The 55,822-nt window shown below is 62.6% G+C and carries 61 protein-coding genes, 2 tRNA genes and 1 riboswitch (2 of these 64 cut by a window edge); of the genes, 22 read left to right on the plus strand and 41 right to left on the minus strand.

What is annotated here, in order from left to right; genetic code table 11:
* The 29 genes from SPHS8_RS09270 to rpsL form a co-directional block, all read right to left on the minus strand.
* Positions 1-648 carry the 5' portion of an acyltransferase family protein gene (locus tag SPHS8_RS09270; RefSeq protein ID WP_236575056.1) on the minus strand. Its footprint begins 393 nt before the window's first position, so the window shows 648 of its 1,041 coding nt (coding positions 1-648); it begins with the start codon at positions 646-648; the stop codon falls past the left edge of the window.
* Between the two features lie 161 nt (positions 649-809).
* Entirely contained in the window at positions 810-1,289 is a 480-nt protein-coding gene (locus SPHS8_RS09275) for an ATPase (RefSeq protein ID WP_236575057.1), read from the minus strand.
* 44 nt (positions 1,290-1,333) lie between these two features.
* A complete protein-coding gene (locus SPHS8_RS09280) occupies positions 1,334-1,984 on the minus strand; it encodes an adenylate kinase (RefSeq protein WP_201515252.1) in 651 nt (216 codons plus the stop codon).
* Between the two features lie 42 nt (positions 1,985-2,026).
* Entirely contained in the window at positions 2,027-3,391 is a 1,365-nt protein-coding gene (gene secY, locus SPHS8_RS09285) for a preprotein translocase subunit SecY (RefSeq protein WP_201515253.1), read from the minus strand.
* A gap of 217 nt (positions 3,392-3,608) precedes the next feature.
* Positions 3,609-4,133, minus strand: coding sequence for a 50S ribosomal protein L15 (gene rplO / locus SPHS8_RS09290; protein WP_201515254.1), 525 nt, complete (start codon positions 4,131-4,133; stop codon positions 3,609-3,611).
* A 211-nt stretch (positions 4,134-4,344) separates the two neighbouring features.
* A complete protein-coding gene (gene rpmD, locus SPHS8_RS09295; protein ID WP_013847753.1) occupies positions 4,345-4,521 on the minus strand; it encodes a 50S ribosomal protein L30 in 177 nt (58 codons plus the stop codon).
* 6 nt (positions 4,522-4,527) lie between these two features.
* Positions 4,528-5,247 carry a 30S ribosomal protein S5 gene (gene rpsE, locus SPHS8_RS09300; RefSeq protein WP_201515255.1) on the minus strand — a complete coding sequence of 240 codons (720 nt, stop codon included), beginning with the start codon at positions 5,245-5,247 and terminating at the stop codon, positions 4,528-4,530.
* Positions 5,248-5,249: 2 nt separating this feature from the next.
* A complete protein-coding gene (gene rplR / locus SPHS8_RS09305; RefSeq protein WP_097090709.1) occupies positions 5,250-5,603 on the minus strand; it encodes a 50S ribosomal protein L18 in 354 nt (117 codons plus the stop codon).
* Between the two features lies 1 nt (position 5,604).
* The gene (rplF, locus tag SPHS8_RS09310) at positions 5,605-6,138 is read right to left on the minus strand and encodes a 50S ribosomal protein L6 (protein ID WP_201515256.1); all 534 of its coding nucleotides are present in this window, start codon (positions 6,136-6,138) and stop codon (positions 5,605-5,607) included.
* Positions 6,138-6,533, minus strand: coding sequence for a 30S ribosomal protein S8 (gene rpsH / locus SPHS8_RS09315; RefSeq protein ID WP_021239751.1), 396 nt, complete (start codon positions 6,531-6,533; stop codon positions 6,138-6,140). The genes rplF and rpsH overlap by 1 nt, the downstream gene beginning before the upstream one ends.
* A 12-nt stretch (positions 6,534-6,545) precedes the next feature.
* The gene (gene rpsN, locus SPHS8_RS09320) at positions 6,546-6,851 is read right to left on the minus strand and encodes a 30S ribosomal protein S14 (protein ID WP_009820643.1); all 306 of its coding nucleotides are present in this window, start codon (positions 6,849-6,851) and stop codon (positions 6,546-6,548) included.
* A gap of 49 nt (positions 6,852-6,900) precedes the next feature.
* Positions 6,901-7,473, minus strand: a complete 573-nt coding sequence (gene rplE, locus SPHS8_RS09325; protein WP_097090707.1) for a 50S ribosomal protein L5 — start codon at positions 7,471-7,473, stop codon at positions 6,901-6,903.
* Positions 7,473-7,784: a 50S ribosomal protein L24 gene (rplX, locus tag SPHS8_RS09330; RefSeq protein ID WP_097090706.1), complete on the minus strand. Its 312-nt coding sequence runs from the start codon at positions 7,782-7,784 to the stop codon at positions 7,473-7,475. Before rplX ends, rplE begins: the two co-directional genes overlap by 1 nt.
* A complete protein-coding gene (gene rplN / locus SPHS8_RS09335) occupies positions 7,784-8,152 on the minus strand; it encodes a 50S ribosomal protein L14 (protein ID WP_007686569.1) in 369 nt (122 codons plus the stop codon). Before rplN ends, rplX begins: the two co-directional genes overlap by 1 nt.
* A 164-nt stretch (positions 8,153-8,316) precedes the next feature.
* On the minus strand, positions 8,317-8,580 hold the full coding sequence (gene rpsQ, locus SPHS8_RS09340; protein ID WP_201515257.1) for a 30S ribosomal protein S17: 264 nt from the start codon (positions 8,578-8,580) through the stop codon (positions 8,317-8,319).
* 15 nt (positions 8,581-8,595) lie between these two features.
* Positions 8,596-8,799 (minus strand): 50S ribosomal protein L29, encoded by a 204-nt coding sequence (rpmC, locus tag SPHS8_RS09345; RefSeq protein WP_013847759.1) that lies wholly within the window; start codon positions 8,797-8,799, stop codon positions 8,596-8,598.
* A gap of 3 nt (positions 8,800-8,802) precedes the next feature.
* The gene (gene rplP / locus SPHS8_RS09350; protein ID WP_007686573.1) at positions 8,803-9,234 is read right to left on the minus strand and encodes a 50S ribosomal protein L16; all 432 of its coding nucleotides are present in this window, start codon (positions 9,232-9,234) and stop codon (positions 8,803-8,805) included.
* A gap of 21 nt (positions 9,235-9,255) precedes the next feature.
* Entirely contained in the window at positions 9,256-9,951 is a 696-nt protein-coding gene (gene rpsC / locus SPHS8_RS09355; protein ID WP_022682110.1) for a 30S ribosomal protein S3, read from the minus strand.
* A gap of 5 nt (positions 9,952-9,956) precedes the next feature.
* A complete protein-coding gene (gene rplV / locus SPHS8_RS09360; RefSeq protein WP_025547267.1) occupies positions 9,957-10,343 on the minus strand; it encodes a 50S ribosomal protein L22 in 387 nt (128 codons plus the stop codon).
* Positions 10,343-10,621 (minus strand): 30S ribosomal protein S19, encoded by a 279-nt coding sequence (gene rpsS / locus SPHS8_RS09365; RefSeq protein ID WP_007686576.1) that lies wholly within the window; start codon positions 10,619-10,621, stop codon positions 10,343-10,345. The genes rplV and rpsS overlap by 1 nt, the downstream gene beginning before the upstream one ends.
* A 5-nt stretch (positions 10,622-10,626) precedes the next feature.
* Positions 10,627-11,463 carry a 50S ribosomal protein L2 gene (rplB, locus tag SPHS8_RS09370; RefSeq protein WP_021239761.1) on the minus strand — a complete coding sequence of 279 codons (837 nt, stop codon included), beginning with the start codon at positions 11,461-11,463 and terminating at the stop codon, positions 10,627-10,629.
* A 2-nt stretch (positions 11,464-11,465) separates the two neighbouring features.
* On the minus strand, positions 11,466-11,783 hold the full coding sequence (locus SPHS8_RS09375; protein ID WP_201515258.1) for a 50S ribosomal protein L23: 318 nt from the start codon (positions 11,781-11,783) through the stop codon (positions 11,466-11,468).
* The gene (gene rplD, locus SPHS8_RS09380) at positions 11,776-12,399 is read right to left on the minus strand and encodes a 50S ribosomal protein L4 (protein WP_201515259.1); all 624 of its coding nucleotides are present in this window, start codon (positions 12,397-12,399) and stop codon (positions 11,776-11,778) included. Before rplD ends, SPHS8_RS09375 begins: the two co-directional genes overlap by 8 nt.
* Before the next feature lie 2 nt (positions 12,400-12,401).
* Positions 12,402-13,157 carry a 50S ribosomal protein L3 gene (gene rplC / locus SPHS8_RS09385; RefSeq protein WP_097090703.1) on the minus strand — a complete coding sequence of 252 codons (756 nt, stop codon included), beginning with the start codon at positions 13,155-13,157 and terminating at the stop codon, positions 12,402-12,404.
* A 274-nt stretch (positions 13,158-13,431) separates the two neighbouring features.
* Positions 13,432-13,740 (minus strand): 30S ribosomal protein S10, encoded by a 309-nt coding sequence (rpsJ, locus tag SPHS8_RS09390; protein WP_007686587.1) that lies wholly within the window; start codon positions 13,738-13,740, stop codon positions 13,432-13,434.
* 209 nt (positions 13,741-13,949) lie between these two features.
* Positions 13,950-15,140 (minus strand): elongation factor Tu, encoded by a 1,191-nt coding sequence (gene tuf / locus SPHS8_RS09395; RefSeq protein ID WP_097090702.1) that lies wholly within the window; start codon positions 15,138-15,140, stop codon positions 13,950-13,952.
* Between the two features lie 135 nt (positions 15,141-15,275).
* A complete protein-coding gene (gene fusA, locus SPHS8_RS09400) occupies positions 15,276-17,369 on the minus strand; it encodes an elongation factor G (RefSeq protein WP_097090701.1) in 2,094 nt (697 codons plus the stop codon).
* A 153-nt stretch (positions 17,370-17,522) separates the two neighbouring features.
* The gene (gene rpsG / locus SPHS8_RS09405; RefSeq protein WP_013847768.1) at positions 17,523-17,993 is read right to left on the minus strand and encodes a 30S ribosomal protein S7; all 471 of its coding nucleotides are present in this window, start codon (positions 17,991-17,993) and stop codon (positions 17,523-17,525) included.
* A 13-nt stretch (positions 17,994-18,006) separates the two neighbouring features.
* Complete coding sequence (gene rpsL / locus SPHS8_RS09410; RefSeq protein ID WP_007686591.1) at positions 18,007-18,378, minus strand: 30S ribosomal protein S12; 372 nt, start codon at positions 18,376-18,378, stop codon at positions 18,007-18,009.
* A gap of 365 nt (positions 18,379-18,743) precedes the next feature.
* Between rpsL and SPHS8_RS09415 the strand changes: the two genes are divergently transcribed.
* Both SPHS8_RS09415 and SPHS8_RS09420 read left to right on the plus strand, forming a co-directional pair.
* Positions 18,744-21,026 (plus strand): putative bifunctional diguanylate cyclase/phosphodiesterase, encoded by a 2,283-nt coding sequence (locus tag SPHS8_RS09415; RefSeq protein WP_201515260.1) that lies wholly within the window; start codon positions 18,744-18,746, stop codon positions 21,024-21,026.
* Between the two features lie 186 nt (positions 21,027-21,212).
* On the plus strand, positions 21,213-22,358 hold the full coding sequence (locus tag SPHS8_RS09420; RefSeq protein WP_201515261.1) for a M23 family metallopeptidase: 1,146 nt from the start codon (positions 21,213-21,215) through the stop codon (positions 22,356-22,358).
* Positions 22,359-22,381: 23 nt separating this feature from the next.
* Here SPHS8_RS09420 and SPHS8_RS09425 read toward each other — a convergent pair whose 3' ends face one another.
* From SPHS8_RS09425 to yajC, 7 genes are all read right to left on the minus strand, one after another.
* The gene (locus SPHS8_RS09425; RefSeq protein ID WP_201515262.1) at positions 22,382-23,890 is read right to left on the minus strand and encodes a YifB family Mg chelatase-like AAA ATPase; all 1,509 of its coding nucleotides are present in this window, start codon (positions 23,888-23,890) and stop codon (positions 22,382-22,384) included.
* 141 nt (positions 23,891-24,031) lie between these two features.
* Positions 24,032-24,706 (minus strand): RlmE family RNA methyltransferase, encoded by a 675-nt coding sequence (locus tag SPHS8_RS09430; RefSeq protein ID WP_201515263.1) that lies wholly within the window; start codon positions 24,704-24,706, stop codon positions 24,032-24,034.
* Entirely contained in the window at positions 24,703-25,821 is a 1,119-nt protein-coding gene (locus SPHS8_RS09435; protein ID WP_201515264.1) for a Ppx/GppA phosphatase family protein, read from the minus strand. The genes SPHS8_RS09430 and SPHS8_RS09435 overlap by 4 nt, the downstream gene beginning before the upstream one ends.
* Before the next feature lie 132 nt (positions 25,822-25,953).
* Complete coding sequence (locus SPHS8_RS09440) at positions 25,954-26,352, minus strand: Mth938-like domain-containing protein (protein WP_328805327.1); 399 nt, start codon at positions 26,350-26,352, stop codon at positions 25,954-25,956.
* Positions 26,349-27,335: a protein translocase subunit SecF gene (gene secF, locus SPHS8_RS09445; protein WP_201515265.1), complete on the minus strand. Its 987-nt coding sequence runs from the start codon at positions 27,333-27,335 to the stop codon at positions 26,349-26,351. Before secF ends, SPHS8_RS09440 begins: the two co-directional genes overlap by 4 nt.
* An 18-nt stretch (positions 27,336-27,353) precedes the next feature.
* Positions 27,354-28,952 carry a protein translocase subunit SecD gene (gene secD / locus SPHS8_RS09450; RefSeq protein WP_201515266.1) on the minus strand — a complete coding sequence of 533 codons (1,599 nt, stop codon included), beginning with the start codon at positions 28,950-28,952 and terminating at the stop codon, positions 27,354-27,356.
* Positions 28,953-28,959: 7 nt separating this feature from the next.
* Complete coding sequence (gene yajC / locus SPHS8_RS09455) at positions 28,960-29,295, minus strand: preprotein translocase subunit YajC (protein WP_201515267.1); 336 nt, start codon at positions 29,293-29,295, stop codon at positions 28,960-28,962.
* A 185-nt stretch (positions 29,296-29,480) separates the two neighbouring features.
* Here yajC and SPHS8_RS09460 point away from each other — a divergent pair.
* The 3 genes from SPHS8_RS09460 to SPHS8_RS09470 all read left to right on the plus strand — a co-directional run bounded on the left by SPHS8_RS09460 (position 29,481) and on the right by SPHS8_RS09470 (position 30,524).
* Positions 29,481-29,557: transfer RNA gene (locus SPHS8_RS09460), tRNA-Pro, on the plus strand.
* Between the two features lie 165 nt (positions 29,558-29,722).
* Positions 29,723-30,262: a glycoside hydrolase family 108 protein gene (locus SPHS8_RS09465; protein ID WP_201515268.1), complete on the plus strand. Its 540-nt coding sequence runs from the start codon at positions 29,723-29,725 to the stop codon at positions 30,260-30,262.
* A gap of 7 nt (positions 30,263-30,269) precedes the next feature.
* On the plus strand, positions 30,270-30,524 hold the full coding sequence (locus SPHS8_RS09470; protein ID WP_443018581.1) for a 3TM-type holin: 255 nt from the start codon (positions 30,270-30,272) through the stop codon (positions 30,522-30,524).
* Between the two features lie 602 nt (positions 30,525-31,126).
* On the opposite strand, the gene SPHS8_RS09475 is transcribed toward SPHS8_RS09470, so the two are convergent.
* A complete protein-coding gene (locus SPHS8_RS09475; RefSeq protein ID WP_201515270.1) occupies positions 31,127-31,657 on the minus strand; it encodes a hypothetical protein in 531 nt (176 codons plus the stop codon).
* A gap of 456 nt (positions 31,658-32,113) precedes the next feature.
* Between SPHS8_RS09475 and rpsM the strand changes: the two genes are divergently transcribed.
* The 16 genes from rpsM to gltB all read left to right on the plus strand — a co-directional run bounded on the left by rpsM (position 32,114) and on the right by gltB (position 51,395).
* Positions 32,114-32,482 (plus strand): 30S ribosomal protein S13, encoded by a 369-nt coding sequence (gene rpsM / locus SPHS8_RS09480; RefSeq protein ID WP_097090689.1) that lies wholly within the window; start codon positions 32,114-32,116, stop codon positions 32,480-32,482.
* Between the two features lie 74 nt (positions 32,483-32,556).
* Entirely contained in the window at positions 32,557-32,946 is a 390-nt protein-coding gene (gene rpsK / locus SPHS8_RS09485) for a 30S ribosomal protein S11 (protein WP_004208752.1), read from the plus strand.
* 120 nt (positions 32,947-33,066) lie between these two features.
* A complete protein-coding gene (locus SPHS8_RS09490) occupies positions 33,067-34,128 on the plus strand; it encodes a DNA-directed RNA polymerase subunit alpha (protein ID WP_097090688.1) in 1,062 nt (353 codons plus the stop codon).
* 198 nt (positions 34,129-34,326) lie between these two features.
* Entirely contained in the window at positions 34,327-34,752 is a 426-nt protein-coding gene (rplQ, locus tag SPHS8_RS09495) for a 50S ribosomal protein L17 (RefSeq protein WP_097090687.1), read from the plus strand.
* Positions 34,753-34,814: 62 nt separating this feature from the next.
* Positions 34,815-34,988 carry a hypothetical protein gene (locus SPHS8_RS20415; RefSeq protein ID WP_236575058.1) on the plus strand — a complete coding sequence of 58 codons (174 nt, stop codon included), beginning with the start codon at positions 34,815-34,817 and terminating at the stop codon, positions 34,986-34,988.
* 48 nt (positions 34,989-35,036) lie between these two features.
* Entirely contained in the window at positions 35,037-35,606 is a 570-nt protein-coding gene (locus SPHS8_RS09500; RefSeq protein WP_236575059.1) for a hypothetical protein, read from the plus strand.
* A gap of 217 nt (positions 35,607-35,823) precedes the next feature.
* Positions 35,824-37,077 (plus strand): TCR/Tet family MFS transporter, encoded by a 1,254-nt coding sequence (locus tag SPHS8_RS09505; protein WP_201515271.1) that lies wholly within the window; start codon positions 35,824-35,826, stop codon positions 37,075-37,077.
* A gap of 42 nt (positions 37,078-37,119) precedes the next feature.
* Complete coding sequence (gene guaA, locus SPHS8_RS09510; protein WP_097090684.1) at positions 37,120-38,679, plus strand: glutamine-hydrolyzing GMP synthase; 1,560 nt, start codon at positions 37,120-37,122, stop codon at positions 38,677-38,679.
* A 218-nt stretch (positions 38,680-38,897) separates the two neighbouring features.
* Entirely contained in the window at positions 38,898-40,070 is a 1,173-nt protein-coding gene (locus tag SPHS8_RS09515) for an aminotransferase (protein ID WP_201515272.1), read from the plus strand.
* 63 nt (positions 40,071-40,133) lie between these two features.
* Positions 40,134-41,567, plus strand: a complete 1,434-nt coding sequence (gene rmuC / locus SPHS8_RS09520) for a DNA recombination protein RmuC (RefSeq protein WP_201515273.1) — start codon at positions 40,134-40,136, stop codon at positions 41,565-41,567.
* Between the two features lie 114 nt (positions 41,568-41,681).
* A riboswitch (yybP-ykoY riboswitch) is annotated at positions 41,682-41,809 on the plus strand.
* A gap of 100 nt (positions 41,810-41,909) precedes the next feature.
* Positions 41,910-42,488: a TMEM165/GDT1 family protein gene (locus SPHS8_RS09525; RefSeq protein WP_201515502.1), complete on the plus strand. Its 579-nt coding sequence runs from the start codon at positions 41,910-41,912 to the stop codon at positions 42,486-42,488.
* Between the two features lie 87 nt (positions 42,489-42,575).
* Complete coding sequence (locus SPHS8_RS09530; RefSeq protein WP_201515274.1) at positions 42,576-43,523, plus strand: complex I NDUFA9 subunit family protein; 948 nt, start codon at positions 42,576-42,578, stop codon at positions 43,521-43,523.
* Positions 43,524-43,701: 178 nt separating this feature from the next.
* Positions 43,702-44,508 carry an undecaprenyl-diphosphate phosphatase gene (locus SPHS8_RS09535; protein ID WP_201515275.1) on the plus strand — a complete coding sequence of 269 codons (807 nt, stop codon included), beginning with the start codon at positions 43,702-43,704 and terminating at the stop codon, positions 44,506-44,508.
* 163 nt (positions 44,509-44,671) lie between these two features.
* Positions 44,672-46,123, plus strand: a complete 1,452-nt coding sequence (locus tag SPHS8_RS09540; protein WP_201515276.1) for an NAD(P)-dependent oxidoreductase — start codon at positions 44,672-44,674, stop codon at positions 46,121-46,123.
* A complete protein-coding gene (locus tag SPHS8_RS09545; protein ID WP_201515277.1) occupies positions 46,120-46,854 on the plus strand; it encodes a DUF2059 domain-containing protein in 735 nt (244 codons plus the stop codon). Before SPHS8_RS09540 ends, SPHS8_RS09545 begins: the two co-directional genes overlap by 4 nt.
* Complete coding sequence (gltB, locus tag SPHS8_RS09550) at positions 46,854-51,395, plus strand: glutamate synthase large subunit (protein ID WP_201515278.1); 4,542 nt, start codon at positions 46,854-46,856, stop codon at positions 51,393-51,395. The genes SPHS8_RS09545 and gltB overlap by 1 nt, the downstream gene beginning before the upstream one ends.
* Before the next feature lie 87 nt (positions 51,396-51,482).
* Here the strand turns inward: gltB and SPHS8_RS09555 are convergent, their stop codons facing one another.
* Entirely contained in the window at positions 51,483-51,962 is a 480-nt protein-coding gene (locus SPHS8_RS09555) for a hypothetical protein (protein ID WP_201515279.1), read from the minus strand.
* Between the two features lie 152 nt (positions 51,963-52,114).
* Here SPHS8_RS09555 and SPHS8_RS09560 point away from each other — a divergent pair.
* A tRNA-Leu gene (locus SPHS8_RS09560) sits at positions 52,115-52,201 on the plus strand.
* 194 nt (positions 52,202-52,395) lie between these two features.
* Here the strand turns inward: SPHS8_RS09560 and SPHS8_RS09565 are convergent.
* The 3 genes from SPHS8_RS09565 to SPHS8_RS09575 form a co-directional block, all read right to left on the minus strand.
* Entirely contained in the window at positions 52,396-52,944 is a 549-nt protein-coding gene (locus SPHS8_RS09565; RefSeq protein ID WP_201515280.1) for a hypothetical protein, read from the minus strand.
* Between the two features lie 1,049 nt (positions 52,945-53,993).
* A complete protein-coding gene (locus SPHS8_RS09570) occupies positions 53,994-55,631 on the minus strand; it encodes a recombinase family protein (protein ID WP_201515281.1) in 1,638 nt (545 codons plus the stop codon).
* Positions 55,628-55,822, minus strand: partial view of a DUF2924 domain-containing protein gene (locus SPHS8_RS09575; RefSeq protein ID WP_236575060.1) — the final stretch only. The gene runs 237 nt beyond the window's last position; the window shows 195 of its 432 coding nt (coding positions 238-432); its start codon lies beyond the right edge, outside the window; it ends in the stop codon at positions 55,628-55,630. Before SPHS8_RS09575 ends, SPHS8_RS09570 begins: the two co-directional genes overlap by 4 nt.

Consider the following 55,822-nt stretch of genomic DNA (forward strand, 5'->3'; position numbering starts at 1 on the left):
CTGCTCGCGCCAATGCCGCTGTCCGGACCAGACTCGATAGGACAGCATCCCTATGACGAAGAAGGGAAGGTAGCGCAGCACGAAGAGCATGATGATCCGCTCCGGCATGTCCGGCCAAAAACCATAAACCGCCCGGACCGCAAGCCACAGCGCGAGTACAGGTTCCAGCCTTTTCAACCCGGCCCACTTCCAAATGGATATCATACAGAAATAGAAGGCGATTTCGACCGTCAGCGTCCAATAGGCGCCGTCCACTTCGGGAAGGAAGGCGAAACCTTGCAGCATCGTGATGTTGGCGACGATCGCGCCGGGCCCAACCAGCAACTGGGTGGCTTTCGCCAGATATTCAATCGACAAGGTAAGCAGCATCGCGACGAGATAAGCGGGGTAGAGCCGCGCGACGCGGTTGACCATGAAATCAGCGACGCTTCGAATACGGTCGAGCGTGAAGAAGATCGCGAAGCCAGAAATGGTGAAGAACAGCAGGACCCGATAATTGCCGCCGGGGAAGCTGAATGGCACATGGGCCGCTTGGGGGAACAACTCGTGGAAACGGGTCGAATAGTGGAAAACGAGGACGCATAGCGCCCCGATGCCTCGCAGGGCATCCAGTTCCACCAAACGGGTGCGGGGAGGCAAACCAGTCACCCGGACATATTAGCAATCAAACAGCAATCAATCGGTTAAGATGGGAAGAACAATTTTACCGTGGGGGATAGGACCCAAGCGGTACGTGTTGCCGGGCTGACGTCAGCCCCCCTCCTCCGACACGCGCTTCAATCGCATGAGTTGCTCAGTCAAAACCTTGTCTACGCTGGCACCATCTGCTTCGAATCTTTCCGCATATAGCCTGCTGCTATATAGCTCATGGTAACCTCCACACCGCGATCGGATGGCATGATCGTGAGTTCAAGCGTGCCGATGACGGCATCGGCTTGCAAAGGCCCCAGAGCCCCGGACAATCTCACCCGCTTGTAGGGCTCGGCTAAGATCAGACGTGCATGCTCGACACTACCAGCGTTGCCGTTCGCTCCCGGAAGCCGTTCACAAAAGCATCCACCTGCTTGCGGATCCATGCTGAGGTTGGCGGCATCACCGCTATGGCTGTGCTCACTGCTCCACCACCGCGCAGGCTTGATGATCAGCGAGTAGACCGACCGGGCATCCCGATCGATCCGGACGTTGCTGGCGATCGAGAAGCCGGCATCATTGACCGATTTGACTTCGGCTTGCGCGGTCGTTCCGGCAGCGATAGCCGTAATGAAGACAGCCCGGATACAAGCTCGCATCCTCTTTCCCCCATCGATGACCGACGGGAGAAACTAGCGCAAGCTCAGGGCCGATCCAATATGGCCGCGATCGCCGCGGTCACATCGTCCATGTCGGCCATGCCGTCGACTCGAGACACGATGCCCCGCGCCTCATAGATCGGGAGAATAGGAGCGGTTTTGGCGCGATATTCCGCCATGCGGGTGCGGACAGTCTCTTCATTGTCGTCCGGGCGGCGCTTGAACTCATGCCCGTGGCATCTGTCGCATTCATTTTCGACTTTGGGCTGCTTGAAGCTGTCATGATAGCCTTCGCCACAGCTCGCGCAGGTAAACCGGCCTGTGATGCGTTCGACCAGAGCGTCCTCATCAACATCAAGTTCGATGACATGATCGAGCGTGCGACTGCGGTCAGCAAGGATGGCGTCAAGCGAATACGCCTGCGCTTCGGTACGCGGATAACCATCGAAGATCACGCCCGTGCCGGTAGCGAGCCCATCCAACGCTTCCCCGATGATGCCGGAGACGATTTCGTCGGAAACGAGTTCGCCCGCTTCCATTACGGCCTTGGCTTTCAGGCCAACCGGCGTCTGAGCCTTGACCGCTGCGCGCAGCATGTCGCCCGTCGACAACTGCACCATGCCGCGATCTTCGACCAAACGGCTCGCCTGCGTGCCCTTACCTGCTCCCGGAGGGCCCAGCAGAATGATATTCATGTGCGCATACTCCCCTGTTCTCGCGCTGGCGCTGATGCGCCTTTAACGGAGCCGTCCCTTCAGCTTGGCCTTCTTGATCAGATCCCCATATTGATGGGCCAGCAAGTGGCTCTGGATCTGGGTCACGGTATCGACGGTGACGTTCACCACAATTAGCAGGCTAGTTCCGCCCAGATAAAAGGGGATACCCGCCCGCGCGATGGCAAATTCCGGCACCAGGCAGATGATAGCCAGGTAAGCCGCACCGATGACCGTGATCCGGGTCAGCACATAGTCCAGATAATTTTCCGTGTTCTTGCCCGGCCGGATGCCGGGGATGAACCCGCCGTTGCGCTTGAGATTGTCGGCAGTCTCTTCCGGATTGAACACAACCGCCGTGTAGAAGAAGCAGAAGAACACGATGCCGAGGCCGTACAGCGCCATGTAGACCGGGCTGCCGTGCGACAGATATTGGTTCAGCGTCAGCACGAAATCGCCGAGTCTGCTCTCGCCAGCAACGGTATTGCCCGCGAACTGCGAGATGGTGAGCGGCATCAGCAACAGCGAGCTGGCAAAGATCGGCGGGATCACGCCTGCGGTATTGACCTTGAGCGGCAGATGGCTCCGGTCAGCCTGCATCAAACCCTGGCGCGTCTGGCGCTTGGGATATTGAATCAACACCCGGCGCTGCGCACGCTCCATGAAGCAGATCAGCAGGATCAGGCCTACGGCCAGAGCGATGACCATCACGATCAGCAGGCCGGAAATCGACCCTTCGCTGCCTGACTTGAACAAATTGCTCAGCGTTACCGGAAGCTGGGCGACGATGCCGGCCATGATGATGAGCGAAACGCCGTTGCCGATGCCGCGTGACGTGATCTGCTCACCCAGCCACATCAGGAACATCGTTCCGCCGATCAGCGAAACGACCGCAGCGATGCGGAACAGGAAACCAGGATCAACCACCGCCTGAACGCCAGACTGCGCCCCAAAGCTTTCGAGGCCTACAGCGATGAAATAGCCCTGCACGGCCGTAAGACCGACGGTGCCGTAACGGGTATATTGGTTGAGCTTCTTACGCCCGCTCTCGCCTTCCTTCTTGATCGCCGCGAGTTGGGGCGAGAGGCTGGCCGCGAGCTGCACCACGATCGAGGCCGTGATGTAGGGCATGACGCCGAGCGCAATCAGGCTCATGCGCGAAAGCGACCCGCCAGAGAAGGTGTTGAAGATGTCCAGGACACCGCCGTTGGTCTGCGCGTAAAGCTGCGAGAGCGCGGTCGGATCGACTCCTGGCAACGGAACGAAGCTCAGAAAGCGGAACACGATCAGCGCGCCCAGGGTGAACCATAAGCGCTTCTTGAGGTCGGTCGCCTGGCTGAACTTCGCCAGGCTGAGATTGGATGCGAGCTGGTCGGCTCTCGATGCCATCTTGGCTGCCCTTCAAAACATCTTGCCGGATTGAGATACCCGGAGCGGAATCGCTAACCCCTTAGCGGGGTGATCGCACGCTGTCGAACTCGGAAATTCACACCGTTCATTCTGAATTCCATCAGAGCCGACAATGAGGGTCTTTTGATCCCAAATACAAGGCCCCGCCTACCCATATCGGGCAGCGGGGCCATGCTTGCAAGCCTTGCGGCCTGGCTCAAGCCTTCTTGGCGGCCTTGGCGCTACCCTTTTTGGCAGCGGCCTTTTCGGCAGCCGGAACGACGGCGATCACTTCGACCTTGCCGCCAGCCTTCTCGACCGCTTCGACAGCGCCCTTCGACGCACCAGCGACGAGCAAGTTGACCTTGGCCGTGAGTTCGCCCTTGGCGAGCAGACGGACACCGTCCTTGCCGCCACGCGCCAGCGCAGCGCCCTTGAGCGCTGCATGGTCGATCGTAGCATTGGAGTCGAGCTTGCCCGCGTCGATCGCCTTCTGCAGAGCGCCCAGGTTCACGATCGCGTAATCCTTGGCGAAGATGTTGTTGAAGCCGCGCTTCGGCAGACGCATGTGGAGCGGCATCTGGCCACCCTCGAAGCCGTTGATGCTGACGCCCGAACGCGCCTTCGCACCCTTCTGGCCGCGACCGGCGGTCTTGCCCTTGCCCGAGCCGATACCACGGCCGACGCGCATCCGGCCCTTGCGGGCGCCGGCATTGTCATTGAGTTCGTTAAGCTTCGTCATTGTGCACTCGCTTTCGCTATGTTCGCGCTGAAAAGATGATGCCCTTCCCGCAGGCGGGAGAGGCAAGGATACTTAGGGACGCGCAGCGGCCCTTAGTTGCAATTGTGAGGGCTTGCCGAAGCGTTGCGCCTGGTCCCACCCTCTCCAACTCCGCCTAACCGCTTGCACGGCAAGGCTGCATATCCTCTCCCGCTTCCGGGAGAGGAACGGGTCAGTCGACCACTGCTACCATGTGGGGGAGCTTGGCAATGGCACCGCGGACTTCCGCGGTATCTTCCAGCTCCACCACGCGGTGCATCTTGCCAAGGCCGAGGCCGATCAGAATCTTCTTCTGGGCTTCGGGACGGCGGATCGGCGAACCGATCTGCTTGATCTTGATCTTCGCCATGCTCTCTTACTCCGCAATCGCTTCGGCGTCGGCCTGAGCGACTTCGGCCGAGGCACCACCGCGACGAAGCAGGTCGGCAACCTTCTTGCCGCGACGCTGCGCCACAGCCTTGGGGCTGACCTGTTCACCCAGCGCCGCGAAGGTCGCCCGGATCATGTTGTAGGGGTTCGACGTGCCGTTCGACTTCGTTACGACGTCAGCGACGCCGAGGCTTTCGAACACAGCGCGCATCGGGCCACCGGCGATGATGCCCGTACCGGCCGGAGCCGAACGAACCGTCACCTTGCCCGCCCCGAAATGGCCAAGGCCATCATGGTGCAGCGTGCGGCCTTCCTTCAGCGGAACGCGAACCATCGCCTTCTTGGCCGAAGCAGTCGCCTTGCTGATGGCTTCGGGCACTTCGCGCGCCTTGCCATGACCGAAGCCCGCACGGCCCTTGCCGTCGCCAACGACGACCAGAGCCGCGAAGCCGAAGCGTTTACCGCCCTTGACGGTCTTCGAGACGCGGTTGATGTGAACCAGCTTCTCGATCAGCTCTTCACCCTGCTCCTCGTCACGGTTGCCACCCCGACGGTCGTCCCGACGGCCACGGCCGCCGCGCTCGCCACGGTTGCGGTCGCCGCCACGGCCACGGCCACGGCCGGGACCGCGATTTTCGGACTGCTCGCCGCCTTCAACGGCAGCAGGTGCGCCCGGCTGGGCCTGGATATCGTTTTCGTCAGCCATGATCAGAACTCCAGCCCGGCTTCACGGGCCGCATCGGCCAGCGCCTTGACGCGGCCATGGAACAGGAAGCCACCACGGTCGAACACGACCTGGGTAACGCCAGCAGCAGTCGCCGCAGCAGCGACGCGCTTGCCGACATCGGCAGCGGCTTCGGAAGTGGCACCGGTCTTGCCGCGCACATCCTTGTCCAGGGTCGACGCGGCGGCCAGGGTCTTGCCCTGCGCATCGTCGATGACCTGGGCGTAGATATGACGGCCCGAACGGTGGACGCTGAGGCGCGGACGCGTGCCCGAAACAGCCTTGAGCGCGGTGCGGACGCGGCGGCGACGCCGCGCGAAGAGGGAAAGCTTTGCCATCTTACTTCTTCTTCCCTTCCTTGCGGAAGATGAACTCGCCGGCGTACTTGATACCCTTGCCCTTATAGGGTTCGGGCTTACGCCAGCGGCGGATCTCGGCGGCAACCTGACCCACCTTCTGCTTGTCGATGCCGCTGATCTCGACCGTGGTGTTATCCGGGGTCTTGATCTCGATGCCTTCGGGCACCGCGAAATCGACGTCGTGGCTATAGCCGAGCTGAAGCTTCAGGGTCTTGCCCTGAGCGTTAGCACGGTAGCCGACGCCGGTGATCAGCAGCTTCTTGGTGTACCCTTCGGTCACACCGGTGATCAGGTTTGCGATCAGCGTGCGCTGCATGCCCCAGAAAGCGCGAGCGCGCTTGCTGTCATTGGCGGGCTTTACCGCGATCGAACCGTCTTCGATGCTGTAGGTCACTTCGTCAGCCAGCGGCAGCGACAGGGTGCCCTTCGGGCCCTTCACCGACAGCTGACCGCCTTCGATGGCGGCGGTGACGCCCGACGGGACGGCAACCGGCTTCTTACCAGTACGGCTCATCAGAACACCTCCGCCAGCACTTCGCCGCCGACATTCTGCTCACGCGCTTCGGCGTCGGACAGAACGCCACGGGGCGTCGAGACAATGGTGATGCCCAGGCCATTGCGAACCACCGGCAGTTCCTTGGAACCCGAATAGACGCGACGGCCGGGCTTCGAGACGCGGGCGACGTGCTTGATCGCCGGCTGGCCTTCGAAATATTTCAGCTCGATGCGCAGGCCGGGGTGCTTGCCGAGGGCTTCCTCGGAATAACCACGGATATAGCCTTCGCGCTGGAGCACGTCGAGCACGCGGGCGCGGAGCTTCGAAGCGGGGGACACAACGCTGTCCTTCTTCGCCTGCTGCCCGTTGCGGATGCGGGTGAGCATATCACCCAGGGGATCGGTCAATGCCATCTCAAATGATCCTTACCAGCTCGACTTGGTGACGCCGGGAATCAGGCCCTTGTTGGCCAGATCACGCAGCTGCACGCGGCAGAGGCGGAATTTGCGGTAATAAGCGCGGGGACGCCCCGTCAGTTCGCAGCGGTTCCGGATACGGGTCGGGTTGCCGTTGCGGGGGATCTCCGCCATCTTCAGACGCGCGATCAGACGATCGCTGTCGTCGGCCGCGGTATCATTCGCGATCGCCTTGAGCTTCGCATAGCGGCCGGCATATTTCTTGACCAGCTTCTTGCGGCGCTCATTCTTGTTGATCGAACTCAGTTTCGCCATGACTTAAGTTCTCTTTCCTTGGGTGTCTGGAAAGAGAAGCGGGACCCGATCAGGCCGCCTGCTTCTCTTCAATCGGGAAGGGGAAGCCGAAGAGACGCAGCAGTTCGCGCGCTTCCTCGTCCGTCTTCGCCGTGGTGGTCACGATGATGTCCATGCCGCGCACCTTGTCGATGCGGTCATAGTTGATCTCGGGGAAGATGATCTGCTCCTTGATCCCGAAGGCATAGTTACCACGGCCGTCGAAGCTCTTCGGATTGAGACCACGGAAGTCGCGCACGCGGGGCAGAGCGATATTGATCAGGCGATCAAGAAACTCGTACATGCGCTCGCGGCGCAGCGTGACCTTGGCACCGATCGGCATGCCTTCACGCAGCTTGAACTGCGCGATCGACTTGCGGGCCTTGGTGATAACCGGCTTCTGGCCAGCAATCAGTTCCATTTCCTCGGCGGCCGACGTGACCTTCTTCTTGTCCTGGGTCGCTTCGCCAACGCCCATGTTGAGCGTGATCTTCTCGATCTTGGGCACTTCCATGACGTTCTTGTAACCGAACTTTTCGGTCATCGCCTTGGCGATCTCGGCGTCATACAGCGACTTGGAGCGCGGAGTGTACTTCTCGCTCATTACAGCACCTCACCGGACTTGACGGCGACGCGGACCTTCTTGCCGTCGCGGTCCTCGAAACGGACGCGGGTCGGCTTGCCATCCTTGTCGGCGACAGCGACGTTCGAAATGTGAAGCGGCGCGGGCTTGCGCTCGATGCCACCCTGCGGGTTCGCCTGGTCGGGCTTGCGATGACGCGCATGCACGTTGATGCCTTCCACCAGCACCTTATCGTCCTTCGGCATGACCTGGAGGACGGCGCCCGTGCGGCCCTTGTCCTTGCCAGCCAGGATGACGACCTTGTCGCCCTTCTTGATTCTAGCAGCGCTCATTACAGCACCTCAGGAGCAAGGCTGATGATCTTCATGTGCTTCTTGGCGCGCAGTTCGCGAACGACCGGGCCAAAGATACGGGTGCCGATCGGCTCCTCGTTCTTGTTGATGAGCACAGCGGCATTGCCGTCGAAGCGAATCACGCTGCCGTCAGCGCGACGCACGTCCTTGGCGGTGCGCACGATGACCGCGCGATGCACGTCACCCTTCTTCACCTTGCCACGAGGCGCAGCTTCCTTGATCGAGACGACGATGATGTCGCCCACGCTCGCGAAGCGACGCTTCGAGCCGCCCAGCACCTTGATGCACTGGACGCGCTTGGCGCCGCTGTTGTCAGCGACGTCAAGATTGGATTGCATCTGGATCATGGATCCGGTTCCTTCTTGTCTGGCCTACCGAGACTATCCCGGCGGTTCCGAATTCGAGTTTCGACCGGAAGATTCGAAACACGAAGCGCGGGCCTGTAACCTCTCCCGAAGGAAAAGGCCAGCCCCGCGTCCGAAATTTCGACCCCTACGGCCGGTGACTAACCTCAGGCCGCCGTTTTGGGCGACTTGTGGGTGTCCACGCGCTCGATGACCTTCCAGGTCTTGAGCTTGGAAATCGGAGCGGTCTCTTCGATGCGGACCGTTTCGCCTTCCTTGTAGACATTGCCCTCGTCATGGGCATGGTACTTCTTCGAACGGCGAATGATCTTGCCGTAGAGCGCATGCTTAACCTTGCGCTCCACGCGAACCACCACCGTCTTGTCGGTCTTGTCGGAAACCACCGTTCCCGTCAGCACGCGCTTGGGCATCGTGTGATTTCCTTCTTACTTCGCAGCCGAGCGCGAACGCTCGGACTGAAGGGTCTTGATCTGCGCAATCGACCGGCGGACTTCACGCACACGGCTGGGCTTTTCCAGCTGGTTGGTGGCCGCCTGGAAGCGCAGATTGAACTGCTCACGCTTCAGGTTGTTGAGCTCGGTCGACAGCTCGTCGTCCGTCTTGGTCTTGAGGTCGGCTACATTCGCCACGGATTAACCCTCCAGGTGGGAGGTGTCGCCGAGGCGAGCGACAACCTTCGTCTTGATCGGCAGCTTCATCGCGGCGCGCGAGAAAGCCTCTGCTGCGAGCGGGCCGGGCACGCCGTCCAGTTCGAACAGGATGCGGCCCGGCTTAACGCGAGCTGCCCAATATTCGACCGAACCCTTACCCTTACCCTGACGGACTTCGGCAGGCTTCTTCGACACCGGAACGTCGGGGAACACGCGGATCCACAGACGTCCCTGACGGCGAAGGTGACGCTGGATCGCGCGGCGGGCCGCTTCGATCTGGCGTGCGGTAACGCGCTCGGGTTCCAGAGCCTTCAGACCATAGGCGCCGAAGTTCAGAGCCGAACCGCCCTTGGCGTCGCCCTTGATCCGGCCCTTGAAGGTCTTGCGGAACTTCATTTTTTTCGGTTGCAGCATGACGCTATACCTACCTTATTCTCAGCGCGCCGGGCGCACGCCGGAGGTCTGAGCCTCCAGCATCAGCCGGTCGGTCGCGAACGGATCATGGCCGAGAATCTCGCCCTTGAAGATCCACACCTTGATGCCGCAAACGCCATAAGCGGTGTGCGCGGTTGCTTCGGCATAGTCGACGTTCGCGCGCAGCGTGTGCAGCGGAACGCGGCCTTCGCGATACCATTCGACACGCGCGATCTCTGCACCGCCCAGACGGCCGCCGCAGGTGATCTTGATGCCTTCAGCGCCCAAGCGAAGAGCCGACTGCACCGCACGCTTCATGGCGCGACGGAAAGCAACGCGGCGTTCCAGCTGGTCGGCGATACCCTGCGCAACGAGCTTGGAGTCGATTTCCGGCTTGCGGATTTCGACGATGTTCAGGCTGACGTCCGAAGAAGTCAGGCTGCCCAGCTTCTTGCGCAGCTTCTCGATGTCCGCGCCCTTCTTGCCGATGATGACACCGGGACGGGCAGCGTAGATCGACACGCGGCAAAGCTTCGCGGGACGCTCGATCACGACCTTGGAGATCGCGGCCTGCGGCAGGTTCTTCATGATATACTGGCGGATCTTCAGATCCTCCAGCAGCAAACGGCCATAGTCGGCACCTTCCGCGAACCAGCGGCTGTCCCAGGTACGGTTGATCTGCAGGCGCAGACCGATCGGATTGCTCTTGTGACCCATGTCTCTTACGCCTCCGCTTCTTCAGCTGCTTCACGCACGACGATGCGCACGCGGCTGAAGGGCTTCAGGATCCGGGTCGACTTACCACGGCCGCGAGCGTGGAAGCGCTTCATGGTGAAGCTCTTGCCCACCGATGCTTCCGCGACGACAAGGCTGTCGACGTCCAGATTGTGGTTGTTTTCCGCATTGGCGATGGCGGAAGCCAGCACCTTGCGCACGTCGACCGCCATCGCCTTCTTCGAGAAGGCGAGGATGTTCAGCGCGTCCTCGACCTTGCGGCCGCGGATGAGCGTAGCCACCAGGTTCAGCTTCTGGGCCGAACCACGGATCTGCGTGCCAACGGCCAGCGCCTCATTGTCGGCGACGCGACGGGGAGCCTTTTCCTTGCTCATTAGCGCTTGCCCTTCTTGTCGGCGGCGTGGCCGGGGAAGTAGCGGGTCGGAGCGAATTCGCCCAGCTTATGACCCACCATATCCTCGTTCACCGAGACCGGCACATGCTTGCGGCCGTTATAGACGTTGAACGTCAGGCCGACGAACTGCGGCAGGATGGTGGAGCGGCGCGACCAGGTCTTGATCGGACCCGAACGGCCACCGGCATCCTGAGCGACTTCCGCCTTCTTCAGAAGGCTGAGGTCCACGAACGGACCTTTCCAGACGGAACGAGCCATCTCGCTTACCTCTTCTTCTTCGCGTGGCGGCTACGGATGATGAACTTGTCCGTCGCCTTGTTGTGGCGGGTGCGCGCACCCTTGGTCGGCTTGCCCCAGGGGGTGACCGGATGACGGCCGCCCGAGGTCCGGCCTTCACCACCCCCATGCGGGTGATCGACCGGGTTCTTCGCCACACCGCGCGTCAGCGGACGCTTGCCGAGCCAGCGGTTACGGCCGGCCTTGGCGAGGTTGGTGTTGGCATTGTCCGGGTTCGACACGGCACCGACGGTGCCCATGCAATCCGAACGGATGTAGCGCTGTTCGCCCGAAGACAGACGGACCATCACCATTCCACGATCGCGACCGACCAGCTGGGCATAGGTGCCCGCCGAACGGCAGAGCTGCCCACCCTTGCCGGGCTTCATCTCGATATTGTGGATGATGGTGCCGACCGGCATCTGGCCGAGTTCCATCGCGTTGCCTGGCTTTACGTCGGTCTTCTTGCCCGCGACGACCTTGTCACCGGGAGCCAGACGCTGCGGCGCCAGGATATAGGCCTGGGTGCCGTCGGGATAGTTGACCAGCGCGATGAAGGCGGTGCGGTTGGGGTCATATTCCAGACGCTCCACCGTGCCTTCGACGTCCCACAAACGACGCTTGAAGTCGATGATGCGGTAACGCTGCTTGTGACCACCGGCGATGCCGCGCGAGGTCACATGGCCCTTGTTGTTGCGGCCACCGGTCTTGCGCTTGCCTTCGGTCAGCGCCTTGACGGGCTTGCCCTTGTGCAGGCCGCTGCGATCGACGAGGATCAGGCCGCGCTGGGCCGGGCTCGTCGGGTTGTAGCTCTTAAGCGCCATGGTCAGCGCACTCCTTCGGTGATGTCGATCGACTGGCCGTCAGCCAGACGAACGATCGCCTTCTTCACGTCAGACCGGGTGTAAGGCTTACCCTTCCACTTCTTGGTCTTGCCCTTGGCCACCAGCGTGTTCACGCTCTTCACGGTCACGCCCCAGAGCGCTTCGACGGCAGCCTTGATTTCCGGCTTGGTCGCGTCATTGGCGACCTTGAAGACCACGGCGTTGTTTTCGGAGAGAAGGGTCGACTTCTCGGTGATGACCGGGGCGACGACGACGTCGTAATGACGGCTGTCGACCTTCGCGGCTTCTTTCTTAGCCATTGAAACGCGCCTCCAGCTTTTCGACCGCGGCGCGCGTCAGCACCAGCGAATCCGCCCTCAGGATGTCGTAGACATTGGCGCCGACGGCCGGCAGCAGGTCCACGCCGACGATGTTCGCCGAAGCCTTCGCGAAGCTGACATTCACTGCGTCACCGTCGATGAACAGCGCCTTGTTGAGGTTCAGCTTGGCGAGATGCGCGACCAGAGCCTGGGTCTTGCCTTCCGCTACGTCGAGATTGTCGAGAACGATCAGCGATCCGTCCTTGGCCTTCGACGACAGGGCCATTTTCAGGCCGAGCGCACGAACCTTCTTGTTGAGGTCGTGACCGAACGTGCGGGCACGGGCACCGTGCGCCTTACCACCGCCGATGAACACCGGCGCCTTGCGGTCGCCATGACGAGCCGTACCGCCACCCTTCTGGCGGCCGAACTTCTTGCCCGTGCGGGCAACGTCCGAACGCTCACGGGTAGCACGCGCCGGAGCGCGGCGCTTCTCGAGCTGCCAGAGCACGACGCGGTGCAGGATGTCGGTGCGGGGCTCGACACCGAACACGGCATCGTTCAGCTCCACATCGCCAGCGGCCTGCGCGTCGAGGGTCTGTACATTGACCTTCATGATTAGCCCTCCTGGCCTTCGGTCGCTTCGGGAGCAGCCGCTTCTTCAGCGGGCGTCTCGGCCGGAGCGTTGTTGCTGTTGGCAGCCTGCTTGAGGCTCGCCGGATAAGGAGCGTCGGCAGGACGCTTCACCTTGACGGCATCGCTGACGGTCAACCAGGTGCCCTTTGCGCCCGGAACGCTGCCCTTGACGAACAGCAGGCCGCGCTCGACGTCCGTGCGAACGATTTCGAGATTCTGCTGCGTGCGCTCGCGATCACCCATATGACCCGCCATCTTCTTGTTCTTGAAGACGCGGCCCGGGTCCTGGCGATTACCGGTCGAACCATGGGCACGGTGGCTGATGGACACGCCGTGCGTGGCGCGCATACCGCCGAAGCCCCAGCGCTTCATGGCACCGGCGAAACCCTTACCCTGGGTGTGGCCAGCGACGTCGACCAGTTGGCCGGCGATGAAATGATCGGCTGCGATCTCGGCGCCGACATCGAGGAGCGCATCCTCGGCGACACGGAATTCGACCAAACGCGCCTTCGGCTCCACTTCCGCCTTGGCGAAATGGCCACGCTGCGGCTTGGCGACATTCTTGACCTTCGCAACACCCGCACCGAGCTGAACCGCGACATAACCGTCACGATCGACTTCCTTGCGGGCCACGACCTGATTGCCCTCAAGGGCCAGAACCGTAACGGGAATATGACGTCCGTCCTCCTGGAACAGACGGGTCATCCCGACTTTCTTAGCGATCACGCCTGTGCGCATCACTGATTACTCCCATAGAGGCCCGCCTTAGCAGCGGGCGTATCCAACGAAAAAACCGCTCAGGATCCCTCCCTCGCGGCCAACCCAATTAACAATCACCCCGTCCGGGTTGGATGCCGACCCCTGCTCGGGGAAGGCGACGGGGGACCAGGACCACGAGCCATTCCGGTTCACCGGAGGGGCCGTGCGGTATCCCTTGTGTCGTTTGAGCTCCTGGCAAGCCAGAACGCCCGATACCCTGCCAGCCTTTCGGGTTGGCAGGGACTTGCCAGCTTTAGGCCAGCTTGATTTCCACGTTCACGCCGGCAGCCAAGTCCAGCTTCATCAGCGCGTCGACCGTCTGCGGCGTCGGCTGCACAATGTCAAGCATGCGCTTGTATGTACGGACCTCGAACTGCTCGCGCGACTTCTTGTCGATGTGCGGGCCACGATTGACCGTGAACTTTTCGATGCGCGTCGGAAGGGGAATCGGACCGCGAATGAGGGCGCCGGTGCGGCGGGCGGTGTCGGCGATGTCGCCGGTCGCCTGATCGAGCACGCGATGATCGAACGCCTTGAGGCGAATGCGGATGTTGCTGTCCATTGTTCCTGTACCGATGCGAAAGAGCCAAAAACCTGGAGCATTTTCAGAAATCAGCTGGAGCAGCCGATGACTTGTGAGAATGCACCATCAAAAAATATCCGCCCCGTTTTCTGCCCTTCTAGCTCAGCAAGAGCCGGAGAAAGGCGATCCGGGGCGGTAGAAAATTCGAGCGGCGCGAATCAGGCGATCCGCGCCGCTGCGGTCCTATATTACTTCGAGATCGTGCCGACAACCCCGGCGCCGACGGTGCGGCCACCTTCGCGGATGGCGAAGCGCAGACCCGAGTCCATCGCGATCGGCGCGATGAGCTTCACGCCGAGCTTAACGTTGTCACCGGGCATGACCATCTCCGTGCCCTCGGGCAGGATAACTTCGCCGGTGACGTCCGTGGTGCGGAAGTAGAACTGCGGACGATAGTTCGCGAAGAACGGGGTGTGACGGCCGCCTTCTTCCTTCGACAGCACGTAGACTTCAGCGTCGAACTCGGTGTGCGGCGTAACCGAACCGGGCTTCGCCAGAACCTGGCCACGCTCAACGTCTTCACGGCCAACGCCACGAACCAGGGCACCGATGTTGTCGCCGGCCTCACCCTGATCGAGCAGCTTGCGGAACATTTCAACGCCGGTGACGGTGGTCTTGCGGGTGTCGCGGATGCCGACGATCTCGACTTCCTCACCAACCTTGACGATGCCGGTTTCAACGCGGCCGGTCACAACCGTACCACGACCCGAAATCGAGAACACGTCTTCGATCGGCATCAGGAAGGGCTTGTCAACCGGACGCTCCGGCTGCGGGATGAAGCTGTCGACGGCAGCCATCAGCTTCAGAACAGCTTCGCGGCCGATTTCGTCGTTCGAACCGTCCAGCGCCTTCACGGCCGAACCGGGGATGACGGGGATGTTGTCGCCGTCGAAGTCGTAGGACGACAGCAGTTCGCGGATCTCCAGCTCGACGAGTTCCAGGATTTCCGGATCATCGACCAGGTCGACCTTGTTCATGAACACGACCAGCTGGGGAACGCCGACCTGCTTGGCGAGCAGGATGTGCTCGCGGGTCTGCGGCATCGGGCCATCGGTGGCCGAAACGACGAGGATCGCGCCGTCCATCTGGGCCGCACCGGTGATCATGTTCTTGACGTAGTCAGCGTGACCCGGGCAGTCGACGTGCGCATAGTGACGGGCTTCGGTCTCATATTCGACGTGCGCGGTCGAGATGGTGATGCCGCGCTCGCGCTCTTCGGGCGCCTTGTCGATGTTGGCGTAGTCGACGAAGGTCGCGCCGCCGGTTTCGGCGAGAACCTTGGTGATCGCCGCGGTCAGCGAGGTCTTGCCATGGTCAACGTGACCGATGGTGCCGATGTTGCAGTGCGGCTTGTTCCGCTCAAACTTAGCCTTAGCCATTTTTTCCTACCTTCTAATCAAATCAGCTTGGTCAGACCGCTCGGCCGCGCCTCGCGAAGGCGCGTCCATAGCAGCAAATTTACAGATTACCAGCCCCTAACCGAGCCGCCTGCACGGCCCGGCCAAGGAAAATCATCAGGCCATCTTCGCCTTGACTTCGTCCGCCACATTCTGCGGCACTTCGTCATAGTGGGAGAAGATCATCGAGTAGTTCGCACGGCCCTGGGTGAAGGAACGCAGCGAGTTTACATAGCCGAACATGTTGGCCAGCGGCACCATGGCCTCGACCACCTGCGCGTTGCCGCGCGTATCGGTGCCCTGGATCTGGCCACGACGGCTGTTCATGTCGCCGATGACGTCGCCCAGATATTCTTCCGGGGTGACAACTTCGACCTTCATGACCGGCTCGAGCAGGGTGATGCCCGACTTTTGCGCCGCTTCGCGCATTGCTGCGCGACCGGTGATTTCGAACGCCAGCGCAGACGAGTCGACGTCGTGGTAGGCGCCGTCATAGAGCAGGATTTCGAAGTCGATGATCGGGAAGCCGATGAGCGAGCCAGTGGCCGCCGTCTCGCGCATGCCCTTTTCGATCGCGGGGATATATTCCTTGGGAATGTTACCGCCCTTGATCTCATCCTTGAAGATGATGCCCGCACCGCGCTCACCCGGCGTCAGCTTCACCTTGATGCGGCCGAACTGGCCAGTGCCGCCCGACTGCTTCTTGTGGGTGTAGTCAATATCGACGGGCTTCTTCAGATACTCGCGATAGGCCACCTGCGGCGCGCCGACATTCGCCTCGACCTTGAACTCGCGCTTCATGCGGTCGACCAGGATTTCGAGGTGAAGTTCACCCATGCCCTTGATGATCGTCTGACCCGATTCGTGATCGGTCGTAACGCGGAAGGACGGATCTTCGGCAGCCAGACGGTTGAGCGCCACGCCCATCTTTTCCTGGTCAGCCTTAGTCTTGGGTTCCACCGACAGTTCGATAACCGGCTCAGGGAATTCCATCCGCTCCAGGATGATCGGCTGGCGCTCGGCGCACAGCGTATCACCGGTGGTGGTTTCCTTCATGCCGGCCAGCGCGACGATGTCACCCGCATAGGCCGCCTCGATGTCTTCACGGCTGTTGGCATGCATCAGCAGCATGCGGCCGATCTTTTCCTTCTTGTCCTTGACCGAGTTCAGATAGGTGCCCTTGGTCAGGGTGCCGGAATAGATGCGCAGGAAGGTGAGCGAGCCCACGAACGGGTCGTTCATGATCTTAAACGCCAGACCCGAGAAGGGCGCGTCGTCCGAGGTCGGACGGCTGTCGGGCTCTTCGGTATTCGGGTTGATGCCCTGCACGTCCTCGATGTCGAGCGGCGAAGGCAGATAATCGACGACCGCGTCGAGCAGCGGCTGGACGCCCTTGTTCTTGAACGCCGAGCCACACAGTACCGGCACGAACGATTGATTGAGCGTACCCTTGCGGATCAGCTTCTTGAGCGTGGCGGCGTCGGGGATGTTGCCTTCGAGATAGGCTTCCATCGCCTCGTCGTCCTGCTCGACGGCGAGTTCGATCAGCTTTTCACGATATTCAGCGGCCTTGTCGGCCAGATCGTCCGGGATCGCTTCATAGGTGAACTCTGCACCCAGATTCTCGTCCTTCCAGATGATCGCGCGATCATTGACGAGGTCGACCAGGCCTTTGAAATCCGATTCCGCGCCGATGGGCAGATAGAGGACAGCGGGAGTCGCGCCCAGGCGATCGATGATCGTCTGCACGCAATAATAGAAGTTGGCACCGGTGCGGTCGAGCTTGTTGATGAAGCACATCCGCGGAACCTTGTACTTGTCCGCCTGGCGCCACACGGTTTCCGACTGGGGCTCAACGCCCGCAACGCCGTCGAACGCAGCGACCGCGCCGTCAAGCACGCGCAGCGAACGCTCGACTTCGATGGTGAAGTCGACGTGGCCAGGGGTGTCGATGATGTTCAGGCGATGCTCGGGGCCTTTGCCCTCTTCGGCCTTCCACACGCAGGTGGTCGCAGCCGACGTGATGGTGATACCACGCTCCTGCTCCTGCTCCATCCAGTCCATGGTGGCGGCACCGTCATGGACTTCGCCGATCTTGTAGGACTTGCCGGTGTAGTAAAGAATACGCTCGGTCGTGGTGGTCTTGCCGGCGTCGATATGCGCCATGATACCGAAATTGCGATAGCGTTCGAGCGGATGGCTGCGGGCCATGATGCTTCTCCGTTGCCGGCGCGCCGGCGGTCAAGTGAATGAGTCTTGCGGCTGGCCCCTAAACCAATCCGTCCGCCATGGGTAGCCCCACGGCGAACGGACCGATATTCAAAACCAGAAATGAAAAGCGGGCACGTCAGCGCCCGCCCCTCTTTACCAGCGGTAGTGCGAGAAGGCGCGGTTCGCTTCCGCCATGCGGTGCGTGTCTTCGCGCTTCTTGACGGCATTGCCGCGGTTGTTGGCAGCATCCAGCAGCTCACCCGAGAGACGAGCGGCCATGGTGGTTTCGCTGCGGTTGCGCGAAGCCGTGATCAGCCAGCGGATCGCCAGCGCCTGGGCGCGCTCGGGGCGCACTTCGACGGGGACCTGGTAGGTCGCACCGCCAACGCGGCGGCTGCGGACTTCGATGCCGGGCTTCACATTGTTGAGCGCATCATGGAACATGCCGATCGGGTCCTTCTTGGACTTCGCTTCGACAGTTTCGAGCGCACCGTAAACGATGGACTCGGCGACGGCCTTCTTACCGTCCTGCATGATGCTGTTCATGAACTTCGACAGCACGATATCGCCAAACTTGGGATCGGGCAGAATAACGCGCTTTTCGGGGCGACGACGACGTGACATGCTTTAGTCTCCCTTACTTCGGACGCTTCGCGCCGTACTTCGAACGGCTCTGCTTACGGTCCTTGACGCCTTGGGTATCCAGAACGCCGCGCAGCACGTGATAGCGCACACCGGGAAGGTCGCGTACGCGGCCGCCGCGGATCAGCACAACGCTGTGCTCCTGAAGGTTGTGGCCTTCACCCGGGATGTAGGTGATGACTTCGCGCTGGTTGACCAGACGCACCTTCGCCACCTTACGGAGAGCCGAGTTCGGCTTCTTCGGGGTCGTCGTGTAAACACGGGTGCAAACGCCGCGCTTTTGCGGGTTCGCTTCCATTGCAGGGACCTTCGACTTGGTCTTCTGCAGCTCGCGGCCCTTGCGGACCAGCTGGTTGATTGTTGGCATGAAGCCCTTCACCTTTTCAGTTACTTTACCGCAAGCATTCCCGCGTTCTTCGCAGCCTGAAAAGGACAAGCCTCCAAACAGCAAAAGCCCCGACGGATGAACCGTCTGGAGCCGCAAGAGCACCGGCAATGTTCAGCTCTGTTTTGCCTCACATAGCATCCACCAGCGAAAACGAATCTTCACCGGCCGAGAAACGCTGGGCAGGCGCGCCTATAACGGCGCAGCGTTACCCGGTCAAGGACGGCGCGACACGGGCTTGTTCCGGAAACGTTCCGACATGGTGAACGGTCTCTTAGGGAATTGATAACCGGGTCAACCTATTGTTTTTCCGGTGGCGCCACTGGGAGCGCCGACATGGACTGGCCGTGACCCATCTTTCTCTCTTTACCGGTGAGTTTCTCAGCCGGGCGCAGGAAACGGCGTTTCAAGCAGAGCGCCTCCCTGAGTCGCGCCGCCACGCCCGCACGCTCTTTATCTTTTCGGTCGTCCTCAACGCGCTGTTCCTGCTGAGCGACTGGCGCTTTGCGGGCACCTCGCATTTCTGGATCGCGGTGCCAGCACGTCTCGCCGTTGTGCTGTGGTCCCTCATCTGCCTGTATCTCAGCCGCGAGCTGGATTCGTTCCAGAAGGTCGAGCGGCTTTGCTGCGCCTGGCAAGTCGTAACCGCGATCGGCGTGGCTTTCCTTGTCACCTCCCGCAGTGACATCGCGCTGTTTGTGCTCCTCATGCTGCCGCTCATATTCTACCTCGTGGTGCCAACGAGTTTCAGGGGCAATTTCGGCGGTGGTCTGGGATGCGGCATTGCGCTCCTCATAGGCTATCTGGCGCCTGCCCCCGTTTCAGCAACGATGCCCGGCATGATCCTGGCCGTGCTGATCCTGCATTGCGGCATGTGGATCACCATCGTGCGGACCAACCGGCTGCAGCGTTTGGCATGGATGGCAAGCCAAGCCGCCAACACGGCCAGAGCCGCGCTGGCCCGCAACGGCGAAACATTGGAGCGCATGTTCATGAGCGTCCCCATCCCCCTGCTGGTGACGCGGCAGGACGGGACCGTTGTGCGCTTCAACAATGCCGCAGCACGCACCTTTGGCTCTGAGGATATTTCCCGCGTTCACCTGCTGGGCGAAGGATCTTCGGCGCAGGCCAACCTTCGCGAACGGATTGTCAGCGGTGAACCCCTCGACAATCAGGAATGCCGCATTGCCGGCAAGGATGGGCTGATCCACGACGTGCTGCTCGCCACCCGCTCGATCCGGGTGGATGACGAGGATTGCGTCCTTTCCAGCATCGTCGACATCACTGATCGCAAGGATGCCGAGCGGCACCTTGCGCATCTCGCCATGACTGACGCGCTCACCGGCCTGGCCAACCGCTCCCATTTCATGGCGACGCTGACGCAGGCTGCGGGTTCGACAGGCCATGCTGGCGGCCAGATGGCAGTCGTGTTGATCGATGTCGACGAGTTCAAGCGGATCAACGACAGCGCCGGACATGATGTCGGCGACGCCCTCCTCAGCGCCGTGGCGGAACGGCTGCGGAAAGCGGTGCGGCCCGGCGACCTGGTCGCACGCATGGGCGGCGACGAATTCGCTGTCCTGTTGACGCGCCTGCGCAATGCGTCCGATCTGGAGGTGGTGCTGGCACGGATGACAGCCCAACTTCATCAACCACTTGCTTACGGCAACCGCGATGTCGATTGCCGTGTCAGCATGGGCGTCGCCCTGTTCCCTGAGCATGCCGGGGACATTGCGGAACTGATGAAGTTTGCCGACATCGCTCTTTACGAGGCGAAGAACGGCGGACGAGGACGCGCATGCCTTTTCGAACCTAGCCTGCTCGACCGCTGGCAGCGGGAAGCGCGAATGCTGGATCGCGCCCGAGACGCTTTGCTCCATGCGCCCCCTGTCCCGTGGTATCAGCCCAAGATCGATCTATCGACCGGCGCCGTCATCGGCTTCGAGGCACTGCTGAGATGCGTGCGGCCCGATGGCTCCGTGATCATGCCCGCCGAAATCGCGGCGGCGTTCGAACATTCGGAACTGGGCCGCACGATCAATGACAGGATGCTGGACAGGGTTCTACTGGACTGCCGACAATGGCAGGATCAGGGGATGGTCATCGGGCATGTCGCGATCAATGTGCCGGGCGTCGAACTTCACGACAGCAGTTTTCCTGATCGATTGCTATCCAAGCTTGAACAGAGGGGCGTGCCGGCTTCTGGCATCGAGCTGGAAGTAACCGAATCAGTCTTTCTGGGCCGTAACGCCGAGGTCGTGGAGCGGAGCCTTCACCAATTGAGTGCTGCAGGCATTTCCATCGCGCTGGACGATTTCGTAACCGGCTATGCGTCGCTTTCGCACCTCAAGCAGTTCCCCATCGACATCATAAAGATCGACCAGCGGTTCGTCCGCGACCTCGAAACGGACCCGGACGACGCCGCGATCGTCAGAACCTTGCTGAACCTAGCCTATAGCCTGGGCATTCGCACCGTTGCGGAAGGCGTCGAGAATATCCGCCAGGTCGACTATCTCCGCGCCGGAGGCTGCCATTATGCGCAGGGTTTTCATTTCGGCGCGGCAGTGCCGGCTGATGCTGTTCCCGCGCTGCTTAACCTCTTCCCCGAGATGCAGCCGAAAAAGGCATAATTATTTCTCCTGAGGAGGAACCAGGGGAACTCAGGCACGTTCCGCCCCGCGCAGATTTCGATTCGTCACGACTCAGCCGTGGCGGATTCGCTTGCCCGTGCTCCTTTTGCTAGCGGCCCGATTCTCCAAGGATCGAGTGTGGGGTCGTCATTGTTACAGCCGAGTAAGTTGCGCCTGTCGGGCTTGATGAGCAGGATCACGGAGTTCTGCCCAGAGCGCGAAATTGTCGTCGGAACGGGCGGGAAGCTGCGGTCCATACGCGTCACCAGTGCTGCCCAATTCGGAATTGCAGCCATCCTGCTTTCGCTGCTGCTGGGTGCAATGGCTCTGGTCCTGTCGGTGGCGACGACCCGCGCCGATATTGCGCGGGAACGCGCCGCGATCACTGCACAAAGCAGGGCCGTTGCTGCCGCTACCAGCAAAAGCGAGCGCTATCGCAAGTCGGTGGAACAACGCACACGCGAGTTGGAGGCACGGCAGGACTTCATGGACGACCTCTATCGTGCCCACTTTGGCGAAGACGAGGCGGGGGTTGACGGCGCGCGGGCTGAAGCATCGAAACAGGTAGCGGGCGCACGTGCGGAAAAGCTGCGCCTCGGTGCGGCTGCGGATGCCAAACCCCTGCAAGCCATCGATGCGCGGCAGCGCCGCTTCGCAGCGCTTCTAACGCATGCAGTCAGGCGTCGGGCGGACCAAACGGCGCACGCCATCCAAAGCCTCGGCCTCAATCCGGAAGCATTGGTGCGCACCGCCGCCCGGGCGCAGGGCGGTCCCTTCGTACCGTGGCCTGAAACACAAGCTTCGATGCCGCAGGAAATGGAACATCTTGCCGACGCTCTGGCGCGGATGGAGCTTTTGGAAGCCAGCTTGAAGACCATTCCGTCCGGCCGTCCAACGATGGCGCCGATGCAGTCAAGCTCCTATGGCTACCGCCGCGACCCCTTCAACGGCCACGCGGCTTTCCATGCCGGCATAGACTTTCCCGGCAGGCATGGAGAGCCGATACTCGCCGCCGCAGCGGGCAAGGTCACCTTCGTCGGACAGCGCAGCGGCTATGGCAATGTGATCGAGGTTGCGCACAGCAACGGCATTATGACCCGCTACGCTCATCTGTCGGGCTTCAGCACCGACGTCGGCAGGAAGGTTACACAGGGCCAGCAAATCGCACGCATGGGATCGACCGGCCGCTCGACCGGTGACCATCTTCACTTTGAGGTCCGCATAAACGGGCAGCCCGTCAATCCACGCCCATTCCTCCAGGCGTCCCGGAACGTGCGGCAAGTCCAGCAACTAGCAGCCACCCGAGCCGCCGGAGTCCGTAACCGCGGCTAACCTCTGCCTGGCACGCGCGAGGATCAGTTGATTGGAGCGCGTCGACGGTAGCTGAGCGCTTCGGCCACATGGACTCGGCCAACCTGCTCCGATCCCGCGAGATCCGCTATGGTTCGCGCGACGCGTAGCACGCGGGTATAGCCCCGCGCAGAAAGCTTCATCGCGGCTGCCGCTTGTGCCAGCAATTCCCGTCCGGCGGCATCGGGTCCGGCAATATCCTCCAGCTTCTCTCCGTCCACTTCCGCATTGGTGCGGACACGCGTTCCGGCATAACGCTGGGTCTGTATCTCACGCGCCGCCGACACCCGGGCGGCGATCTCTGCCGACCCCTCCATGGGTGGAGGCAAGACAAGGTCCGCCGCCGTGACCGCCTGCACCTCTACATGCAAGTCGATGCGGTCGAGCAGCGGACCCGAGACCTTTGCCTGATAGTCCGCAGCGCAGCGCGGCGCCCGGGAGCAGGCAAGGGCGGGATCGCCCAGATGGCCGCAGCGGCAGGGGTTCATCGCCGCAACGAGCTGTACCCGTGCAGGGAATGTCACATGCGCATTCGCACGCGCCACCGTGACCTCTCCCGTCTCGAGCGGCTGACGCAAGGAATCGAGAACGGTGCGCTGGAACTCCGGCAGTTCATCGAGAAAAAGGACGCCCAGATGGGCCATGCTGACCTCACCGGGCCGGGCCTTGTGCCCGCCGCCGACCAGCGCCGCCATCGAAGCGCTGTGATGTGGGCTACGAAAAGGCCGCGCCCGGCTGATGCGGCCGCCTTCAAGGGATCCGGCCACGCTAGCCACCATGGACGTTTCCAACGCCTCGCCCGGAGTCAGTTCGGGAAGAATGCCGGGCAGACAGCTCGCCATCAGCGACTTGCCCGCACCTGGCGGTCCGACCATCAGGAGATTATGTCCGCCAGCTGCCGCAATCTCCAACGCACGCTTGGCCGTTTCCTGCCCCTTGACCTGACGCAGGTCAGCGGCGCGCGGAGGGACTTCCACTGTTCCTGGCTGCGGAGGGGACAGCGCGGCGCTTCCTTTCAGATGGTTGAGCAAGCTCAGCAGATCAGGCGCTGCGACAACTTCCACCTGCCCTGCCCAAGCGGCTTCCGGTCCTTGAGCGACGGGACAAATGAGGCCGAGTTCCTTTTCGCCCGCATGCAGTGCTGCAAGCAGCACGCCGGGCGTCGAAGCGATGCGGCCGTCCAGCCCCAGCTCACCCACGACGACATAGCCCGCCAGCGTCTCGGCATTGATCACCCCCATGGCGCCCAGCAAGGCCAGTGCGATCGGCAGATCGAAATGCGAACCTTCCTTGGGGAGGTCGGCGGGCGATAGGTTCACGGTGATCCGTTTGGGCGGCAAGGAGAGGCCGATCGCCGCAATGGCGTTGCGCACCCGCTCGCGGCTTTCCGCCACGGCCTTGTCCGGCAAACCAACCAGGATGAAGTTCGGGAGGCCCGGAACAAGCTGGCATTGCACTTCCACGCTGCGCGCATCCAGCCCGAGATAGGCGACCGTCGATACCGTCGAAACCAATGTGCCCCCGCTATCCTGAAAATGCCGCTCTAGAGCATCGTGCGCAAAAGTGGGAACCGGTTTCCAGCTTAAAACGATGCGATAACAAAAACTAACGCGCGCGACCTGCGTCCGATGAACGCAGCGCGCTCTAAAGCAGCGTCAGCCCTGTTCGCCGGGCCGCCCCTTGAACCCTTGCGCGACGACATACCATTCCACGCTGCCCTTGCGGCTGGCGGGCGGCTTGGCATGCTTGATCGTCGTAAAATGCTGCTTCAACACCGCCAGCAGATCGGCATCCGTGCCGCCCGCGAACACCTTCGCGACAAAGGTGCCGCCTTTGCGAAGATTTTCCACGGCAAACCATGCCGCTGCTTCGACCAGGGCCATGGTGCGCAAATGATCTGTCTGCGCATGACCCACGGTATTCGCGGCCATGTCTGAAATCACAAGATCGGGTGCATCGCCTAGCGCTTCGGCGAGAACAACAGGCGCCTTGTCATCCATGAAGTCCATTTCGAACAGGGTGACGCCAGGGATCGGGTCCGTCGGCAACAGGTCGATGCCCACAACCTTGGCCCTGGGCGACAGCTTGCGCACCACCTGTGCCCACCCCCCCGGCGCTACCCCCAGATCGACTACCGCGCGAGAGCCCTTCACGAAGTGGAACTTCTCATCAAGTTCAATCAGCTTGAAGGCTGCCCGGCTTCTCCAGCCTTCCGCCTTCGCCTTGCGGACATAGGGATCGTTCAACTGCCGCTCGAGCCAGCGCGTCGATTGCGCCGTCCGTCCCTTGGCCGATTTGACCCGAACCTTGCCGGCTCCGCCGCCTCTCACATCATTGCTCCATCGCGATCCATCAGGCCGCGCAATATACCTTCGCGAATACCGCGATCAGCGACGCCCAACCTCTCGGCGGGCCATATATCAAGAATCGATTCAAGGATCGCGCATCCGGCCACCACAAGGTCGGCGCGTTCCGATCCGATGCAAGGCAGCTTCTGCCGTTCGGCGAGCGACATGGTGGACAATCTGCTGGAGATCGATCGCATTGACGTCGAAGGCACGATCAGCCCGTCGATCGCCTGCCGGTCATAGCGCGGCAGATTAAGATGGACGCTCGCCAGCGTTGTCACCGTTCCCGAGGTGCCGAGCAGGCGCATCGAACAATCGGCTTGCGGCAAGCGGCGGGCGAGAGGCGCAAAGGCTTCCGCCACCCGCGACCGCATTCGCGCATATGCCGCCAAGCGCTCGCTCTGGTCCGCATGATCGAACAGTTCGCTTTCGGTTAGGGAAACCACGCCCCAAGGCGCGCTGACCCAATCGACGATGTGCGGCGCACTTTCCCTATTTGCATCGACCAGAACCAGCTCGGTCGACCCGCCGCCTATATCGAAGATCAAGGCAGGGCCATCGCCGGGCTCAAGCAGTGCGTGACAGCCCATGACTGCCAGCCGCGCCTCTTCCTGCGCGCTGATGATGTCGAGAGCGATCCCCGTCTCCCGATAGACGCGCTGGATGAACTCCGCGCCGTTGGCTGCGCGGCGGCATGCTTCGGTCGCGACGGATCGCGCAAGCGTCACATGCCTGCGCCGCAACTTGTCAGCACAAACCGAGAGCGCCGCGATTGCGCGTTCGATGGCAGCATCGCTGATCCGGCCCGTAGCGGCCAGCCCCTCACCAAGGCGGACGATCCGCGAAAAGGCATCGACAACGATGAAGCCATCTGCAGAGGGCTTGGCAATCAGCAGGCGGCAATTGTTGGTGCCGAGATCGATCGCCGCATAGGAACGCCGCCCTCGCGATGGATGAGGCAATGAGCCCCGCTGCTTTGACGGGGGAGGTATGGCCGCAGCCTTGCTCCCATTACCCTGGCCGGAACGAGCGTTCTTGCCCGAAGCGCCCCCGGCGGGACCGGAACTCTGCGGCGATGGGCGGCTTTGCTGCACCATGGCCGGATCACTTTTCTTCTTCGCCGGCACCGACAGGTGACGGAACTTGGCGTCAGACTATGCGGATGCCACGCAAAGCGCAAGACGGGGCCAGAAATCCAATGACATAGAGACGCGGACGAGTGCCGCCCGTCAAAGTGGCAGGAGAGCCGCCACTATCCAGCGCTCCTCGGCGCGCAACACGCCCCACGCGCGAGCCGCCGCGCGGCTGTCCATCGCTTCGACGCCAATGCCCATATTTTCCAGTTCGCGCACAAAGCCGCGCGGTGGCTGGCGCAAGCCCGCCCCAGTCCCGAGCAACAGGAATTCAGGCAGCGGATCAATCGTCAGCAGATCGCCCAAGGCAGCAAGCGTCAGCTGTTCAGGCGCAGGAGCATCGCTCCATCGCAAGGCCTTGGCCGGGGTGAGCAGCAGCCCGTCCGGAAAGACATCGTCCTTGACGCGAAAGCCCCTGCCGGAAAAACCGGTAACGATCGGCCCCTGCCCCGTGTCATCGCGGCGCAGTTCGATGCCGGTGCGCTTGTCGGTCAGGGCCGCGCCCCGTCGTCGCGCGGGCCCATGCGTTCGGCTTGCGCTGCGATATTCGTCTTGCCCGCCTTCTTCTCTCCCACCTGCGGCGACAGACCTAGCGTGATCAGAAGCGAGGAGGACACATAGACCGAAGAATAGGTGCCGACCACGATGCCGAGCATCATGGCAGCGGTGAAACCACGCAGCACATGACCACCGAAGAGCAGCAGGGCGCCCAATGCCAACATGATCGTGACCGATGTCATCACCGTGCGAGGCAGCGTTTCGTTGACGGACAGATCGATCAACGCCTTCATGTCCATCTTGCGATATTTCCGCATATTTTCGCGGATGCGGTCGTCGATCACCATCTTGTCGTTGATCGAATAGCCGACGATCGTGAGGACCGCCGCAACGATGTTGAGGTCGAATTCCAGTTGGGTGATCGCGAAGAAGCCGAGCGTCATCAGCACGTCGTGCATGATCGCGACAAAGGTGGAGACGCCGAACTGCCATTCATAGCGGAACCAGGAGAAGATCGCGATCCCGATCACCGCGAGCATGACGGCCAGCACGCCATTCTGGATCAGCTCGCCCGAAACCTTGCCCGACACGGTGTCGTAACGGGAGAAGGCGACGCCGGGGAACTCCGCACTGAGCGCCTTGCGCGCCTTCTCGACAATCGCGTTGGCCGCACCCGCGCCACCTTCTTCTGGAAGGGGAAGGCGGATCTGCACCGTCTTGGGGTCACCGAATTGCTGGAGCGATCCGTCGCCCACGCCAAGCCGGTCGATCGTCGTGCGCACCCGGTCGAGTTCCGCAGGCTGCTGGAACTTGGCCTCGATCATCAACCCGCCGACAAAATCGACGCCAAGATTGAGGCCACGATGGATCGTGGCGCCGACGGCCAGAACGGTGAGCAGCGCGGTTAGGGCGAAAGCCCAATGGCGCAGCTTCACAAAGCCGATATTCGTGTTGTCGGGGACGAGCTTTAGAAGTTTCATGGGTTCTCTCCCGGCCCCTTAGATATGGATCTCGGTCGGACGCTTGGCGCGAAGCCAGCGGGACGCGAGCAGGCGGGTGAAGGTCACGGCGGTGAACACGCTGGTCGCGATGCCGATCAGCAGAACGATCGCGAAGCCTTTGACCGGCCCTGACCCAAGCGCGAGCATGATGCCTCCTGCGATCGCATGGGTGACGTTCGCTTCGAAGATGGTGCGGCTGGCTTCCTTATAGCCGAACTCGATCGCTTGAACGACGCCGCGCCCACGACGCCTCTCTTCCCGGATGCGTTCGTAGATAAGGACGTTGGCGTCCACGGCAGTACCAATGGTGAGCACGAAGCCCGCGATCCCCGGCAAGGTCAATGTCGCTCCCAGCATGCCCATGACGCCAAGGATCACGAGCACGTTGATGGCGACGGCGAGGTTCGCATACATGCCGAAACGACCGTAGCTGACGAACATGAACGCAGCGACCGCGGCCACGGCGATAACCGATGCCAGTAAACCCGCCCGGATCGAATCGGCACCCAATTGCGGGCCCACCGTGCGCTCTTCCACCACGGTCAGAGCAACAGGCAGCTTGCCCGATCGCAGGGCGATGGCCAACTGGTTCGCACTTTCGACGGTGAAACTGCCGCTGATCTGGGCAGAGCCGCCGAGGATGGGCTCGTTGATATTCGGCGCAGACAATACAGTGCCGTCAAGGATGATCGCGAAAGGACGGTTGACGTTTTGCGACGTCACCTGACCGAACTTGCGCCCGCCTGACCCGTTGAAGCGGATATTGACGATTGCCTGGTTGCTCTGGTCATATCCTTGCGTTGCGTCGGTCAGGTCCTCCCCGGACACCATGACCTGTCGCTTGACCGCGATCGCCGGAATCCCTGAGGGATTATTGGGATAAGGCAGCACTTCGCTGCCGACAGGTGCGCGGCCCTGCGCAACTTCCGACGGGTTAGCGCTGGTATCGACCAGCTTGAATTCCAGCTTGGCCGTCTGGCCGAGCAGGTCCTTCAACGCCTTGGGGTTCTGAAGCCCAGGCACCTGCACCACAATGCGGTTGCCACCCTGCTGCTGAATGGTCGGCTCGCGCGTGCCCATTTCGTCGATGCGCTTGCGGATGACTTCGGTCGCCACTTCCATGGCGCTCTTGACCGCATTGTCGATCCCGGCCTCGGTCGGCGTGATGACAACGGTCGAGCTGTTCACGACCTCGACATTGAAGTCGCGCTGGCCGGTCAGTCCCGCACCCTGCGTCAACGGTCGGATGCGCTCGACCGCGGCATCAACCTGCGACGGATCGCGCACCATGAAGCTGAGCTTGCCGTCACGGCTGGAAATATCACCGATCGCGATGCGCGGCGTGCCGCGGCGAAGCTCGGTACGGACCTGCTCTTCCATATTGGCGAGGCGCTGCTTCGCAACGTCCTGCGTGGACGCTTCGAGGAGAAGATGGCTGCCGCCGGAGAGGTCAAGGCCCAGGTTCACCCGGGTCTGCATGAAGCCGGGCAGCCGCTGCACCGCCGCATCCGGCAGGAAGCTGGGGATTGCGCAGACGATACCGATAACCAGGGGCAGCAGGATTGCCGCGACAGCCCAGCGCGAAAAGTTCAGCATCGGGCGGTCAGTCGTTCGCTGGCTTGGCAGTGGCCGGGTCGACGACATCGGTGAGCGTCGACTTGACCGCCTTCACCTTCATGCCCGGCGCGAGCTCGACATCGACATAAAATTCATCGACGCGGGCCACCTTGCCCACCAGGCCGCCCCCGGTGACGACCTGATCCCCCTTCTTCACCGCGTCGATCTTCGCCTTATGCTCCTTCATCCGCTTCTGCTGGGGACGGATCAGGAGGAAGTAGAAGACGACGAAGATGAGAACGAGCGGCGCCATCTGCACCAGCATGGATGCGCCGGAAGACTGCTCGCCCGCGGTCTGGGCAAAGGCTGGGGTAATGAACATGATGGGACTATCGCCTTATTCTCTTGTCCGGCCGCAGACAGGCAAATGCCTGCGGATCAAGGGCGCGCGGCTAACACAGATCGGGACAGGGAGGCAATATCATTAGGGAAGGAAGAAAGGCGCGAAAAGGCTTGCCGAGAGGCTTGCATGTTCTGAAAACTGCTTCTATGTGCCGCCGCTCCGGTCGGGACGTAGCGCAGCCTGGTAGCGCATCACACTGGGGGTGTGGGGGTCGGAGGTTCGAATCCTCTCGTCCCGACCAAAATTCATGAATGAAGTAGCGAGAAAAGCCGATTTTCAAAATCGGCTCCATGCTTCGTGCCCTTTCCTATTTTCCTATTTTTGGCGTGGCGAGCGATTTTGCGCTGTCCTACAGCTAACCAGATGGGATAAATGCCCTGCCTCATTCGATGAAGGAGGCGGGTTGATGGATATTGCGGCATTGATCGACGAGGTGATCGCGCGCGAGGGCGGCTTCAGTCACCATCCAGCCGATCGCGGCGGGGCAACCAATTTCGGGATCACGGAAGCAGTCGCGCGCGCCAACGGCTATGCGGGCGACATGCGGCGGCTGCCCCGCGCGCTGGCGGAGAGCATCTATCGGCGGCTCTACTGGGAGAGGCCAGGCTATGCCTTCGTCGCGGAGATGGTGCCGGAGATTGCCGCCGAACTGTTCGACAGCGCGGTCAACATGGGCGCGGCGACGGCGACCGGCTTCCTGCAGCGGGCGCTCAACGCGCTAAATCGGAACCAGAAGGATTATCCGGACCTCAAGGTCGACCGCGTCATCGGCGCAAAGACCTTAGCGGCGTTGAAGGCCTTCATGGCCTTGCGCGGCAAGGCTGGGGAGAAGGTGCTGCTGAAGGCGATCGAGGCGTTGCAGGGGGAGCGCTATCTGGCACTGGCGGAGAGCAGGCCCGCCAACGAAGCCTTTCTCTATGGCTGGCTGGCGAACCGCGTTGGTTAGGCGTCATGTGCACGGGGGGGCCGATCGCTGGACGTTGCGGGCGCGGCCTGCCTTTCTCTACGTCATGTATGGCCTGCTGCTCTGGTCGGTGCCGGTGGGCTTGATCGGCGGGGTCTGGCCGGACGGCGCGGCGGCGATCGTCCGGGCAATGCGGGGCTATTTCGAGGCGTTGCCCGAGCCGCTCTATGCGTTGTTCGGTACGGGCTATCTTGGATATACCGCGGCGCGGACATGGGGGAAGGTTAAGGGGGTGGAGCGGTAATTGGGAGCGTCTTGAGCGCTGCCGCCCTCTCCCGCCATCGCTTCGCTCGGCACCTCGGCCAGAGTCACGTGCCTCTGGCCGACCCCTGAAGCGGGAGGGGCTCTGGTTGCGCTCCAGCCTCAACGGTTTGCAACCAAACTCCATAAATGAGAGGGGCCGCTGGGCAGATCGACCCAGCGGCCCATCATTGACATGGTCACAGTGGCCGGAAGTGCGGCCCAAGGGAAACGTTGATCGCGCTATCTTGGCGGACAAGGAACGCCCGTTCGCGACATGTCGCGGCGGAGGCTGTTTCGATGTCTGCAAAAACCGACGTTATGACGTCGCTCAGCGGCGCGTTTCCCGAATGGACTTGACCGACCTCACTGCTGAACCATGAGACATCGGATCACCTCCTTTCGCTTGTTTAAGCCCGCGCGACCCGGCTCAAAAATCGACCTTTCACCTGGCCACGAAATGGACTGTGAATCAGACGGGACGCACGATCAAGACTTGTAAATTTCTTTTTTCGAATCATACTTGCGCGTCCGCCTGAAAAGCCGATCTGGTGCCTTGGCGATGATTTCCCCACAAGATGATGCGGTGAGAGACTGATCTGCTCTTTAGCGGCGGCAGTCTTCGATGACGCGGCCGACCTCTGCCCAGGCGGGGAGGATCAAGGTGTCGAGCCCCTGCGCCTCCACGGCAAAGCGGCCACGGCTATATGCGATCTGATCAAGCACCGTGTCGCTCGCGGCGCGAACGGCCAGCGTGCCGGCGCCGCCCGGTGTGGCGGGCCAGCTGGTCGCGCCATTGCTGGTGCGGATCGTGAGGCTCCCCTGCCCTGCCCCCGTGCGCAGGACGCTGACGCGCCCGGCAGCGGGATCGCACCGGACGGACAGCAGCGTGCCCGATGCGGGGCTGGAGAAAGCGGCGACGGAACCTGAGCCCTCGGCGCGGTAGCTCCATGTGCCGGGCGTTGCCGGGCGATATTGCCATTCGACCGGCGCAGGTGTCGGCAGAGGCGCGCTGGCCGAGGGCGGCGGCGACGGGCGCGGGGCTGCTTGCCGTGGAGGCGGCGCGTCAGGGGCGCTGACGCAAGCGGGGAGAAGGAGCAGGGATGCAAGGGCGGCGGAGGCGGGGATCGTACGCATGGGTCCCTCAATGCCCGAGGGCACGGAACGGGTTCAACCGGGAAAAGCATTTTTCTGTTGGTGGGTTGCGAGATCGGAGGGAAGGAACATCCACCCCGCCGCAGCCTAGGGTGGCGAGAGCGGGAGCGAGGTTCTTTTCATTGCATCAGCGTTGCACTAGCCCACCCCCTACCCTTCAAACGAGTCACGCGCCTCGTTTGAACGCTTGCGGGAGGGGGATGGCAGTGCGCCATCCAGAATACCCGGTCATGAGGCGCTCGCCGATTGACAGTTTCCCGGCGAATCGCTAGGGGCACAGCCATCCCGGACACGCTGGTGAGCGGCAGTGCATGGCACTGGCCGTCTTTTTTGCGTCTCGGGGTCTATCGAATCGGCCGCAGTCCTTCTAGGGCTCGGCCCGGACGCTTTGAGATGGGGTGGCGCCAACCGCCCCGTGGAGCAGGAGTACAGATTACCATGGCACGTATTGCGGGTGTCAACATCCCGACCAACAAGCGCGTGATCATCGCGCTCACCTACATCCACGGCATCGGCCGTCACACCGCGGTTGCGATCGCCGACAAGCTGGGCATCGACCACAGCCGTCGCGTTCAGGACCTGTCGGATGCCGAAGTCCTGCAGATCCGTGAAGCCATCGACGCCGATCACACGGTGGAAGGCGACCTGCGCCGCGAAACCGCGATGAACATCAAGCGCCTGATGGACCTCGCCTGCTATCGCGGCCTGCGTCACCGCAAGGGCCTGCCGGTTCGCGGCCAGCGCACGCACACCAATGCGCGCACCCGCAAGGGCAAGGCCAAGCCGATTGCCGGCAAGAAGAAGTAATCGTTGAGGGCCAGCCTTTTGGCATGGTCCTCCGGTCACTTCCGCTTTCAACGATTTCAGTAGGATAGAGCAACATGGCACGCGAACCACAGCGCATTAAGCGGCGCGAGCGCAAGAACATCTCGGCCGGCGTCGCGCACGTCAACGCCAGCTTCAACAACACGATGGTGACCATCACCGACGCCCAAGGCAATGCGATCAGCTGGTCCTCGGCCGGCATGATGGGCTTCAAGGGCAGCCGCAAGTCGACCCCGTACGCCGCGCAGGTTTGCGCCGAAGACGCGGGCCGCAAGGCCGCCGAACATGGCGTGCGCACCCTGGAAGTCGAAGTGAAGGGTCCGGGCTCGGGCCGTGAATCGGCTCTGCGCGCCCTGCAGGCCGTCGGCTTCCACATCACATCGATCCGCGACGTGACGCCGATCCCGCACAATGGCGTGCGTCCTTCCAAGCGCCGCCGCGTGTAACCGCCGGGCTTGCGTTTTCCGGGCGGCGGACGCGCCGCCCGTTTAACCCATTTACATCGCCGGGCGGTCCTGTCGGGTTCAGGATTTCAAACGTTCCGGCCTCATCCCCAGGGGAAATACATGACTGTCAACATGAAGAACTGGCAGGAATTGAAGAAGCCCAACAGCCTTGAGATCAAGGCGGCGGGCGACGGCAGGCGCAAGGCGACCTTCGTTGCCGAGCCGCTGGAGCGCGGTTTCGGCCTGACGCTCGGCAACGCGCTGCGCCGGGTTCTTCTGTCCTCGCTCCAGGGCGCGGCGGTCACCTCGATCAAGATCGAGAACGTGCTCCACGAATTCTCGTCGCTGGCCGGCGTGCGTGAAGATGTGACGGACATCGTCCTCAACATCAAGCAGGTCGCGCTGAAGATGGAAGGCGATGGCCCTCGCCGTCTCCAGCTGTCCGCGACCGGCCCCGCCGAAGTGCGCGCGGGCGACATCACCACCGTTGGCGACATCGAAGTGATGAACCCCGACCTGGTGATCTGTCACCTGGACCAGGGCGCGACGCTGAACATGGAACTGACCGCCGACGTCGGCAAGGGCTATGTCCCCGCCGTCGCCAACCGTCCGGCCGATGCGCCGATCGGCCTGATCCCGATCGACGCGCTCTATTCGCCGGTGCGCCAGGTCGCCTACAAGGTCGACAATACCCGCGTCGGCCAGGAACTGGACTATGACAAGCTGTCGCTGACCGTCGAAACCGACGGCACCGTCACGCCGGAAGACGCAGTGGCTTATGCCGCCCGCATCCTGCAGGACCAATTGCAGCTGTTCGTCCACTTCGAAGACGCCCTGCCCGTCGCCGCTCCGGCTGCTGGCGCTGCTGCTTCGGCTGCCGCGGAAGGCGAGAGCGACACGAACCAGATCAACCGCTATCTTCTCAAGAAGGTGGACGAACTGGAACTGTCGGTCCGTTCGGCCAACTGCCTCAAGAACGACAACATCATCTATATCGGCGATCTGGTTCAGAAGACCGAAGCCGAGATGCTGCGCACCCCCAATTTCGGCCGCAAGTCGCTGAACGAAATCAAGGAAGTGCTGTCGTCCATGGGCCTGCGCCTGGGCATGGACATTCCCGGCTGGCCGCCGGAAAATATCGAGGAAATGGCCAAGAAGCTCGAACAGGAGCTGCTGGGTTAAATCCGACCCGTCGCCCCAGCGGATGTCGCAGGGAGTCACGTGCCTCCCTACGAGGCCTCAGGCCGCTATGGGCGACCTAGCGGCGCGAGATTCCAGCTTCCGCTGGGATGACGAAAATGGGCTGGTGGGCGGTGGCCCTTAACACCGCCTGGTCTGGGCTACCTCATACGGGCCCTTAACGAACGGAAGGAAAGACTTATGCGTCACAAGGTTGGTCATCGTAAGCTGCAGCGCAGCGCCGGGCATCGTAACGCGCTGCTCCGCAACCTCGCCGCTTCGCTCATCAAGCATGAGCAAATCCTGACGACCACGCCCAAGGCGAAGGAACTGCGTCCCTACGTCGAAAAGCTGATCACCCTCGCCAAGAAGGGTGGCCTATCGAACCGCCGTCTGGCCCATGCCCGTCTGCAGGACGACACGCAGCTGACCAAGCTGTTCGAAGTTCTGGCCGAGCGCTACAAGGATCGCAACGGTGGCTACACCCGCGTGATCAAGGCCGGCATCCGCGCTTCGGACGCTGCGCCGATCGCGATCATCGAACTGGTCGATCGCGACGTCGATGCCAAGGGCAAGGATTCGGGCCCGGTTCAGAACGCTGACGCGGACGAGCTGGAAGCGGCCTGATCAGAGGCAAGGGCGCGCTTCCTGAAAGCGGGCTGATGGATTGAGAAACAGGCTGCGGCTCGATGAAGCCGCAGCCTGTTTTGTTTTTCGGGGCGAGAAAATGGGAAAATATGCGCATTCCGGCTGGCCATGAGCCGGGGAGGCCGGTGGACGAGCTGATCGCGGTACAGGACGGGGGCTATGCCTTTGCCACCCCGATATCCGCGACGAGCCGTGCCCTGCGTTCAGCCATGTGACAGCCGGGGAAGCCTAGACCAGCGGCGCATCTGGAGAGGAGCGATGGCATGAGCGGCAAGGCGGGGTGGATGACGGGAGCGATGCTGGGCGCGGCATTGCTGGTGAACGGCGCGGCGATGGCCCAGTCTGAGCAGGGATCGGACTACGGATATCCGCGAGCCGATGACCGCCAGCCGCAGGATGAGGGTTACGCGGACGATGACCTTGTCGGAGGAGAGCAGCGGGACAACAGGCCGTCAACGCAGCCGCGCGCGGATGATGATTTTTCCGACGTCACCGGCGAGCCGTATGAGCAGGCGCAGACCGATGCGAGAGCCGGGCGTGATGGCGATCCCTCGGCACCAACGCAGGACGCCTGGGCGGATCGGGAGCGGGAAGAGGCCACCACCGAATGCGCGGTTGCCGCGCGCGAGGAGGCAGAGCGGGACGGCGGCTTTGCGGAGGTTCGGCAAGTGCAGGAGCCGCGGGAAAGCCGCGACGGTTATGAGGTGGAGGGGGACATCGACGCCCGATCCAGCTGGCACGCGACCGATGGCAAGACGCTCCACTTCACCTGCTCGGTCGCGAATGGCCGCATCGTCAAATTGAATATCCCTCGCGGGCCGTCCGCGCGATAGCGGCGCCGAAAGCTAGGGGCAGGAAGCGATCCGGTCCTGCTGCACCAGAACATGGCCTGATCATATACCCGTCGCCGAATTTTCGCGTCAGTAGATCAGGCCATCTGCCTGCTGCCCCGACGCATCTCACACGATCTTTCGAGCCTAATTCGTAAATTATCGCCCATTATGATTCCGGCGGTTCCACGCGGAGTGGGAATCGGGTAGGCGGGCCATCATGTCGTCAACCCCCGCCCCTCCCCGCACTGCTGCGATCGTCTTCATTCTGCTGACGGCGCTGCTCGATGTGATGTCGATGGGCATCGTCATCCCGGTCGTGCCCCAGCTGATCGAGGAGCTGACGGGATCGACGAATAATATCGGCTTGTGGAACGGCCTGCTGGTCGCGCTGTGGGCGGTGATGCAGTTCCTGTGCTCGCCCATCATCGGATCGTTGTCCGATCGTTTCGGGCGGCGGCCAGTGATCCTGATTTCGGTGGCGGGGCTGGCGCTCGACTTCCTGCTGATGGCGCTCGCGCCCAATCTGTGGTGGCTGGCATTGGGGCGCATATTGGCGGGCGTAACGTCGTCCAGCTTCACATCGACCTTCGCCTATATGGCCGACATCATGCCGCCCGAAAGAAGGGCGCGCGGCTATGGCCTGATCGGCGCGGCGTTCAGCGGCGGGTTCGTCGCCGGGCCCCTGCTGGGCGGCATGCTGGGCGAAATTTCGGTGCGGGCGCCATTCTGGGCAGCGGCGGGATTTTCCGCCCTCGCCTTCCTCTATGGCCTGATCGTCTTGCCTGAGTCGCTGGCGCCTGAGAAGCGGATGGCCTTTTCGTGGAAGCGGGCCAATCCGTTTGGCGCGTTGAGGCTGCTGCGGTCGCATCCCGAGCTGTCGAGCCTCGCCACGGTCAACTTCCTGCTGCATTTCGCGCATCACCTGTTTTCGGCGGTGTTCGTGCTCTATGCAGGCGATCGCTACGGATGGGGCCCATGGCAGGTCGGCACCTTGTTCGCGCTGGTCGGCGCGCTGGACATGAGCGTACAGGGGCTGCTCGTCGGGCCGGTGACGAAGCGATTGGGCGATCGGCGGACGATGGTGATCGGCCTTGCCTTTGGCGCGCTGGGCCTGGCGATGATGGGCCTTGCGCCAACCGAGGAGATGTTCATCGCGGCCGTATTCCCCAGCGCTTTCTGGGGCTTGGCGATGCCGACCATCCAGTCGTTGATGACGCAGCGCGTGTCCGAGTCCGAACAAGGGCAGTTGCAGGGCGCGAACAACAGTGTGGGATCAATCGCCGGGGTCCTTTCCCCGATCTTCTTCGGCGCGATCTATTCCATATCGGTGGGTGAGCGGCCGGTGCTGCCCTTCATCGGCAGCGCCTTCCTCATCGCGGCGGCGGTGTTGGGCGGCGCGGCGCTGCTTGGCTGGGCAGCGGGACGGGCGCAGGCCGTGCCTTCGCTGGACAAGAGGAGCCAAGCGCACTAACCGCGCGGCATCCCATTTCCTCCGGTTCGTAAAGGCGATTCGATGACGCTGCCCCTTCAGGATTCCATCCTTATCGTGGATTTCGGCAGCCAGGTGACGCAGCTGATCGCGCGCCGCGTGCGCGAGGCGGGCGTCTATTCCGAGATCGCGCCGTTCAATAGCGCCGATGAGGCGTTCAAGCGGATGCAGCCCAAGGGCATCATTCTGTCGGGCGGACCGTCTTCGGTGATGTGGGAAGACAGCCCGCGCGCGCCGCAGTCCTTCTTCGACGCGGGCATCCCGATCCTGGGCATCTGCTATGGCCAGCAGACGATGATGCAGCAGATGGGCGGCAATGTCGAAGGCGGCGAAAGCGGCGAGTTCGGCCGCGCCTTCATCGAGATCAAGAAGCGCTGCGCCCTGTTCGACGGCCTGTGGGCCGAAGGCGAACGGCATCAGGTGTGGATGAGCCATGGCGACAAGGTGACGAGCCTTGCCCCCGGTTTCGAAGTGGTAGCAGTGAGCGAAGGCGCGCCCTTTGCGATGACGGCGAATGAGGAAAAGCGCTTCTACGCCACGCAATTCCATCCCGAAGTCGTGCATACGCCCGATGGCGGCAAGCTGATCGCCAATTTCGCGCGCCATGTCTGCGGCCTGAAGGGCGATTGGACCATGGCCGAGTTCCGCGCGACCAAGATCGCCGAGATCCGCGAGCAGGTGGGTGATGGCAAGGTGATCTGCGGCCTTTCCGGCGGCGTCGATAGTGCCGTTGCGGCCGTGCTGATCCATGAGGCGATCGGCGACCAGCTGACCTGCGTCTTCGTGGACCATGGCCTGATGCGCAGCGGGGAAGCCGAGCAGGTGGTGAGCCTGTTCCGGGGCAGCTACAATATCCCGCTCGTCCATGTGAATGCCGAGACGCTGTTCATGAAGGGCCTGGAGGGCGTCACCGACCCCGAGGCCAAGCGCAAGTTCATCGGCAAGACCTTCATCGACGTGTTCGAGGATGAGGCGAAGAAGATCGGCGGCGCGGCTTTCCTGGCGCAGGGGACGCTGTATCCCGACGTCATAGAGAGTGTGAGCTTCACCGGCGGGCCTTCGGTGACGATCAAGAGCCACCATAATGTCGGCGGCCTGCCCGAGCGCATGAACATGAAGCTGGTCGAGCCGCTGCGCGAGCTGTTCAAGGACGAAGTCCGGGTTCTGGGCCGTGAGCTTGGCCTGCCCGAGGTGTTCGTGGGGCGTCACCCCTTCCCCGGCCCTGGCCTGGCGATCCGCATTCCGGGCGAGGTGAACAAGGAACGTTGCGACATTCTGCGCAAGGCGGACCTCATCTATCTGGAGGAAATCCGGAACGCCGGGCTGTACGACGCGATCTGGCAGGCCTTTGCCGTGCTGCTGCCGGTGCGCACGGTCGGCGTGATGGGCGACCATCGCACCTATGACAGCGTCTGCGCGCTGCGGGCGGTGACATCGACCGATGGCATGACGGCGGACATCTATCCGTTCGACGCCTCCTTCCTCAGCCGCGTGGCGACGCGGATCATCAATGAGGTCAAGGGCATCAACCGCGTGGTTTACGATTATACATCGAAGCCGCCGGGCACGATCGAGTGGGAATAGCCCGGATAACATGACCTTCCGGGGGGCGGTCCTCCGGTTTATTCGGCACCGGGATGTGCCGTGGGTGAGAGCTAGCCTCTCCCGAGTGGCGTTCGCTACTTCCGCTCTTCCGCTTGAAGAAGTGGAGGGCTTCGACAAGCTCAGCCCGAACGGGGTTAGATGAGTTGACGTTTTCCAGCGCGCTATACTCCGGCAGTTGCGCACGATAGTCTCGCGCCATGACCAGCGCGCCTCTGGGCCATCCCGTCTATCGGGACATGCCCGCCACCATCTTCGAGAAAATGTCCGCCCGCGCGCGCGAGACGGGTGCGATCAACCTCGGCCAAGGCTTTCCCGATGCGCAAGGGCCCGAGGACATATTGCGCGCGGCCGCAGACGCCTTGTTGACCCGGTCCAACCAATATCCGCCAAGTGGCGGCTTGCCGGAATTGCGGGCGGCGGTGGCGGCGCATTATGGGCGGCATCAGGGGCTGGCGCTTGAGCCCGAAGCGGTGATCGTCACTTCCGGCGCGACCGAAGCGATTGCGGCCAGCCTGTTCGCGCTGGTGCAGCCGGGCGACGAGGTGCTGCTGCTCGCGCCGCTTTATGACGCCTATCTGCCGCTGGTGGAGCGCGCGGGCGGAGTCGCTCGGGTGATCAGGCTGACGCCGCCCGACTGGCGAGTGACGCGAGAGGCGCTGGAGGCAGCGGTCGGGCCGCGCACCCGCCTGCTGATCCTCAACAATCCGCTCAATCCCAGCGGCAGTATCATGGCCGAGGCCGAGCTGGCGATGCTGGCAGCCTTCTGCATCGAACATGACCTGATCGCCATTTGCGACGAGGTGTGGGAGCATGTGACCTTCGACGGCCGTACCCATCAGCCACTGATGCGCTTCCCCGGCATGGCGGAGCGGACGGTGAAGATCGGATCGGCTGGCAAGATATTCTCGCTCACCGGCTGGAAGATCGGCTGGATGTGCGCGGCGGCGCCCGTGGCGCGATTGCTGGGGCGGGCGCACCAGTTCCTGACCTTTACCAGCGCGCCGAACCTGCAATGGGCGGCGGCGGTCGGGCTGGCGAAACCCGATGACTGGTTTGCGGCCATGCGGGCGGGCTATCAGGCTTCGCGCGACCGGCTGGTCGATGGCTTGCGCGCGGGCGGATATGATGTGCAGCGGAGCGCCGCGACTTGGTTCGTCACACTCGATCTTCGCGGGTCAGGCATCGCGTTGGACGATGTGGCGTTTTGCGAGCGGATCATCGGCGAGGCTGGGGTGGCGGCGATCCCGATTTCCGCCTTCTATCCCGATGCGGCGGTCAAGCATCTGGTCCGGCTGTGCTTTTCCAAGAGCGATGCGGTGATCGACGAGGCGGTGGCGCGCCTTTGCCACTTTCGCGAGGCGGTGGGGTAACTAGCTCTTGCGGCCTGATGGCCAGGCGGCTAGGTTCACCTTTCGTTCCACAGGGGGATCTTCATGGACAGCCTAGCCATCATTCTCAGTCTGGCCGCCCTGGTCGCGGGGCTGGGGCTCGGCTGGCTGTTTCGCGGCAAGGCGCTGGCGCCTTTGGCGGCGGAGAAGGCAGAGCTGACGTCGCGGCTGACCCAGGCGGAGGCGCAGCGGAACGGCGCCCTGCAAGAGCTGGTTGTGGCGCAGGACCGGGCCGCGCAGGCAGGCGTGCTGGCGCAGCGGCTGGAGGATGAGCGGGCGGCGCGGGGACTTGCCGAGCGGGAGCTTGCGGCGCTGCGATCCGAGGCGCAGGCGCGGGCGGAAGCTTTCGAGGCGCAGATCGTGGCGCTGAAGGATGCGAAGGAGCAGTTGTCGGCGCAGTTCAGCGAGATTGGCGGCAAGCTGCTGCATCAGGCGCAGAGCCATTTCCTGGAGCGCGCGGACCAGCGGCTGGCGCAGGCGCATGAGAAGAGTGAGGCGCAGCTCAAGCAATTGCTGCATCCGGTCAACGAGACGATCCAGCGCTACGACCAGAAGATCAGCCAGATCGAGCAGCAGCGCACCGAGGCTTACGGCATATTGCGCGGCGAGATCGAGTCGATGAAGTCGGGCCAGGAAGCCGTGCGCGCCGAAGCGCAGCGGCTGGTCGATTCGCTGCGCCATGCCCCCAAGGCGCGGGGCCGCTGGGGCGAGCAGCAGCTGCGCAATGTGCTGGAGACGTGCGGGCTTTCCGAACATGTCGACTTCCGCACCGAAGTCAGCGTGGAGGGCGAGGATGGGCGGCTGCGGCCTGACGCGATCGTGCGCATTCCCGGCGGCCGGGCGCTGGTGATCGACGCGAAGGTGTCGCTGAACGCCTATCAGGACGCCTATGGCGCGGAAGGCGAGGAAGAGCGCAAGCGGCTGCTGTCCGCCCATGCTGCCGCGATGCGGGCGCATGTCGAGACGCTGGGGCGCAAAAGCTATGCCGATCAGTTCGACGAAGCGCCCGACTATGTCATCATGTTCGTGCCGGGCGAACATTTCCTTTCCGCCGCTCTGGAGCATGATCCGCAGCTGTGGGACCACGCCTTTGGCAAGCGCGTGCTGCTGGCGACGCCCACCAACCTCATCGCCATCGCCCGCACCGTCGCGGCAGTGTGGCGGCAGGAGAAGATGGCGGACGAAGCCAAGCGGATCGGCGCGCTCGGCAAGGAATTGTACGAGCGGCTGGCGGGCGCGGCCGGATCGCTCAAGAAGCTCGGCAATCGGCTGACGGGGGCGGTGAGCGACTATAATGCGTTCGTCGGCAGCTTCGAAGGCCGTGTGCTGGTGACGGGCCGCAAGTTGCGCGACCTCAATATCGAGACCGGCGGACGGGAGCTGGAGGCGCTGGAACCGGTGGAAGCGTTGGTGCGGGAACCAGCCTCTCCTGAAGCGGTGCGGGCGTTGCCGGAGGCGATGGCGGACGCTGCGGAGTAAAGCTGCTTACCCTCTCCCCCTGGCGGGAGGATAGAGCCAGCCGTTCCGCGTTCGCTGCGGCAAGCCGTTTCCGAACTCCGCGACATTGCATCCGCCACCAATCTCCCCTAAGTGCACCCCGTCATCTGGGGAGTAGCCAGCCGTTCGCCTCGGTCGAACGGGCCGCCTGTCAACATATTTGGCCGAGAGGCCGTGGCATGCGGGATGCGGAGCGTCGGGGCGAAAGCCTGCGCGGCCGTATCGGGCGAGACCAATGGCATCGGCTCTTCCCTGTCCGGCCGGGCGGGAGGAGGCGGTGGCATTGCGTCTTCAACCCTTCGCCCGGCCCCGGATATGCACATGATGGACGCTCTCTTCACCTCCACTGCCCTGGTCGCGCTTGCCGAGATGGGCGACAAGACGCAATTGCTGGCCATGCTGCTCGCCACCCGCTTTCGAAAGCCGGTGCCGATCATCATGGGCATATTGTTCGCTACCATGGCCAATCATTTCCTGGCGGCGCTGGTCGGCCATTCGATCGCGGGGGTGCTGACGCAGCCCTGGTTCCGTTATGCCGTGGCGGCGAGCTTCATCGCGATGGCGGCATGGACGCTGATCCCCGACAAGATCGATGAGGATGAGCCGCTGAAGGCGCCGTCGAAGGCGGGCGTGTTCGTGACGACGCTGGTCGCCTTCTTCCTGGTAGAGATGGGCGACAAGACGCAGGTCGCGACGGTGGCGCTGGGCGCAAGGTTCGACGATGTACTGGCGGTGACGGCGGGCACGACGCTGGGCATGATGATCGCCAATGTCCCGGCCGTCCTGTTCGGCGAGGCCCTGGCGCAGAAGGTGCCGATGCGCGCCTTGCAGATCGGCGCGGCGCTGCTGTTCCTCGTCCTTGGCCTGTGGATGATCGCGGGCCTGCAGGGGTGGATCGGCTAAAAAAGGAACATCGGCGGCCGCCCGGCTGTTGTCAGCAGGCGGCGGCTGTTGCAAGGGAAGCTGACTCTTCCCCCAAGCAGGACAGGCATGGAACGCGTGATGAAGGACAGTCTGGTTACGGTGTTCGGCGGCGGCGGCTTCCTTGGCCGGCAGGTCGCCCAAGCCCTGATGGAGCGGGGCGCGCGCGTCCGCATCGCGCAGCGTGATCTGGCAGGGGCGCTGCGCGTGCAGCCGCTGGGCGCTCTTGGCCAGAAGCAGTTCGTGGCAGCCGACATCCGCAATGCGCAAAGCGTTGCACGGGCGGTCGCGGGCAGCGACATCGTCATCAATCTGGTGGGCGTCCTGAGCGGCGATCTGGAAGGATCGCATCATGACGGCGCGGCCAATGTCGCGAAGGCTGCGGCGGATGCCGGAGCCCGCGCCCTGGTCCATGTGTCCGCGATCGGTGCCGACGCGCAGAGCCAGTCCGAATATGGCCGGTCCAAGGCCGCGGGCGAGGCGGCGGTCAAAGCGGCGTTCCCGAACGCGACCATCATTCGCCCGTCCATCATCTTCGGCCCGGAAGATCAGTTCCTCAACCGCTTTGCCGAGTTGATCAGCCGACTGCCTGTAGTGCCGGTGATCGGTGCGGACACGAAGTTCCAGCCCGTCTATGTCGCCGACGTCGCACAGGCGATCGCGAACGCGGCGGCCGACCCGGACCGGCATGGCGGCCAGACGTTCGAGCTGGGCGGCCCGCGCCAGATCAGCATGATGGAACTCAACCGCTGGATCGGCAAGGCGATCGGCCGGGATTGCAGCCTGGTGGCGGTGCCGCCCTCGATCTCGTCGGCGATCGCAAGCCTGGGCTGGCTGCCGGGCGCGCCGATCACGCGCGATCAATATGCGATGTTGCAGCGGGACAATGTCGTGTCGCCGGGCGCGCCGGGACTGGCGGAGCTGGGCGTGTCACCGACACCGATGGAAGCCATCGCCGACAGCTGGCTGGTCCGCTATCGCCGCCACGGGCGCTTTGCAGGACGCGTGAAGGCCTGAAATCAACACGGTGCATTCATCGCCGCGAGGCAAACTGTCGATGGGCTGACGGGATGGCGCGGCGGTGAGCGTCGCGCCCGCATTGCGCCAGAGCGGCGCATCTGCACAATAGGCAGGACCATCCCTCCGCCCTCTTCCGGGCCGATTTCCCCTATCAGTTCAAGGACCAGAGCTGCCCATGGACCATTATCTGACGGTCATCCTGCTTGGCATTGTCGAGGGACTGACCGAGTTCCTGCCGGTATCGTCCACCGGGCACCTGATCCTGGCCAGCGAGCTGCTGGGCTATGACGCCGCGACATGGGCGATGTTCAACGTCATCATTCAGCTGGGTGCGATCCTGGCGGTGGTGGTGCTTTACTGGCGGACATTCTGGGCCGTTGCGATGGGGTTGTTCCGCAAGGAGCCGACGAGCTGGCGGTTCCTGCGCAATCTGCTGGTCGCGTTCCTGCCGTCCGTCGTTATCGGTCTGGCGATGCATGATTATATCGAGGTGCTGCTGGGCGCGCCGCAAGTCGTCGCCTGGGCGCTGATCATCGGCGGTGTCGCGATATTGTTGATCGAACGGATGGCGAAGGACAATCGCTTCCACGGCATTGCCGATATCCCGCTGGCTCGGGTCGTGGGCATCGGGCTTATCCAGTGCATTTCCATGATTCCGGGCGTCAGCCGGTCGGGCGCGACGATCATGGGCGCCCTGTCGCTTGGGGTGGAGCGGCGGACGGCAGCGGAGTTCAGCTTTTTCCTGGCGGTCCCGACCATGTTGGGCGCGTCGACATTGGAGCTGTTGAAAAAGGGAAGCGACATCACTTCTGCCACGGTTGGCTGGAGCAGCATCGCCCTGGGCTTCGTCGTCTCCTTCATCGTGGCACTGCTGGTAATCCGTTGGTTTGTCGGCCTTGTCTCGCGCCAGGGCTTTGTGCCTTTCGCCTGGTACAGGATCATCGCTGGAACGGCGGCACTGCTATGGCTGGCGATGCGATAGGGCCGATGTGGACCAATGATGGCGTGATCGGCACTTGTGACTGATAGGACGTGCTGCAAACGCCGCTATTTTAGGTAATCAAAGCTGTCCTATATCGCAGAATCCACGTGACTCTGCCGGTTTTTCTGCTATGTGCGCCCTGAATTCATTTTAGGGACTCATCATGGCTGACAATCCAATGCTGAAATTCGTGGGAACGGGCCAAGCCTATCCCGAGAAGCGTTCGGCGGATGATCGCGCCGACGACTTCATGGAAATCAGCCGCAGCTTCCTGCTGGAGAAGGCGGAAGAACAGGCGTCGCGCTGCTCGCAATGCGGCGTGCCCTATTGCGCGACCCACTGTCCGCTGCACAACCACATCCCCGACTGGTTGCGCCTGACGGCCGAGGGACGGTTGCGCGAAGCCTATGAACTTTCCAACCTGACCAGCACGATGCCGGAGATTTGTGGCCGCATCTGCCCGCAGGACCGCCTGTGCGAAGGCAATTGCGTCATCGAATTTTCCGGTCATGGCGCGGTCACGATCGGGTCGGTCGAAAAGTTCATCACTGACACGGCCTGGAAGGAAGGCTGGGTAGAGCCACTGGTGCCCGGCCAGCCGCTCGGGCAGTCGGTCGGCGTGATCGGCGCCGGTCCAGCGGGCCTGACCACCGCCGAATATCTGCGCGCCGCGGGCTATGACGTGAATGTCTATGACCGGCACGACCGCGCGGGCGGGCTGCTGACCTACGGCATCCCCGGTTTCAAGCTGGAGAAGGACGTCGTCATGCGCCGTGTCCAGCGGCTGAAGGATGGCGGCATTGTCTTCCATGAGGGCTTCGAAGTCGGCCGCGATGCGTCGATGGAGGAACTGCGCAGCCGCCATGACGCCATCCTGATCGCGACCGGCGTCTACAAGCCGCGCGACATCAAGGCGCCGGGCGTCGGAGCCAAGGGCGTGATCAAGGCGCTCGACTTTCTTACCGCGTCCAACAAGGCGGGCTTTGGCGATGCAGTGCCCGAGCATGAGGACGGCACGCTGCACGCCAATGGCAAGAAGGTCGTCGTCATCGGCGGCGGCGACACGGCGATGGATTGCGTCCGCACCGCCATCCGCCAGGGCGCGACGTCGGTGAAGTGCCTTTATCGCCGCGACCGGGACAATATGCCCGGTTCGCAGCGCGAGGTGCAGAATGCGGAGGAGGAAGGCGTCGAGTTCGTCTGGCTCTCCGCGCCGATCGCGTTCGAAGGCACGGAACATGTGACCGGCGTCAAGGTGACGAAGATGCGCCTGGGCCAGCCCGACGCGTCCGGCCGCCGCGCGCCGGAAGCCGATCCGGGCACGGAATATACGCTCGAAGCCGACATGGTCATCAAGGCGCTGGGTTATGACCCCGAAGAGCTGCCAAAGCTGTTCGGCGCGGAAGACCTGTCGGTCACGCGTTGGGGCACGCTGCGCGTCGATCACAAGACGATGATGACGTCGATGGACGGCGTGTTCGCTGCGGGCGACATCGTGCGCGGCGCTTCGCTGGTCGTGTGGGCGATCCGCGACGGCCGCGATGTGACCGAGCATATGCACCGCTATCTGCGTGCCAAGGCGAAGGCGGCGGCCGGAGAAAGGCAAGCGGCGTGAGGCGGGCTTTCCGCTTTTCCCTGATCGGGTTGGCGCTGCTGGCCGCGCCGGCCGCCCTTGCGCAGGGCGCGCCTGACGCCTCGCGGGTGGCGGCTGCGCGTCCGGTCGTGGACAAGATCTTCCCGGTCGGCACCTATCGCCGGATGATGGACGGCACCATGTCCAAGATGATGGACAGCATGATGGACGGCATGATGAAGATGCCGATCGCTCAGTTCGCCCGCATTGGCGGTGTGCCAGAAGAGAAGCTGGCGGCGCTTGAGGAATCCTCGATGGAGCAGATCAGCGCGATCATCGATCCCAATTTCCGCCAGCGTACGAAGCTGGGCATGGACGCGATGATGGGGTCGATGGTCGACATGATGGACGGCTTCGAGCCCAAGGTGCGCGACGCGCTGACCCGCGCCTATGCGCGCAAGTTCGACGGCAAGCAGCTTGGCGAATTATCAGCGTTCTTCAAGACGTCGACCGGGGACCTGTATGCCCGGGAGTCCATGATGATGTTCATGGATCCGGAGATTATGGGCGAGATGCAGGCATTGATGCCCGAAATGATGAAGAAGATGCCGGAAATGGCAGCCAAGGCGGAGGCAGCGACAAAAAGCCTGCCCCCGCCGCGCAAGATCGCCGACCTGTCGCAAGAGGAACGCGGCAAGTTGGCGAAGCTGTTGGGTGTCAAGGCGAGCGACCTGAAGGACGGCGCCGCCACGAGTGACGAAGGAACGAAGTGATGAGCGATCAGACCCCCTATATGGCGAGCCCCGAAGAGCGCGCGCGCCTTGCCGCCGAGGGCATGTATCATCCGGAGATGGAAGGCGATGCCTGCGGCGTCGGCCTTGTCGCCGCGACGGACGGGCGTCCGAGCCGCCGCGTCGTCGCTTCGGCGATCGATGCGCTGAAGGCGGTGTGGCACCGTGGCGCTGTCGATGCGGATGGCAAGACCGGGGATGGCGCTGGCATCCATGTCGATCTACCGGTGCGCTTCTTTGACGATGCGATCGCCGATTCGGGGCATAAGCCCCTGCCCAACCGCCTCGCCGTCGGCATGATCTTCTTGCCGCGCACCGATCTCTCTGCGCAGGAAACTTGCCGCACGATCGTCGAGAGCGAGATCATCGACGCGGGCTACACCATCTATGGCTGGCGCCAGGTGCCCGTCGACGTGTCGGTCATCGGCGAGAAGGCGCAGCGCACCCGTCCGGAAATCGAGCAGATCATGATCGCCGGGCCGATGCCCGAAGAGCGCGACCAGACCGAGTTCGAAAAGGACCTCTACCTCATCCGGCGCCGGATCGAGAAGAAGGTGATCGCCGCGCAGATCCAGGATTTCTACATCTGCTCGCTGAGCTGCCGTTCGATCATCTACAAGGGGCTGTTCCTCGCGGAATCGCTGTCGGTCTTCTATCCCGACTTGCAGGACGAGCGGTTCGAGAGCCGGGTGGCGATCTTCCACCAGCGTTATTCGACCAACACCTTCCCGCAATGGTGGCTGGCCCAGCCGTTCCGCACGCTCGCGCATAATGGTGAGATCAACACCATTCGCGGCAACAAGAACTGGATGAAGAGCCACGAGATCAAGATGGCCTCTCTGGCCTTTGGCGATCATAGCGAAGACATCAAGCCCGTGATCCCGGCGGGCGCTTCGGATACCGCTGCGCTCGACGCAGTGTTCGAAGCGATCTGCCGTTCAGGCCGTGACGCGCCGACCGCAAAGCTGATGCTGGTGCCAGAAGCGTGGCAGGCCGCCGCTGGCGAAACGCCGCAGAGCCATGTCGACATGTATGAATATCTCGCCTCCGTCATGGAGCCGTGGGACGGTCCGGCCGCGCTGGCGATGACCGATGGCCGCTGGGTCGTGGCGGGCGTAGACCGCAACGCGCTGCGTCCGCTGCGCTATACCCTTACCGGCGACAATCTGCTGATCGTGGGTTCGGAAACCGGCATGGTCGTGGTGCCCGAAACCACCATCGTGAAGAAGGGCCGCATGGGCCCCGGCCAGATGATCGCGGTGGACCTGCAGGAAGGCGAAATCTACGACGACCGCGCGATCAAGGACCAGATCGCGGGTGAGCGGCCCTATGCCGAGCTGATCAAGGACTTCATGAAGGTCGGTGATCTGCCCCAGGCTGACAGCGCCCTGCCCGCTTGGGACAAGGCGGAACTGACGCGCCGCCAGGTGGCCGCCAATCTGTCGCTGGAGGATATGGAGCTGATCCTCGCCCCGATGGTCGAGGACGCCAAGGAAGCCGTCGGATCGATGGGCGACGACACGCCGCTGGCGGTCATTTCCGACAAGCCGCGTACCGTCAGCCACTTCTTCCGCCAGAATTTCAGCCAGGTTACCAACCCGCCGATCGACTCCCTGCGCGAACGGCATGTGATGAGCCTGCGCACCCGCTTTTCCAATCTGCACAACATCCTGGAGCAGGAAGCGCAGAACAGCCATGTGCTGGTGCTGGAATCGCCGGTGCTGATTTCGTCCGAATGGGCGCGGCTGAAGGCCCATTTCGGCCCGGCGGTGGCGGAAATCGACTGCACCTTCCCGGCGGAAGGCGGGCAGGAGCAGCTGCGCGCCGCCATCGCCCGCATCCGTGAAGAGGCCGAGCAGGCGGTGCGTGAAGGCCGCACGGAAATCTTCCTGACCGACGAGCATATCAACGCCGATCGCGTCGCCATCGCTGGCGTGCTGGCGGCGGCGGCGGTGCACACGCACCTCGTCCGCAAGGGCCTGCGCAGCTACGCGTCGATCAACGTGCGCTGCGCCGAGGCGCTCGACACCCATTATTTCGCGGTGCTGATCGGCGTCGGCGCGACCACGGTGAACGCCTATCTGGCCGAAGCCAGCATCGCGGATCGCCATGCGCGCGGCCTGTTCGGAGATCTGGCGCTTGACCAGTGTTTCGAACGGTTCCGCACGGCCATCAACGAAGGCCTGCTGAAGATCATGTCCAAGATGGGCATCGCGGTCATCAGCAGCTATCGCGGCGGCTATAATTTCGAAGCGGTGGGCCTGTCGCGCGCGCTGGTGAACGATCTCTTCCCCGGCATGCCCGCGAAGATTTCCGGCGAAGGCTATGCGTCGCTGCACCATAATGCGGTGCTGCGCCATGAAGCGGCCTATGACAGCGCAGCCGTGCGCCTGCCGGTCGGCGGCTTCTACCGCCAGCGCAATGGCGGAGAGAGCCACGCCTATTCCGCACAGCTGATGCACCTGTTGCAGACGGCGGTGGGAACGGACAGCTATTCGACCTATCTGCAATTCTCGCGCGGTGTGCGGGATCTGCCGCCGGTCTATCTGCGCGACCTGCTGGAGTTCAATTTCGCGCGGGAGGCTGTGCCGATCGACGAGGTCGAGGCGACGACGGAAATCCGCAAGCGCTTCGTGACGCCGGGCATGTCCCTGGGGGCGCTCAGCCCTGAGGCGCATGAGACGCTGGCGATCGCGATGAACCGCATCGGCGCGAAGGCCGTGTCGGGCGAAGGCGGCGAGGATGCGAACCGCTTCAAGCCCTATGAGAATGGCGACAATGCCAACAGCGTGATCAAGCAGATCGCTAGCGGCAGGTTTGGCGTTCATGCCGAATATCTGGGCAGCGCCGAGGAAATCGAGATCAAGGTCGCGCAGGGCGCCAAGCCCGGCGAAGGCGGCCAGCTGCCCGGTTTCAAGGTGACCGAGTTCATCGCCAGGCTGCGCCATTCGACGCCCGGCGTGACGCTGATCTCGCCGCCGCCGCACCATGACATCTATTCGATCGAGGATCTGGCGCAGCTCATCTACGACTGCAAGATGATCAACCCGCGCGCGCGGGTGTGCGTCAAGCTGGTGAGCCAGGCTGGTATCGGCACGGTGGCGGCGGGCGTGGCGAAGGCGCATGCCGACGTCATCCTGATCGCGGGCCATGTCGGCGGCACCGGCGCAAGCCCACAGACGTCGATCAAATATGCCGGCACCCCTTGGGAGATGGGGCTGTCCGAAGCCAATCAGGTGCTGACGCTCAATGGCCTGCGCCATCGGGTGAAGCTGCGCACGGACGGCGGACTCAAGACTGGCCGCGACATCGTGATCGCGGCGATCCTGGGCGCCGAGGAGTTCGGCATCGGCACGCTGAGCCTGGTCGCCATGGGCTGCATCATGGTGCGCCAGTGCCACAGCAACACCTGCCCCGTGGGCGTCTGCGTGCAGGATGAAAAGCTGCGCCAGAAGTTCACCGGCACGCCGGAGAAGGTCATCAACCTCATGACCTTCATCGCCGAGGAAGTGCGCGAGATCCTGGCGCGGCTGGGCTATCGCAGCCTGGACGAGGTGATCGGGCGGACGGAACTGCTGAAGCAGGTCAATCGCGGCGCCGAGCATCTCGACGACCTCGACCTCAACCCCATCCTTGCGAAGGTTGATGCGCCCGACGACCAGCGGCGCTTCAGCCTGACGGAATGGCGCAACGAGGTGCCCGACAGCTTGGACGCGCAGATGATGCGCGATGCCAAGGCGGTGTTCGAGCGGGGCGAGAAGATGCAGCTGACCTATACGGTCCGCAACACGCATCGCGCCGTGGGCACCCGGCTGTCGGCGGCGGTAACGGAGCGGTTCGGCATGTCTGCCCTTGCGGACGGGCACCTGACCGTGCGTCTGCGCGGGTCTGCGGGCCAGTCGCTGGGCGCGTTCCTGTGCAAGGGCATCACGCTGGAAGTCTTTGGTGACGCCAACGACTATGTGGGCAAGGGCTTGTCGGGCGGCACGATCGTCGTGCGCACCACCGTGTCCTCGCCGCTGACCAGCAAGGACAACACGATCATCGGTAACACCGTGCTGTACGGCGCGACGGCGGGCAAACTGTTCGCGGCGGGCCAGGCCGGTGAGCGCTTTGCCGTCCGCAACTCCGGTGCTCAGGTAGTGGTCGAAGGCTGCGGCGCCAATGGCTGCGAATATATGACCGGCGGCACGGCGGTGATCCTGGGCAAGACGGGCGCGAACTTCGGCGCGGGCATGACCGGCGGCATGGCGTTCATCCTGGACGAGGATGGCAGCTTTGAACAGCAGGCCAATCCGGAAAGCATCGTGTGGCAGCGGCTGGAAAGCGCCCATTGGGAAGCGCAGCTGAAGGCGTTGATCGCCGAACATGCGGTGACGACCGACAGCAAATGGTCGAACACGATCCTGGATGATTGGGATCGCTGGCGGCGGTATTTCTGGCAGGTGTGCCCCAAGGAGATGGTGCACCGGCTCGCTCACCCGTTGAGCGATGCGCCTACCGCGGTAGTAGCCGCCGAGTAAGAGGAAGGGGAGGAAAGCGAAACGCTTCCTCCCCTTTTTCTATGACGGTGCGACGGGCCTCGTCCCGCCCCTCGCTTTTTAGCTCAGCTAATAGGAAGTCACTGTTGCTGCGGGCGTCCGATCGAATGACGGCTGGCTGCCTTGCGCCAGTTGAGCGGGATGAGGCGGCGCATCATCGCCATTCGCGAAACGCTCTATATTCGCGGGCAGGCGGTGAACCGGTGAGGGCGGCGCGTCGTCCAGAGGCTGCCAGTCGGTATCGGTTTGTACATCCTGCGCTTCATACCGCTGAACCGCCGGATCGTCATAGCCGCTCCAGCTTCCCATCATCGCGGTCATCTGCCGCTGCGCCAAGGTTGGGCCGCAGCCCTTGCAGTCGATTTCCTCGGGCCCGGCCAGATCAACGCCATCCGTCGCAATGACAGGATCAGGAGATGCGGAATAGGAGGATTCGATGTCGGTAAACGCCACGCGCGGCGGGGTCGTGGCATAGAGGCCGAGCGCCAGTCCGCTCGTCAATGCGGCTCCGGCGCTTGCCAGGCTGAACAACCAGAATCGAGCGGACATGCGACCTTCTCCTTTTCCGCCCTCGCCCACGGACATCACCATCCTTCGGCAAAAGAAACGCGCATGACGATCGGTTGTTGCATGGCCTTGAAGCCTTTGCTAAGGGCCGCCTCCTACCAAGGCACCGGCCCCGCCGGTTTCCCTTCAGATGTGCGGTCGTGGCGGAATTGGTAGACGCGCAACGTTGAGGTCGTTGTGGCCGAAAGGCCGTGGAAGTTCGAGTCTTCTCGACCGCACCAAACAGTGTTAAGTATCTGATAAGAAAGTGATATTTCCCCCGACTGGGGAAACCGACGCAGTTCTGCGGCCTTTCAAGGCGCTATTTCAGATGGGTGAAGCCGGAGACGCTTTCGCCTGCTGATTCTCTGGCCCAAATATGCCTAAATTCTCTTGGTCAAATTTGCCGGCTTCACCTGCGCGGAGCGCACGTAGTTCAACATTCGGCATCATCCCAAGCGATTGCGACGTCACCGCCGAGCAAATCTGCCGCCCGTGAAATTTGTTTAAGCCCGGGGTGGCGGCTGGACTTCTGAAAGAACTTTCCAGTCTGGGCCCGCCTGTCGAGTTCGACATATGACATTCCCAGCGCCTTTGCCCGTTCGCGAATTGCATCAAGCGCCGAAATACCAAAAATAGTGCTTTGACCGCGGCGATGGGGAGCTTTGATATGTCCGGCTTTCGCCTTGATCTGCCCTAGACGAAGCCCGGGAAACAAATGCTCAAGATCCCGATCAGGAACATGGTTTGCAAAGGCCGAGTGCAATCGCCTGACCTCGACATTTGTCCAGACGTGTCGCTGGCGCACGATGCCTAATCGACGCACCCGGTGCTTGAGTGAGGCGAGCGAACGATGAGGCAGTACGATGCGGAGAAGGTCATAAGCGGGGTAATGCTTGCGCAGGCAAGCGTCCTCTTCCTGCGTCCAGACTGTTCCATTTGCGACGGGCAGGCGCGTGCGGCGTCGCCTTGGACCTCCGTTCATTCCTCTGGCCAACGCACAATGGGCGTTCCCCCGAGCAGCGACATGGCTCGCTGAAGCGCCCGCCAATCAACATGGCGCACACCAACGAAATAGCGCGTGCGACCAACGAATGCGTCCAACTCGGTCATCGTGATGCGAAGCTGGAATGCGCGCCGACGTATGCTGTCGATGAGGGGATGTCCAATAAGTCGGGGCGGCCGCCGCGGGCGCCGATATCCAAGTGCCGAAGCCTTGCTCCAGATCTGTTTGGGGGTCTTGCCTGCAAATAGTTGCGTGAGGGTCGCGACGGGAATCCCGGCCACATATGGATTGCGTAATCGGACTGCATCTGCATGCGACCAGATACGTCGGGGCGGCACGAGGCCGATCCCACGCGCCTTCGCAGCAACTGCACCGCGGGTGCGCCAAGGCAGAGCGGCAGATATAGCTGTGTAATCCGGATACAGGCTCCGAAGGGTATCGATCTCTGTGGCTGTCCAGATGGGATCGCCCGCTATTGTTCGGCCGGTGCGCTCGATATGCTCCAGCAGACGGTCTCGACCCTGCAACCCGCGCCACGCAGCCCGTGTGAGTAACATATGCTCCCGATCCGTCGCCGCCGTGGTCAGTGCCCGTGGGTCAGGAGGCGGACATGGTGCAAGAGGGCTGCTGCAGGATGAGCCCAATGGCGGGCGAACGGGCATGCGTCTTTACGACGAGTTTCAGGCCGTGATCATTCCCGAAAGCGCATTTGGAAGGCGCCTTGCCCCACATGTGATCCGGACGGATACAAGTGTGACCCGCGCGGATAATGGAATGACAAAAGTTGGGTCATTTTGTCATTCTGTTCGAATCTTCTCGAGAGCACCATTCAATTCTCAAAGCAAACCAAATTCACCCCTCGGGGGCATCCCGCGTGAATATGGCGCGGTTCCGCGGCATTTCGCGGTGCATCCTTTCCGGCCTGAAGCCAGAGACGCGATTTCACCCTCGGTTGGCAGCACAAGAACGGCCAGATTCTCTGTCGAGAATAGCCCGGCTTCACTGCAGTTTGCTTGATGGTTAGGCGATCAGCCAGCGAAGCCGAACAGCCGCTCCTGCTCAGCCCATTCGATCGGCAGGTTCGCCGCGAGGAGGAGTTGGCGATTGAAATTCTGGGGTTGGGAACCCTCGACGATCGCTTCGACAATCCGCGGGCTGAGCCACGCGAGGCGCAGGAGGCGAGCGAGATGGGTCCGGCAGCGCCCTTCGCGCTTGCCGATTTGGTGAAGGCTGAGCTCAGGGTTGGATTGGACAAGCTCCAGAGCGGTGTGCGCGTCAGACAGCAGTACGAGCAAGTCGTCTTTCACTGGCTTTCCCGGCTTTCCGCCATCGATCCTCAGCTTTGCTTCGCGGAACGGCTTACGGGCCGGAAGGGGAATACTGAAACGCCAACATGGCTGATTGGCGAGACCGAGAGCGGCGGGCTTGAGGGTAAGATCAAGACTGCTGCTCTCCACCTTGATCAGCGCGACCAGTGATCGGACCGCAGCCGGTGCATCGCTTGGCCGCGCGAGGCACGTAGCGAGGAGTTTGGCTCCCTCGAACATGGCGCGGAGCAGGTCGGCCTGTTCGAGGTTCGCCAATCGACGCAAGCCATGATCATCACCGAGCAGAAGGCCAAGATGATGCAGAACATGGCCGTCGAGCAGGCCCTGCGTAAACCGGGTCGACGGCGGATCGGCAGGGCGAGCAAGATCTTTCCTAGTCTCGTAATAGGCGTAGCGGCGAGTTCCCTTGGCGGTATAAGTCGGCACGATTTGCCGTCGGTGCCGATCGACGAGCAAACCAACGAGCAGCGCGTTCTGTCGGTCATTCTTGGGTCGCTTACGCGAAGGGGCCTTCTCTCGGAGCTGCATCTGGACGCGCTCCCATAGATCCTCGTCCACGATCGCCTCGTGCTCCCCGTCATGGGCGTTGCCCTTGTGGACGATCTTACCCCGGTAAACCGGATTCTTGAGCAGGTAGAACAGGCTACCCCGCCGGAACGGGATGCCGCCGCGATGGGGACCGCTTACCCGGCGCTGCACCTTGGTGACGACGCCTTCCGCTCGAAGCTGCTCGAGCAAAGCCGGTACCGACCGGGTCTCGAGGTAGCGTCGCATGATCGTCCTGACCCGCTCGGCCTCCTCCGGCACCGGCATCAGCTTGCGCTCGACCACCTCATAGCCGAGCGGTACCGGCCCGCCCATCCACAGGCCCTTCTTCTTCGAGGCAGCGATCTTGTCGCGGATGCGTTCCCCGGTGACTTCGCGCTCGAACTGGGCAAACGACAGCAGGACATTCAGCGTCAGCCGTCCCATGCTGGTAGTCGTGTTGAATGCCTGCGTTACCGATACGAAACTGGCCTGTTTCGCATCGAGCCGTTCGACGATCTTGGCAAAGTCGGCAAGACTGCGGGTCAGTCGGTCGACCTTATAGACGACGATGACATCAACCAGCCCGGCGTCAACATCGCCAAGCAATGCCTTGAGACCAGGGCGCTCCATGTTGCCTCCGGAGAAGCCTCCGTCGTCATAGTGACTTGGAACGAGATTCCAGCCTTCGTGACGTTGGCTGAGGATGTACGCTTCGCAAGCTTCGCGCTGGGCATCGAGGCTGTTGAACTCCTGCTCCAGCCCATCTTCAGTGGACTTGCGAGTATAGACCGCACAGCTCAGCGATTTCACTTCCTGGGCTCCGTCAGCCCGAAGAAGCGATTGCCGTTCCAATGCGTGCCGGTGATCGCCTTGGCCACGGCCGTCAGCGATCTCCAGCGCTGCCCGTTGTATTCAAAGCCTTCGTCGAGCACGATCACCGTGTGGCCGACCCCATGCCAATCGCGTACCAGCCGGGTGCCCACGGTCAACTTGCGTGGCAT

This window comes from Sphingobium sp. S6 (genome assembly GCF_905120495.1).
Taxonomy (GTDB): domain Bacteria; phylum Pseudomonadota; class Alphaproteobacteria; order Sphingomonadales; family Sphingomonadaceae; genus Sphingobium; species Sphingobium agri.

Coding starts and splice junctions, on each gene's coding strand:
- SPHS8_RS09280 (WP_201515252.1), bottom strand. CDS start 1,984: ATGAATATCATTCTGCTGGGCCCTCCGGGAGCAGGTAAGGGCACGCAG.
- SPHS8_RS09275 (WP_236575057.1), bottom strand. CDS start 1,289: ATGCGAGCTTGTATCCGGGCTGTCTTCATTACGGCTATCGCTGCCGGA.
- guaA (WP_097090684.1), top strand. CDS start 37,120: ATGACGCTGCCCCTTCAGGATTCCATCCTTATCGTGGATTTCGGCAGC.
- rpsH (WP_021239751.1), bottom strand. CDS start 6,533: ATGGCATTGACCGATCCCCTGGGTGATATGCTCACCCGCATCCGCAAC.
- SPHS8_RS09535 (WP_201515275.1), top strand. CDS start 43,702: ATGGACCATTATCTGACGGTCATCCTGCTTGGCATTGTCGAGGGACTG.
- rpsQ (WP_201515257.1), bottom strand. CDS start 8,580: ATGCCCAAGCGCGTGCTGACGGGAACGGTGGTTTCCGACAAGACCGAC.
- SPHS8_RS09530 (WP_201515274.1), top strand. CDS start 42,576: ATGGAACGCGTGATGAAGGACAGTCTGGTTACGGTGTTCGGCGGCGGC.
- rpsS (WP_007686576.1), bottom strand. CDS start 10,621: ATGGCTCGTTCCGTCTGGAAAGGTCCGTTCGTGGACCTCAGCCTTCTG.
- rpsC (WP_022682110.1), bottom strand. CDS start 9,951: ATGGGTCACAAGAGCAATCCGATCGGTCTGCGCCTGCAGATCAACCGT.
- rpsM (WP_097090689.1), top strand. CDS start 32,114: ATGGCACGTATTGCGGGTGTCAACATCCCGACCAACAAGCGCGTGATC.
- SPHS8_RS09515 (WP_201515272.1), top strand. CDS start 38,898: ATGACCAGCGCGCCTCTGGGCCATCCCGTCTATCGGGACATGCCCGCC.
- rplC (WP_097090703.1), bottom strand. CDS start 13,157: ATGCGCACAGGCGTGATCGCTAAGAAAGTCGGGATGACCCGTCTGTTC.
- rplR (WP_097090709.1), bottom strand. CDS start 5,603: ATGGCAAAGCTTTCCCTCTTCGCGCGGCGTCGCCGCCGCGTCCGCACC.
- rpsN (WP_009820643.1), bottom strand. CDS start 6,851: ATGGCGAAACTGAGTTCGATCAACAAGAATGAGCGCCGCAAGAAGCTG.
- secF (WP_201515265.1), bottom strand. CDS start 27,335: ATGAAACTTCTAAAGCTCGTCCCCGACAACACGAATATCGGCTTTGTG.
- secD (WP_201515266.1), bottom strand. CDS start 28,952: ATGCTGAACTTTTCGCGCTGGGCTGTCGCGGCAATCCTGCTGCCCCTG.
- rplB (WP_021239761.1), bottom strand. CDS start 11,463: ATGGCGCTTAAGAGCTACAACCCGACGAGCCCGGCCCAGCGCGGCCTG.
- SPHS8_RS09505 (WP_201515271.1), top strand. CDS start 35,824: ATGTCGTCAACCCCCGCCCCTCCCCGCACTGCTGCGATCGTCTTCATT.
- SPHS8_RS09375 (WP_201515258.1), bottom strand. CDS start 11,783: ATGGCTAAGAAAGAAGCCGCGAAGGTCGACAGCCGTCATTACGACGTC.
- rplN (WP_007686569.1), bottom strand. CDS start 8,152: ATGATCCAGATGCAATCCAATCTTGACGTCGCTGACAACAGCGGCGCC.
- rplE (WP_097090707.1), bottom strand. CDS start 7,473: ATGAGCGAGAAGTACACTCCGCGCTCCAAGTCGCTGTATGACGCCGAG.
- rplQ (WP_097090687.1), top strand. CDS start 34,327: ATGCGTCACAAGGTTGGTCATCGTAAGCTGCAGCGCAGCGCCGGGCAT.
- rmuC (WP_201515273.1), top strand. CDS start 40,134: ATGGACAGCCTAGCCATCATTCTCAGTCTGGCCGCCCTGGTCGCGGGG.
- SPHS8_RS09525 (WP_201515502.1), top strand. CDS start 41,910: ATGGACGCTCTCTTCACCTCCACTGCCCTGGTCGCGCTTGCCGAGATG.
- rplF (WP_201515256.1), bottom strand. CDS start 6,138: ATGAGCCGTACTGGTAAGAAGCCGGTTGCCGTCCCGTCGGGCGTCACC.
- fusA (WP_097090701.1), bottom strand. CDS start 17,369: ATGGCCCGCAGCCATCCGCTCGAACGCTATCGCAATTTCGGTATCATG.
- rpsK (WP_004208752.1), top strand. CDS start 32,557: ATGGCACGCGAACCACAGCGCATTAAGCGGCGCGAGCGCAAGAACATC.
- yajC (WP_201515267.1), bottom strand. CDS start 29,295: ATGTTCATTACCCCAGCCTTTGCCCAGACCGCGGGCGAGCAGTCTTCC.
- SPHS8_RS20415 (WP_236575058.1), top strand. CDS start 34,815: ATGAAGCCGCAGCCTGTTTTGTTTTTCGGGGCGAGAAAATGGGAAAAT.
- rpmD (WP_013847753.1), bottom strand. CDS start 4,521: ATGGCGAAGATCAAGATCAAGCAGATCGGTTCGCCGATCCGCCGTCCC.
- rpsE (WP_201515255.1), bottom strand. CDS start 5,247: ATGGCTGACGAAAACGATATCCAGGCCCAGCCGGGCGCACCTGCTGCC.
- rpsJ (WP_007686587.1), bottom strand. CDS start 13,740: ATGGACAGCAACATCCGCATTCGCCTCAAGGCGTTCGATCATCGCGTG.
- tuf (WP_097090702.1), bottom strand. CDS start 15,140: ATGGCTAAGGCTAAGTTTGAGCGGAACAAGCCGCACTGCAACATCGGC.
- SPHS8_RS09435 (WP_201515264.1), bottom strand. CDS start 25,821: ATGGTGCAGCAAAGCCGCCCATCGCCGCAGAGTTCCGGTCCCGCCGGG.
- rplV (WP_025547267.1), bottom strand. CDS start 10,343: ATGAGCAAGGAAAAGGCTCCCCGTCGCGTCGCCGACAATGAGGCGCTG.
- rplP (WP_007686573.1), bottom strand. CDS start 9,234: ATGCTGCAACCGAAAAAAATGAAGTTCCGCAAGACCTTCAAGGGCCGG.
- SPHS8_RS09490 (WP_097090688.1), top strand. CDS start 33,067: ATGACTGTCAACATGAAGAACTGGCAGGAATTGAAGAAGCCCAACAGC.
- SPHS8_RS09420 (WP_201515261.1), top strand. CDS start 21,213: ATGAGCAGGATCACGGAGTTCTGCCCAGAGCGCGAAATTGTCGTCGGA.
- SPHS8_RS09465 (WP_201515268.1), top strand. CDS start 29,723: ATGGATATTGCGGCATTGATCGACGAGGTGATCGCGCGCGAGGGCGGC.
- rplD (WP_201515259.1), bottom strand. CDS start 12,399: ATGAAGGTCAATGTACAGACCCTCGACGCGCAGGCCGCTGGCGATGTG.
- gltB (WP_201515278.1), top strand. CDS start 46,854: ATGAGCGATCAGACCCCCTATATGGCGAGCCCCGAAGAGCGCGCGCGC.
- SPHS8_RS09555 (WP_201515279.1), bottom strand. CDS start 51,962: ATGTCCGCTCGATTCTGGTTGTTCAGCCTGGCAAGCGCCGGAGCCGCA.
- SPHS8_RS09500 (WP_236575059.1), top strand. CDS start 35,037: ATGAGCGGCAAGGCGGGGTGGATGACGGGAGCGATGCTGGGCGCGGCA.
- secY (WP_201515253.1), bottom strand. CDS start 3,391: ATGGCATCGAGAGCCGACCAGCTCGCATCCAATCTCAGCCTGGCGAAG.
- rplO (WP_201515254.1), bottom strand. CDS start 4,133: ATGACGAAGCTTAACGAACTCAATGACAATGCCGGCGCCCGCAAGGGC.
- rpsL (WP_007686591.1), bottom strand. CDS start 18,378: ATGCCAACAATCAACCAGCTGGTCCGCAAGGGCCGCGAGCTGCAGAAG.
- SPHS8_RS09540 (WP_201515276.1), top strand. CDS start 44,672: ATGGCTGACAATCCAATGCTGAAATTCGTGGGAACGGGCCAAGCCTAT.
- rplX (WP_097090706.1), bottom strand. CDS start 7,784: ATGAGCGCTGCTAGAATCAAGAAGGGCGACAAGGTCGTCATCCTGGCT.
- SPHS8_RS09475 (WP_201515270.1), bottom strand. CDS start 31,657: ATGCGTACGATCCCCGCCTCCGCCGCCCTTGCATCCCTGCTCCTTCTC.
- rpsG (WP_013847768.1), bottom strand. CDS start 17,993: ATGTCACGTCGTCGTCGCCCCGAAAAGCGCGTTATTCTGCCCGATCCC.
- SPHS8_RS09565 (WP_201515280.1), bottom strand. CDS start 52,944: ATGAACGGAGGTCCAAGGCGACGCCGCACGCGCCTGCCCGTCGCAAAT.